Annotated in this window: 50 protein-coding genes, 1 pseudogene and 1 riboswitch (2 of these 52 running past the window's edge); of the genes and pseudogenes, 31 read left to right on the top strand and 20 right to left on the bottom strand. The window is 61.0% G+C overall.

The features are described from left to right. Positions 1-711, top strand: partial view of a 2,3-epoxybenzoyl-CoA dihydrolase gene (boxC, locus tag LPJ38_RS02115; protein WP_145642223.1) — the final stretch only. It extends 978 nt beyond the left edge of the window; 711 of the gene's 1,689 nt are visible here — the last part of the coding sequence; the start codon falls outside the window, past its left edge; the stop codon is at positions 709-711. Between the two features lie 147 nt (positions 712-858). Beyond that, positions 859-2,310 carry a benzoyl-CoA 2,3-epoxidase subunit BoxB gene (gene boxB, locus LPJ38_RS02110; RefSeq protein WP_145642220.1) on the top strand — a complete coding sequence of 484 codons (1,452 nt, stop codon included), beginning with the start codon at positions 859-861 and terminating at the stop codon, positions 2,308-2,310. Positions 2,311-2,575: 265 nt separating this feature from the next. Here the strand turns inward: boxB and LPJ38_RS02105 are convergent, their stop codons facing one another. Both LPJ38_RS02105 and LPJ38_RS02100 read right to left on the bottom strand, forming a co-directional pair. Then, positions 2,576-3,388 (bottom strand): SDR family oxidoreductase, encoded by an 813-nt coding sequence (locus LPJ38_RS02105; protein ID WP_145642217.1) that lies wholly within the window; start codon positions 3,386-3,388, stop codon positions 2,576-2,578. 87 nt (positions 3,389-3,475) lie between these two features. Then, complete coding sequence (locus LPJ38_RS02100) at positions 3,476-4,534, bottom strand: polysaccharide deacetylase family protein (RefSeq protein WP_145642214.1); 1,059 nt, start codon at positions 4,532-4,534, stop codon at positions 3,476-3,478. A gap of 166 nt (positions 4,535-4,700) precedes the next feature. Between LPJ38_RS02100 and LPJ38_RS02095 the strand changes: the two genes are divergently transcribed. The 10 genes from LPJ38_RS02095 (at position 4,701) to phoB (ending at position 14,640) form a co-directional block, all read left to right on the top strand. Continuing rightward, on the top strand, positions 4,701-6,095 hold the full coding sequence (locus LPJ38_RS02095) for an OmpA family protein (RefSeq protein ID WP_145642211.1): 1,395 nt from the start codon (positions 4,701-4,703) through the stop codon (positions 6,093-6,095). 2 nt (positions 6,096-6,097) lie between these two features. Continuing rightward, the gene (locus tag LPJ38_RS02090; RefSeq protein ID WP_167520778.1) at positions 6,098-6,400 is read left to right on the top strand and encodes a hypothetical protein; all 303 of its coding nucleotides are present in this window, start codon (positions 6,098-6,100) and stop codon (positions 6,398-6,400) included. 424 nt (positions 6,401-6,824) lie between these two features. Further along, on the top strand, positions 6,825-7,880 hold the full coding sequence (locus tag LPJ38_RS02085) for a putative bifunctional lysylphosphatidylglycerol flippase/synthetase (protein WP_145642205.1): 1,056 nt from the start codon (positions 6,825-6,827) through the stop codon (positions 7,878-7,880). Positions 7,881-7,913: 33 nt separating this feature from the next. Beyond that, positions 7,914-9,212: an ATP-binding protein gene (locus tag LPJ38_RS02080; RefSeq protein ID WP_145642203.1), complete on the top strand. Its 1,299-nt coding sequence runs from the start codon at positions 7,914-7,916 to the stop codon at positions 9,210-9,212. 144 nt (positions 9,213-9,356) lie between these two features. After that, the gene (gene pstS, locus LPJ38_RS02075; RefSeq protein WP_145642200.1) at positions 9,357-10,370 is read left to right on the top strand and encodes a phosphate ABC transporter substrate-binding protein PstS; all 1,014 of its coding nucleotides are present in this window, start codon (positions 9,357-9,359) and stop codon (positions 10,368-10,370) included. A gap of 154 nt (positions 10,371-10,524) precedes the next feature. Next, positions 10,525-11,514 (top strand): phosphate ABC transporter permease subunit PstC, encoded by a 990-nt coding sequence (gene pstC, locus LPJ38_RS02070; RefSeq protein ID WP_167520777.1) that lies wholly within the window; start codon positions 10,525-10,527, stop codon positions 11,512-11,514. A gap of 4 nt (positions 11,515-11,518) precedes the next feature. Further along, entirely contained in the window at positions 11,519-12,364 is an 846-nt protein-coding gene (gene pstA, locus LPJ38_RS02065; RefSeq protein ID WP_145642195.1) for a phosphate ABC transporter permease PstA, read from the top strand. Next, positions 12,361-13,182: a phosphate ABC transporter ATP-binding protein PstB gene (gene pstB, locus LPJ38_RS02060; protein ID WP_145642191.1), complete on the top strand. Its 822-nt coding sequence runs from the start codon at positions 12,361-12,363 to the stop codon at positions 13,180-13,182. The genes pstA and pstB overlap by 4 nt, the downstream gene beginning before the upstream one ends. Positions 13,183-13,193: 11 nt before the next feature. After that, positions 13,194-13,910: a phosphate signaling complex protein PhoU gene (gene phoU, locus LPJ38_RS02055; protein ID WP_145642189.1), complete on the top strand. Its 717-nt coding sequence runs from the start codon at positions 13,194-13,196 to the stop codon at positions 13,908-13,910. Positions 13,911-13,932: 22 nt separating this feature from the next. Beyond that, positions 13,933-14,640, top strand: a complete 708-nt coding sequence (gene phoB, locus LPJ38_RS02050; protein ID WP_008143479.1) for a phosphate regulon transcriptional regulator PhoB — start codon at positions 13,933-13,935, stop codon at positions 14,638-14,640. Between the two features lie 216 nt (positions 14,641-14,856). On the opposite strand, the gene LPJ38_RS02045 is transcribed toward phoB, so the two are convergent. Further along, on the bottom strand, positions 14,857-15,369 hold the full coding sequence (locus tag LPJ38_RS02045; protein WP_145642186.1) for a GcrA family cell cycle regulator: 513 nt from the start codon (positions 15,367-15,369) through the stop codon (positions 14,857-14,859). 469 nt (positions 15,370-15,838) lie between these two features. Between LPJ38_RS02045 and LPJ38_RS02040 the strand changes: the two genes are divergently transcribed. The 3 genes from LPJ38_RS02040 (at position 15,839) to LPJ38_RS02030 (ending at position 19,166) form a co-directional block, all read left to right on the top strand. Next, positions 15,839-17,047: an aspartate aminotransferase family protein gene (locus LPJ38_RS02040; RefSeq protein ID WP_167520776.1), complete on the top strand. Its 1,209-nt coding sequence runs from the start codon at positions 15,839-15,841 to the stop codon at positions 17,045-17,047. After that, positions 17,047-17,970, top strand: a complete 924-nt coding sequence (gene argF / locus LPJ38_RS02035; RefSeq protein ID WP_145642179.1) for an ornithine carbamoyltransferase — start codon at positions 17,047-17,049, stop codon at positions 17,968-17,970. The genes LPJ38_RS02040 and argF overlap by 1 nt, the downstream gene beginning before the upstream one ends. Positions 17,971-18,146: 176 nt before the next feature. After that, positions 18,147-19,166 (top strand): Hsp33 family molecular chaperone, encoded by a 1,020-nt coding sequence (locus tag LPJ38_RS02030; protein WP_145642176.1) that lies wholly within the window; start codon positions 18,147-18,149, stop codon positions 19,164-19,166. A gap of 14 nt (positions 19,167-19,180) precedes the next feature. On the opposite strand, the gene apaG is transcribed toward LPJ38_RS02030, so the two are convergent. After that, positions 19,181-19,573 (bottom strand): Co2+/Mg2+ efflux protein ApaG, encoded by a 393-nt coding sequence (gene apaG, locus LPJ38_RS02025; protein ID WP_008541024.1) that lies wholly within the window; start codon positions 19,571-19,573, stop codon positions 19,181-19,183. 181 nt (positions 19,574-19,754) lie between these two features. On the opposite strand from apaG, the gene LPJ38_RS02020 reads away from it, so the two are divergent. The 3 genes from LPJ38_RS02020 to LPJ38_RS02010 are packed head-to-tail and all read left to right on the top strand — an operon-like array spanning position 19,755 to position 22,789. After that, the gene (locus LPJ38_RS02020; protein ID WP_145642173.1) at positions 19,755-21,005 is read left to right on the top strand and encodes an OpgC domain-containing protein; all 1,251 of its coding nucleotides are present in this window, start codon (positions 19,755-19,757) and stop codon (positions 21,003-21,005) included. Then, positions 21,005-21,784 (top strand): SGNH/GDSL hydrolase family protein, encoded by a 780-nt coding sequence (locus LPJ38_RS02015; RefSeq protein WP_145642171.1) that lies wholly within the window; start codon positions 21,005-21,007, stop codon positions 21,782-21,784. Before LPJ38_RS02020 ends, LPJ38_RS02015 begins: the two co-directional genes overlap by 1 nt. Positions 21,785-21,796: 12 nt before the next feature. Continuing rightward, the gene (locus LPJ38_RS02010) at positions 21,797-22,789 is read left to right on the top strand and encodes an SGNH/GDSL hydrolase family protein (RefSeq protein ID WP_145642168.1); all 993 of its coding nucleotides are present in this window, start codon (positions 21,797-21,799) and stop codon (positions 22,787-22,789) included. Between the two features lie 108 nt (positions 22,790-22,897). Here the strand turns inward: LPJ38_RS02010 and LPJ38_RS02005 are convergent, their stop codons facing one another. Then, positions 22,898-24,085, bottom strand: a complete 1,188-nt coding sequence (locus LPJ38_RS02005; protein ID WP_145642165.1) for an O-succinylhomoserine sulfhydrylase — start codon at positions 24,083-24,085, stop codon at positions 22,898-22,900. 74 nt (positions 24,086-24,159) lie between these two features. Next, positions 24,160-24,239, bottom strand: a riboswitch (SAM riboswitch). Positions 24,240-24,319: 80 nt separating this feature from the next. Between LPJ38_RS02005 and LPJ38_RS02000 the strand changes: the two genes are divergently transcribed. From LPJ38_RS02000 to LPJ38_RS01985, 4 genes are all read left to right on the top strand, one after another. Continuing rightward, on the top strand, positions 24,320-25,456 hold the full coding sequence (locus LPJ38_RS02000; protein ID WP_145642162.1) for a 2'-deoxycytidine 5'-triphosphate deaminase: 1,137 nt from the start codon (positions 24,320-24,322) through the stop codon (positions 25,454-25,456). A 167-nt stretch (positions 25,457-25,623) separates the two neighbouring features. Further along, positions 25,624-26,037 carry a PAS domain S-box protein gene (locus LPJ38_RS01995; protein ID WP_145642159.1) on the top strand — a complete coding sequence of 138 codons (414 nt, stop codon included), beginning with the start codon at positions 25,624-25,626 and terminating at the stop codon, positions 26,035-26,037. A 104-nt stretch (positions 26,038-26,141) separates the two neighbouring features. After that, on the top strand, positions 26,142-27,194 hold the full coding sequence (locus LPJ38_RS01990) for a hypothetical protein (protein ID WP_145642156.1): 1,053 nt from the start codon (positions 26,142-26,144) through the stop codon (positions 27,192-27,194). A gap of 165 nt (positions 27,195-27,359) precedes the next feature. Further along, the gene (locus LPJ38_RS01985) at positions 27,360-28,802 is read left to right on the top strand and encodes an MATE family efflux transporter (RefSeq protein ID WP_145642154.1); all 1,443 of its coding nucleotides are present in this window, start codon (positions 27,360-27,362) and stop codon (positions 28,800-28,802) included. Here LPJ38_RS01985 and LPJ38_RS01980 read toward each other — a convergent pair. The 4 genes from LPJ38_RS01980 to LPJ38_RS01965 form a co-directional block, all read right to left on the bottom strand. After that, entirely contained in the window at positions 28,774-29,217 is a 444-nt protein-coding gene (locus LPJ38_RS01980) for an SRPBCC family protein (protein ID WP_145642151.1), read from the bottom strand. The two genes, LPJ38_RS01985 and LPJ38_RS01980, sit on opposite strands and share 29 nt — an antisense overlap. 138 nt (positions 29,218-29,355) lie before the next feature. Next, positions 29,356-29,715 carry a VOC family protein gene (locus LPJ38_RS01975; protein ID WP_167520774.1) on the bottom strand — a complete coding sequence of 120 codons (360 nt, stop codon included), beginning with the start codon at positions 29,713-29,715 and terminating at the stop codon, positions 29,356-29,358. 57 nt (positions 29,716-29,772) lie between these two features. Further along, the gene (locus tag LPJ38_RS01970) at positions 29,773-30,612 is read right to left on the bottom strand and encodes a helix-turn-helix transcriptional regulator (protein ID WP_145642145.1); all 840 of its coding nucleotides are present in this window, start codon (positions 30,610-30,612) and stop codon (positions 29,773-29,775) included. A gap of 95 nt (positions 30,613-30,707) precedes the next feature. Next, on the bottom strand, positions 30,708-31,286 hold the full coding sequence (locus tag LPJ38_RS01965) for a methylated-DNA--[protein]-cysteine S-methyltransferase (RefSeq protein ID WP_145642143.1): 579 nt from the start codon (positions 31,284-31,286) through the stop codon (positions 30,708-30,710). Between the two features lie 401 nt (positions 31,287-31,687). Between LPJ38_RS01965 and LPJ38_RS01960 the strand changes: the two genes are divergently transcribed. The 8 genes from LPJ38_RS01960 (at position 31,688) to LPJ38_RS01925 (ending at position 41,067) form a co-directional block, all read left to right on the top strand. Further along, positions 31,688-32,752 carry a tyrosine-type recombinase/integrase gene (locus LPJ38_RS01960; RefSeq protein ID WP_145642140.1) on the top strand — a complete coding sequence of 355 codons (1,065 nt, stop codon included), beginning with the start codon at positions 31,688-31,690 and terminating at the stop codon, positions 32,750-32,752. Between the two features lie 622 nt (positions 32,753-33,374). After that, a complete protein-coding gene (locus LPJ38_RS01955) occupies positions 33,375-35,177 on the top strand; it encodes a hypothetical protein (RefSeq protein ID WP_145642137.1) in 1,803 nt (600 codons plus the stop codon). Between the two features lie 4 nt (positions 35,178-35,181). Next, positions 35,182-36,735, top strand: coding sequence for a hypothetical protein (locus LPJ38_RS01950; protein ID WP_208750636.1), 1,554 nt, complete (start codon positions 35,182-35,184; stop codon positions 36,733-36,735). Positions 36,736-37,377: 642 nt separating this feature from the next. Then, positions 37,378-37,626, top strand: a complete 249-nt coding sequence (locus LPJ38_RS01945; protein WP_158644812.1) for a hypothetical protein — start codon at positions 37,378-37,380, stop codon at positions 37,624-37,626. Beyond that, positions 37,607-39,598 carry a type IV secretion system DNA-binding domain-containing protein gene (locus tag LPJ38_RS01940; RefSeq protein ID WP_158644811.1) on the top strand — a complete coding sequence of 664 codons (1,992 nt, stop codon included), beginning with the start codon at positions 37,607-37,609 and terminating at the stop codon, positions 39,596-39,598. The genes LPJ38_RS01945 and LPJ38_RS01940 overlap by 20 nt, the downstream gene beginning before the upstream one ends. A gap of 110 nt (positions 39,599-39,708) precedes the next feature. After that, the gene (locus LPJ38_RS01935) at positions 39,709-40,641 is read left to right on the top strand and encodes a replication-relaxation family protein (RefSeq protein WP_145642128.1); all 933 of its coding nucleotides are present in this window, start codon (positions 39,709-39,711) and stop codon (positions 40,639-40,641) included. Then, entirely contained in the window at positions 40,641-40,793 is a 153-nt protein-coding gene (locus tag LPJ38_RS01930) for a hypothetical protein (RefSeq protein WP_158644810.1), read from the top strand. Before LPJ38_RS01935 ends, LPJ38_RS01930 begins: the two co-directional genes overlap by 1 nt. Further along, positions 40,786-41,067, top strand: coding sequence for a hypothetical protein (locus tag LPJ38_RS01925; RefSeq protein WP_145642126.1), 282 nt, complete (start codon positions 40,786-40,788; stop codon positions 41,065-41,067). Before LPJ38_RS01930 ends, LPJ38_RS01925 begins: the two co-directional genes overlap by 8 nt. A 739-nt stretch (positions 41,068-41,806) precedes the next feature. Here LPJ38_RS01925 and LPJ38_RS01920 read toward each other — a convergent pair. The 11 genes and pseudogenes from LPJ38_RS01920 to LPJ38_RS01870 form a co-directional block, all read right to left on the bottom strand. Further along, a complete protein-coding gene (locus LPJ38_RS01920; RefSeq protein WP_145642121.1) occupies positions 41,807-42,025 on the bottom strand; it encodes a hypothetical protein in 219 nt (72 codons plus the stop codon). Between the two features lie 1,108 nt (positions 42,026-43,133). Continuing rightward, positions 43,134-43,499 (bottom strand): hypothetical protein, encoded by a 366-nt coding sequence (locus tag LPJ38_RS01915; protein WP_158644809.1) that lies wholly within the window; start codon positions 43,497-43,499, stop codon positions 43,134-43,136. Positions 43,500-44,390: 891 nt separating this feature from the next. After that, entirely contained in the window at positions 44,391-49,316 is a 4,926-nt protein-coding gene (locus LPJ38_RS01910; protein WP_145642119.1) for a beta strand repeat-containing protein, read from the bottom strand. A 140-nt stretch (positions 49,317-49,456) separates the two neighbouring features. After that, entirely contained in the window at positions 49,457-50,305 is an 849-nt protein-coding gene (locus tag LPJ38_RS01905) for a hypothetical protein (RefSeq protein ID WP_145642117.1), read from the bottom strand. 494 nt (positions 50,306-50,799) lie between these two features. Beyond that, positions 50,800-51,315, bottom strand: coding sequence for a hypothetical protein (locus LPJ38_RS01900; protein ID WP_145642115.1), 516 nt, complete (start codon positions 51,313-51,315; stop codon positions 50,800-50,802). Next, positions 51,312-51,593 carry a hypothetical protein gene (locus tag LPJ38_RS01895; protein WP_158644808.1) on the bottom strand — a complete coding sequence of 94 codons (282 nt, stop codon included), beginning with the start codon at positions 51,591-51,593 and terminating at the stop codon, positions 51,312-51,314. Before LPJ38_RS01895 ends, LPJ38_RS01900 begins: the two co-directional genes overlap by 4 nt. Before the next feature lie 337 nt (positions 51,594-51,930). After that, complete coding sequence (locus tag LPJ38_RS01890; protein ID WP_145642111.1) at positions 51,931-53,301, bottom strand: hypothetical protein; 1,371 nt, start codon at positions 53,299-53,301, stop codon at positions 51,931-51,933. Between the two features lie 668 nt (positions 53,302-53,969). Then, positions 53,970-54,722, bottom strand: a complete 753-nt coding sequence (locus LPJ38_RS01885; RefSeq protein ID WP_145642109.1) for a hypothetical protein — start codon at positions 54,720-54,722, stop codon at positions 53,970-53,972. 67 nt (positions 54,723-54,789) lie between these two features. Next, a complete protein-coding gene (locus tag LPJ38_RS01880) occupies positions 54,790-55,254 on the bottom strand; it encodes a hypothetical protein (protein WP_145642107.1) in 465 nt (154 codons plus the stop codon). A gap of 586 nt (positions 55,255-55,840) precedes the next feature. Further along, a complete protein-coding gene (locus LPJ38_RS01875) occupies positions 55,841-56,059 on the bottom strand; it encodes a hypothetical protein (protein WP_145642105.1) in 219 nt (72 codons plus the stop codon). A 489-nt stretch (positions 56,060-56,548) separates the two neighbouring features. Next, positions 56,549-56,653 (bottom strand): annotated as a pseudogene (locus LPJ38_RS01870) (hypothetical protein); the annotation flags it as partial. 96 nt (positions 56,654-56,749) lie between these two features. Here LPJ38_RS01870 and LPJ38_RS01865 point away from each other — a divergent pair. Beyond that, positions 56,750-57,671: the 5' portion of an IS256 family transposase gene (locus tag LPJ38_RS01865; RefSeq protein WP_231088709.1), read on the top strand. Its footprint extends 266 nt past the window's final position; the window shows 922 of its 1,188 coding nt (coding positions 1-922); the start codon lies at positions 56,750-56,752; its stop codon lies off the right edge, out of view.

Below are 57,671 nucleotides of genomic sequence, written 5' to 3'. Positions count from 1 at the left end.
AATGAGCTCGAGATCGCGATGCTGGTGTTCAAGAGCCACGGAGAGCGCGCCCATGTGCTCGCCTCCGACGCCTTCCTCGAAGCCAACAAGGCGCACTGGCTGGTCAACGAGATCAGGCATTATTGGAAGCGCGTGCTCAAGCGCATCGACGTCACCTCGCGCACGCTGGTGACGCTGGTCGAGCCCGGCTCCTGCTTTGCCGGCACGCTCGCCGAACTCGTCTTCGCTGCCGACCGCTCCTACATGCTGATCGGCACGCGCCAGGGCGACAACCGTCCGCCGCCGTCGATCGAACTGTCCGCGATGAATTTCGGCCCGTATCCGATGAGCCATGGGCTGACGCGGTTGGAGTCACGCTTCCAGGCTGATCCGTCCGATGTGGAGCGCGTCGAAGCAACGCTCGGCACCGCGCTTGACGCCGAGCAGGCGGAAGAGCTCGGCCTCGTCACCTTCGCGCTCGACGACATCGACTGGGACGACGAGGTCCGCGTATTCCTGGAGGAGCGCGCCAGCTTCTCGCCCGACAGCCTCACCGGCATGGAAGCGAGCCTGCGCTTCGTCGGTCCCGAGACGATGGAATCGAAGATCTTCGCGCGGCTGACTGCGTGGCAGAACTGGATCTTCCAGCGCCCGAACGCAGTCGGCGAGGAAGGCGCTCTGCGCCGCTACGGCAGCGGCCAGAAGCCGAAATTCGATATGACGCGGGTGTAGCTTTTCGTGTCCCGGGCGCGCTGCGGCACGAAGTGCCGCTGCGCAGAACCGGGACCCATACAGACCGAACAATAGGTCCCGGCTCTGCAGCGCACCGCTTCGCGTTGCGCAGCGTCCGGGACAAGCGACAGACCAAGGAGCACGGCCATGAACATGAACATCATGAACGTCGACTACTCGACCAAGATTCCCAACAACGTGAACCTCGCCGAGGACCGCCAGGTGCTGAAGGCGCTGGAGGGCTGGCATCCCGGCTACATGGATTGGTGGAGCGACATGGGACCGGAAGGCTTCCAGGAATCGCTGGTCTATTTGCGCACCGCATACTCGGTCGATCCGCGCGGCTGGGCCAAGTTCGATTACGTCCGCATGCCCGAATATCGCTGGGGTATTCTCCTTGCTCCCCAGGAAGAAAATCGCGTGGTGCCGTTCGGCGAGCATTATGGCGAGCCGGCGTGGCAGGAAGTCCCGGGCGAGCATCGCGCCATGCTGCGCCGCCTGATCGTGATCCAGGGCGACACCGAGCCGGCCTCGGTCGAGCAGCAGCGCCATCTCGGCAAGACCGCGCCTTCGCTCTACGACATGCGCAATTTGTTCCAGGTCAATGTCGAGGAAGGCCGCCATCTCTGGGCGATGGTCTATCTGCTGCAAAAATATTTCGGTCGCGACGGCCGCGAAGAGGCGGATGATCTGCTGCGTCGCCGCTCCGGCGATGCGGATGCGCCGCGCATGCTCGGCGCCTTCAACGAGGCGACGCCGGACTGGCTGTCCTTTTTCATGTTCACCTACTTCACCGACCGCGACGGCAAGATGCAGCTGCACTCGCTCGCGCAGTCGGGCTTCGATCCCTTGTCGCGGACCTGCCGCTTCATGCTGACCGAAGAAGCGCACCACATGTTCGTCGGCGAGACCGGCATCACCCGCGTCGTGCAGCGTACCTGCGATGCGATGCGCGAAGCCGGCATCACCGATCCCACCGACATCGCCAAGGTCCGTGCGCTCGGGGTGATCGACCTTCCGACCATCCAGAAGAAGCTGAACCTGCACTACACGCTGTCGCTCGACCTGTTCGGCTCGGAAGTCTCGACCAACGCCGCCAACGCCTTCAATGCCGGCATCAAGGGCCGCTATCACGAGACCCAGATCGAGGACGATCACCAGCTCAAGAACGCCACCTATCCCGTGCTCAAGTTCATCAACGGCGAGATCAAGCTGGTGGACGAGCCGGCACTCACCGCGCTCAACATGCGCCTGCGCGACGATTACAGCCAGGATTGCGTCAAGGGCATGCTGCGCTGGAACAAGGTGATCTCGACCGCGGGCTACGACTTCAAACTGACGCTGCCCAATGTCGCCTTCCATCGCCACATCGGCGAGTTCAAGGACATCCACGCCACGCCCGACGGCATCTTGATCGACGAGGCCACCTGGGCGAAACGCAAGGATGAATGGCTGCCGTCGACCAGCGACGGCGACTTCATCACTTCCTTGATGCAGCCGGTCACCGAGACCGGCAAGTTCGCTTCCTGGATCTCGCCGCCGAAGGTCGGCATCGACAACAAGCCCGGCGATTTCGAGTATGTGAAGATCGAGTCGTAAGCCGTCAGGCTCGACTCGCACGACGCAAATGGTGTGATCGCCCGGCCCGACCGGGCGATCAAGCCGGCGCCTGACAGCGCGTTTGAGGTGCGGGGAGAGGTCTCACGCCGCCAGTGTTTTGCCCAACAGGTCAAGCATCATCTCAGCCCCGATGATGTCGTCGCACGGCTTGAAAAATCCCTTATTGATCAAGGGCATTCTACTGTGCATGGGGTTGTTTTCGAGGTTTTGATGTCGAGCCTGGGCGGGGCGGAAATCGCCCCGATCAATCGCTGTCCCACCCGCTCCCCTTGATCCCCGGGTTCGCATAGACGATCCCGCCATCCACCGCGATGGTCGCGCCCACCACGTAATCGCCCGCACGTGACGCCAGATAGATCGCGGCGCCAGCCATGTCCTCGTCGGTGCCGATGCGGCCCACCGGCACGCGGGTCGCGACTTCGTCGGCATGATCGCGCGCGGCGCGGTTCATGTCTGACTTGAACGGACCGGGGGCGATCGCCGTGACCACGATGTGGTCGGGGGTGAGCTTGACCGCCATGCGCCGCGTCAGGTGAATCAGCCCGGCCTTGCTCGCCGCATAGGAATAGGTCTCGCCGGGATTGACGAAGATGCCGTCGATCGAGGCGATGTTGATCACCTTGGCCGGCCGCTCCGCGCTCGCGGATGCGCGCAGCGTCGGCGCCAGTGCCTTGGTCAGGAAGAACGGCGCCTTCACGTTCAGGTTCATCACCTTGTCCCAGCCGCTTTCCGGAAACTCGTCGAAATCCGCGCCCCAGGCCGCGCCCGCATTGTTGACGAGAATGTCGAGCTTGGACTCGCGCTTGTTGTATTCGCTCGCCAGCAGCTCGGCGCCGGCAACCGTCGAGATGTCGATCGGCAGCGCGATGCATTCGCCGTCATATTGCGCGGTGAGCGCCTTGGCGGTCTCCTCGCAGGGCCCCGCCTTGCGCGCGGTGATGTAGACCTTTGCCGCGCCGGCGCTGAGAAAGCCCGCCGCGATCATCTTGCCGATGCCGCGCGAGCCGCCCGTCACGAGCGCAACACGGCCTTTGAGCGAGAACAGGTCGTTGAACATGATGCCTCCCTTGGTTGGCGCCCGTTGTGTGCGGGGCGGGCAGGGGAGTCAATCTCGTCGTCATCCTGGCGAAAGCCAGGGCGACGGCTACGCCGCCGCAATCCGGCGAAAGCCATTCCACATCGCGGTCGCGGCGCCCGAGGTCAGCACCGGCAGGATCCGCGCGTCCTGGTAGTTGCCGTTGAGCGAGACGCGCGGCAGCGCGGTCATGTGGCCGGCGTTCTCGGCGAACAGCATGCCGGGGCGCGTGGTCACCGCGGTCTTGAAGCCCGCTGCCGCAGCGAGGGCGAATTCGCGCTCGCCCGCCGCGTCGCGGTCGCCATAGGGATAGGCGAAATGCAGCACGGGCCGCTCAAGTGCCTGCTCGATCCGGGCACGGCTCACCGCCATTTCCCGTGCGGCGATCTCTTCCGTCTGTTTGGCGAGATTGCTGTGGCTCACGGTATGCGCGCCGATCGTGACCAGGGGATCGGCGGCCAATGTCTTCACCTCGCCCCAAGACAGGCAAAGGCTGCGGCACAGCGCTTCCATGTCGACGCCGTAGTTCGTGCAGAGGGCTTCGATCTCGCGCTTGAGGTCGTGCTCGCCCGGCAACGCGCGCAGCCAGTCGTGCAGGCGGCCGAACGCCACGCGCTTGGCGGCAGGGGTCGTCGCATCGAGCCGCAGCGCGGACGAGCCGATTTTCACGTCGATCTGGTCGGTCTTGGCGATCACCGCTTCCAGCGCGATCCACCACAGGCGTCCGGTGCCCTCGGCGAAATCGCTCGCGACATAGACGGTCAAGGGCGCGTCAAATTCGCGCAGCACCGGCAGCGCATGCTCGAGATTGTCGCGATAGCCATCATCGAGGGTGAAGGCGGCGAAGCGGCGCGCGAACCGGCCCTGCACCAGCCGCTCATGCAGCTCGTCCATGCTGACGATGTCGATGTCGCGCGAGCGCAAGTGGCAGAGCGTCGCGCGCAGAAAATCGGGGGTGACTTCGAGATGCCGGTTCGGCTGGAACGCAGCCTCGCGGGCGGGCCGCACGTGATGCAGCATGAAAATGGCGCCGACGCCCGATAGCAACGGGCGCAACAAATGGTGCGCCCCGCTGAAATAGAGCGCTTCCAGCCCGGCGCGGATGACGTTGTTGCGGAGTTGTTTCATTGCAGGCTGGCGGACCCCCGGGCATTCCACCCACAACTTACGGAAGGACCCTTGAAGAAAAAGTTATTCCGGTTGTCCACGCAGGGCCTCCGGAAGGGGCTCATTTCCGGTTTGACAGCCTGCCAAGGGTTTGTTTTGTCTCCGGTTCCAGAGTTCGGGTCGTCGAATGCAGAAGCTTTTCAGGTGGGCCAGCAAATGGTGGCCGGGGCTGATTCCCCTAGCCGTCATGTGGGGATTTGCGGCCTGGAATAATACCTTGCCGGTCGAGGCGGACCTGTCGGCCCGCAGCGCGGCGGCGCTGAAGGATACCGTTCTGGACAAGACCCGGATCACGGTCGACGGCCGCGATGTCAGCCTGGCCGCGGAGGCCTTCTCCGAGGAGGGGCGCCGCGACGCCGTGATTGCGGTGGAGACCGTCCCCGGCGTGCGGCTGGTCGACGACCGGACCCGCCTTGTTCCCGAGGCCAAGCCCTTCGTCTGGAATGCCGAACGCGACGTGGTGCGGGTCACCCTCTCGGGTTCCGCGCCGCTGCCCTCGATGCGGGCGCGGCTGACCGAGGCGGCGCGCAAGGAGGTCGCCGGCGTCGAGGTGGCCGATCAGATGGGTCTGGCGCGGGGCGCGCCTCCGCGGTTCGAGGCCGCCGCGACGTTGCTGCTCGACCAGATCGGCAAGCTCAAGGACGGCAAGATCACAATCACGGACACCAAGGTCAATCTGTCGGGCATGGCGCGCGAGCTTGGCGGCCGTGAGGCGATCGCGGCCGCGCTGAAGAACCTGCCCGAGGGTTTCTCGATTGCCGCCAACGACGTCAAGGCGCCCCCCTACATCTTCCAGGCCTACAAGGATCCGGTGGCCGCGACGGTGACGATGACAGGCTATGTCCCGGACAACGCTGTTCACGCCGCGATCGCAACCAGCGCCTCGCGAAAGTTCTTCAACGAGAAAGTTGTCGACAACCTCAAGGCGAGTATCGGTGCGCCCGGCTCCTTCAACACCGCCGTGGTTGCAGCGCTCGGTGCGCTGTCGCGCCTGTCCACCGGCACGCTCGTGGTGTCGGACCGCGAGGTGAAGCTGTCGGGCGATGCGCTCTATGAAGGCGCCGCCAACGACATCCGCGCCGGGCTCGGCAAGGATTTCCCGAAGAATTGGCAATACAAGCCGGAAATCACGGTGAAGCCTGCGGCCGGCCCCGTCGACGGCACCGTGTGTCAGCAGCTGTTCTCGGACCTACTGAATAAGGGCAAGATCCGCTTTGCGGCGAAACGCGCCGACATTGATCCGGATTCCGCCGGTATTCTCGATCACCTGATCGAGACGGCGCTGCGCTGCCCCAATGTCAATATCGAGATCGCCGGGCACACCGATGCCGACGGCGAGGACGGCTTCAACAGGGCTCTCTCGGAGAAGCGCGCCCAAGCGGTGATCGATTACCTCATCAAGGCCGGCCTGCCCGCCAGCCGCTTCACGGCGGTTGGTCACGGCAGCACGCAGCCGCTCGCCGGCAACGACACCGACGAAGGCAAGGCGCAGAACCGCCGCATCGAATTCCTGGTGAGGTGATGATGCCCCATCTCGTCTCGTTCCACATGGGCTGGCTGATCGGCTCGCTGCTGCTGGGCTTTTGCATGGGCTGGATCTCGGTGGTTCAGCGCGGCAACGGCACCTCCAAGGTGACCGCACGCTGGCTCGCCGCGCTTGCCGCCGGTCTGGTCGCGGCCTCGCTAACGCATGTCGTCCCCGGCCGCTTCGGCTATTGGCTCGACCTCGGCCTGATCATGTTCGCCTGCTATCTCGTCGGCTGTACCATCGGCGCATGGCTGCGCGACCGCGTGGTGTCGCGAAGCACCCCGCCGACCGCCCTGTGAGCGGGGTGTGCGCCGGCCGCGGCCTTTCGGCGCATCGGAAACCCGTAGACGACCGGGCCATGCCCCTCTTTCAACAGGCAGGGGCGCCCCATAGATTGACGTCGACTTAAGCCGTGACGGAACATTGTCTGCGCGAAATCATCAAAACTTCATGGCGTCTGCGCAGGATTGCCAAGCAGATTCGCGTCACGCCTTGCCGCCGAAGGCGCCAAACCGTGCATCAGGAGCCAGAACCCTGCCTAAAATATTGAAGGCACGTGTTTTTGTTCGAATTGGCGAATTCCACTTCGCGCCGAAACGCGCTAGTGGAGGGGCGGGGGGCATGCGCGATACCGTAGCCGGCGGCGAGGGTTCGTTGAGTGCCTGTGCGTCGTCCGCCTGTCTGCCGGCCACCCTGGCCGCTGAAGCGTTATTCGAGGTCTAGATGCTGGAAGCCATACGCAGGGCGATGACGTTTCTGCGCGAGAAGCAAGTCCTGCATAAGCTTGGAGTTGTGATCAGCGTCGCGGTCATCGGCATCGCTTGCTATGTGCTCTACCACATGCTGCGAGGCATCGATCGCAACGAGGTCGTCGAGGCGATCAAGAGCACCGAGCCGAGCCAGATCGCGATGGCGGCTCTGTTCGTCGCCGCGGGCTATTTCACCCTGACCTTCTACGACCTGTTCGCCACGCGCGCGATCGGCCACCCCCACGTTCCCTATCGCATCAATGCGCTCGCCGCCTTCACCAGCTATTCGATCGGTCACAATGTCGGCGCCTCAGTCTTCACCGGCGGCGCGGTGCGCTACCGCATCTATTCGGCCTATGGGCTGAATGCGATCGACGTCGCCAAGATCTGTTTCCTCGCCGGCCTGACCTTCTGGCTCGGCAACGCCGCCGTGCTCGGCCTCGGCATCGCCTACCACCCGGAGGCAGCCGCCTCGATCGACCAGCTGCCGGCCTGGCTGAACCGGACGCTGGCGCTGGCGATCATCGTGGCGCTGATCGCCTATGTGGTCTGGGTCTGGACCCAGCCGCGGGTGGTCGGCCGCGGGCCCTGGACCGTGGTGCTGCCGGGTGGCCCGCTGACGCTGCTCCAGATCGCGATCGGTATCGTCGATCTCGGCTTCTGCGCGCTCGCCATGTACGTGCTGGTCCCGGACGAGCCCAATCTCGGCTTCATCGTGGTCGCGGTGATCTTCGTCTCGGCGACGCTGCTCGGCTTTGCCAGCCATTCGCCCGGAGGCCTTGGCGTGTTCGACGCCGCCATGCTGGTCGGCCTCTGGCAGATGGACCGGGAGGAGCTCTTGGGCGGGATGCTGCTGTTCCGCGTCCTCTATTATCTGGCCCCCTTCGTCATATCTGTAATCTTGCTGACGTTTCGCGAAGTTATGATCGGCGCACGTTCGAAGCGCTTGCAGCAGGCGGCGCTCAAGCTCGATCCCGGTCCGGCGCGTGAGGCCGCCTATGTGAGAGAGCGCAGCGACGGTGGCGCCTGACCGGCGCAAGCCCTGAAGGAGAAGCCCTCCCCGATGGCGATCGACGCCCCATCTTCTCCCAACGCCCAGCCCTGGTCCGATCGGCTGCGGCACTCCACCATCATCCTGATCGCCGCGGCGCTGGCGCTGTCGGTGGTGGTCTCGCTGGGCGAGTTGTCGGCGCTGCACGCCGCCCTCGTGTTCCTCTGCGTCGCCGCGGCGGCGCTGATCCCCTGGCGCCTGCACGATCCCGCCGCATCGCGCGACGACGTCAGGCGCATCAACCCGGTCGAGAGCGCGGCGGTGGCTGCTGTCGTCGCCGGCATGCCGGATCCCGCGGTGCTGCTCGACCGCGCCGGCCGCGTCATCCATCTCAATGCCGCCGCCGCCCAGCTCGCGCCGGCGCTGCGCAGGAACGAGCTCGCCCAATTTGCCCTGCGCTCGCCGGAGATCATCACGGCCTTGCGCGAGGCGATCGCGACCACCGAGCCGCGACGGGCGACCTATCTCGACCATGTCCCGGTCGATCGCTGGCTGGAGCTCATGATCACGCCGGTGCCGGTGCCGACCAGTTTCGGTGGCGCCGACAAGTGCATGCTGATGACCTTCCACGACCAGACGCCGCTGCGGCGGGTCGAAGAGATGCGGGCCGATTTCGTCGCCAATGCCAGCCACGAGCTGCGCACGCCGCTCGCTGCCTTGTCCGGTTTCATCGACACCCTCCAGGGCCAGGCCAAGGACGATCCGAAGGCGCGCGAGCGCTTCCTCGGCATCATGCACAACCAGGCCACCCGCATGGCCCGCCTGATCGACGACCTGCTCTCGCTGTCGCGCGTCGAGCTCTCGGCCCATGTCCGTCCCGACACCCTGGTCGACCTGCTGCCGATCATCCGCCAGGTCGCCGACGGGCTCGAGCCGCTGGCCCGGGAACGCCAGGTCGAGGTCGAGACCCATCTGCCGGACGCCCCGGTGATGATCGCAGGCGATCGTGAGGAGCTGCTCCGCCTGTTCGAGAACCTGATCGAGAACGCGCTCAAATATGGCGCTTCGGGCGGACGCGTCATCGTGTCGCTGACGCAGACGGCGGCCACTGATGGAACTCAGGAAATCCGGGTCATGGTCCGCGATTTCGGCCCCGGCATCGCGCCCGAGCATCTGCCGCGGCTGACCGAGCGCTTCTATCGGGTCGACGTCGGCGACAGCCGCTCGCAAGGCGGAACCGGCCTCGGATTATCGCTGGTGAAACATATTCTTAACCGTCATCGCGGGCGGCTCCTGATCGAAAGCGTACCGCGCCAGGGTGCCACTTTCACCGCCTGTTTTCCCCAGGCCAAGACGCAGGCCGTCCCCTAAAAATCAAGCGATTCCAGTTGCTTGAGGGTGTCATCCAGCTGTCATGAAACCTTCGTAAAAGCACAGCCGACCGCTCCTAAAGGGGGCGGCGCGGGAGCGCGATCGGGCGCGGATGGCGCTTCGCTCCCCTGTATGGAGACCAGCATGAATTTCCTCAAAACTATCGTCGCTGCTGGCTTGGTCGCCGCATCGACGACGGCAGCCTTTGCTGCCGACATCACGGGTGCCGGCGCGACGTTCCCGTTCCCGATCTATTCGAAGTGGGCTGACGCCTACAAGAAAGAGACCGGCAACGGTCTGAACTACCAGTCCATCGGCTCGGGCGGCGGCATCAAGCAGATCCAGGCCAAGACCGTGACCTTCGGTGCCAGCGACGCGCCGCTCAAGGCCGAGCAGCTCGAGAAGGACGGTCTCGTGCAGTGGCCGATGGTGATGGGCGCCATCGTTCCCGTCGTCAACCTCGAGGGCGTGAAGCCGGGCGAACTGGTGTTCGACGGCGAGACCCTGGCCAGCATCTATCTCGGCAAGATCACCAAGTGGGACGACGCCGCGATCAAGAAGCTCAATCCGAACGTGAAGCTGCCGTCGGACGCCATCACCGTGGTCCGCCGTTCGGACGGTTCGGGCACCACCTTCAACTTCACCAACTATCTCTCCAAGGCCAGCGCGGACTGGAAGAGCAAGGTCGGCGAGGGCACCGCGGTCGAGTGGCCGGTCGGCGTCGGCGCCAAGGGCAACGAAGGCGTGTCGGGCAACATCAGCCAGACCAAGAACTCGATCGGTTATGTCGAGTACGCCTATGCCAAGCAGAACAAGCTGACCTACGCTGGTCTCGTCAACAAGGCCGGCAAGCCGGTGCAGCCGACCGTCGAGGCCTTCCAGGCGGCCGCCGCCAACGCCGACTGGTCCAAGGCTCCCGGCTACTACGTCATCCTGACCGACCAGCCCGGCGACAAGTCCTGGCCGATCACGGCGGCGACGTTCATCCTCATGCACAAGTCCGCCACCGACAAGGCGGCCTCGCAGGAAGCCATCAAGTTCTTCCGCTGGGCCTTCAAGAACGGCGGCAAGATGGCCGAGGAACTCGACTACATCCCGATGCCGGACAGCGTCGTCCAGCAGGTGGAAAAGACCTGGGCTGCCGAGATCAAGAGCTGAGGCTCTCCTCTCGCGTCCCGGAGGCGGCCGAGCTGGAAGTGCTGGGCCGCTGATCCGCAAGAACCAAGCCCCGGATGGGCTAGCGCCGCATCCGGGGCCCCGCACCAAAAACAAGCGTATACATAAACGGGTACAGGGGATCGGCGTGGCAGAGATGGCCGTTCAGAGCGATGTAATCGACGACGCCGGACCGTATGATCGCGCCAAGGCCTTGAGCGCGTTCAAGCTCGGCGACGTCACCTTCTACTGGATCACGCGGCTTTCCGCGATCTCGGTGCTGCTGATCCTCGGCGGCATCATCATGTCCTTGGTCGTCGGTGCCTTCCCCGCGATCAAGGAATACGGCCTGCCGTTCCTGTGGACGCAGCGCTGGGCGCCGTCGGCCGATCCGCCCGTGCTCGGCGCGCTCGGGCCGATCTACGGCACGCTCGTCACCTCCTTCATCGCGATGCTGATCGCCATTCCGGTCGGTCTCGGCATTGCGATCTTCCTCACCGAGCTCTGCCCGCAATGGCTGCGCCGCCCGATCGGCATGGCGGTCGAGCTGCTCGCCGGCATTCCCTCGATCATCTACGGCATGTGGGGCTTCTTCGTGCTCGGCCCCTTCCTGGCCAACACGTTCCAACCCTTCATGATCAGGGTCTTCGACGGCGTCCCCGTGCTGGGCGCTATCTTCGCAGGCCCCCCGTCCTATCTCAGCCTGTTCAACGCCGCCCTGATCCTCGCCATCATGGTGCTGCCCTTCATCACTTCGATCTCGGTCGACGTGTTCAAGACTGTGCCGCCGGTGCTCAAGGAAGCCGCCTACGGCGTCGGCTGCACCACCTGGGAGGTCGTCCGCAGCGTGGTGATCCCCTACACCCGCGTCGGCATCATCGGCGGCGTCATGCTGGCGCTGGGGCGCGCCCTGGGCGAGACCATGGCCGTGACCTTCATCATCGGCAACTCGTTCCGCATCTCCTCCTCGATCTTCGCGCCGGGCACGACGATCTCGGCGGCGATTGCCTCCGAGTTCGCCGAAAGCGACGGCCTGCACCAGTCCGGCCTGATCCTGCTCGGCCTCTTGCTGTTCGTGCTGACGTTCTTCGTGCTCGCGGCCGCCCGGTTGATGCTGCTGCGCCTGGAAACCAAGGCGGGGAAGTGAAGCCATGAACCCGATCTATTCACGCCGCCGCCGCTGGGACATCGTCATTCGCGGCCTCTGCATCGCAGCCGCAGCGTTCGGCGTCACCTGGCTCGCGCTGATCCTGGCGACGCTGCTTTACAACGGCCTTGCCGGGCTCAACCTCCAGGTCTTCACCGAGAACACGCCGCCGCCCGGATCGAACGAGGGCGGTCTGCTCAACGCCATCGTCGGCTCGCTCATCATGACCGTGATCGGCGTCGGCATCGGCGCGCCGCTCGGCCTGTTCGCCGGCACCTATCTCGCCGAGTACGGCCGCAACGACAAGCTGACCTCGGTGATCCGCTTCATCAACGACATTCTCCTGTCGGCGCCCTCGATCATCATCGGCCTGTTCATCTACGGCGCGGTGGTGGTGCCGATGCGTGGCTTCTCGGCCATCGCCGGCGCGCTGGCGCTCGCCGTGATCGTAATCCCGGTCGTGGTGCGCACCACCGAAGACATGCTGCTGCTGGTGCCGAACCCGCTGCGCGAGGCGGCCTCCGCGCTCGGTCTGCCGCGGTCGCTGGTGATCAAGCGCATCGCCTATCGCGCCGCGCGCTCCGGCCTCATCACCGGCGTGCTGCTGGCGACTGCCCGCGTCGCGGGCGAGACCGCGCCGCTGCTGTTCACGGCGCTGTCGAACCAGTTCTTCAGCCTCGGCCTGAACAAGACGATGGCCAACCTGCCGGTGACCATCAACAACTTCGTGCAGAGCCCCTACGAATATTGGAAGCAACTCGCCTGGAGCGGCGCGTTGCTCATCACCCTGACTGTGCTTGCCCTGAACATTGGCGCGCGCATCCTTGGCGCCGAGAGGACTGCAAAATGAGTGAAATGTCTGTTTCCATGAGTGCGCCGACCGTTCACCCCGGCTCGCAGCCGCTGCCCGAGGCGCCCGCCAAGGTCACCGCGCGCAATCTGAACTTCTACTACGGTGAGCACCACGCGCTGAAGAACATCAATCTGGCGCTCGGCACCAACCGTGTCACGGCCTTCATCGGCCCGTCGGGCTGCGGCAAGTCGACCCTGCTGCGCATCTTCAATCGGATGTACGATCTTTATCCGGGCCAGCGCGCCACCGGCCAGCTGTTGCTGGATCAGACCAACATCCTCGATCCCAAGCTCGACCTCAATTTGCTGCGCGCTCGCGTCGGCATGGTGTTCCAGAAGCCGACGCCGTTCCCGATGACGATCTACGAGAACATCGCCTTCGGCATCCGCCTCTACGAGAAGATCTCGAAATCCGAGATGGACGGCCGCGTCGAGAAGGCGCTTCGCGGCGGCGCGTTGTGGAACGAGGTCAAGGACAAGCTCAACGCCTCCGGCCTGTCGCTCTCCGGCGGCCAGCAGCAGCGTCTCTGCATCGCGCGCACCGTCGCGGTGCGGCCCGAGGTGATCCTATTCGACGAGCCCTGCTCGGCGCTCGATCCGATCTCGACCGCCAAGGTCGAGGAGCTGATCCAGGAACTGTCCGAAAATTACACGATCGCGATCGTCACCCATAATATGCAGCAGGCGGCCCGCGTCTCCGACAAGACCGCCTTCATGTATCTCGGCGAGCTGATCGAGTTCGACGACACCAGCAAGATCTTCACGTCGCCGAGCGACCGGCGCACGCAGGATTACATCACCGGCCGGTTCGGCTGAGGAGACGGGACATGGGTTCTGAACATACCGCAAAGGCCTTCGACACCGACCTCCAGGAGCTCACGCGTCTGGTCGCCGAGATGGGGGGCATCGCCGAGCGCATGATCGTCGATTCCGTCGACGCGCTGATCCGCCGCGACGTCGCGCTCGGCCAGCGCGTCGTCACCATCGACGCCGAGCTCGACGCGCTGCAGAAGCGCATCGAGGAGCGCGCCGTGCTCACCATCGCCCGCCGCCAGCCGATGGCGGTCGACCTGCGCGAGATCGTCGGCGCCATGCGCGTCGCGACCGATCTCGAGCGCATCGGCGACCTCGCCAAGAACATGGGCAAGCGCGTCGCTGCGCTCGATGCGGACTTCCATCCGCTGAAGCTGTTCCGGGGCCTTGAGCACATGACCGACCTCGTGCAGCAGCAGGTCAAGTCGGTGCTGGACGCCTATGCCGCGCATGATCTGCCGGCGGCGATGGCGGTGTGGAAGGGCGACGAGGAGGTCGACGCCATCTGCACCTCGCTGTTCCGCGAGCTCCTCACCTACATGATGGAGGATCCGCGCAACATCTCGTTCTGCATCCACCTGATGTTCTGCGCCAAGAACATCGAGCGGATCGGCGACCACGCCACCAACATCGCCGAGACCGTGTTCTACATGATCGAGGGTCAGGCGATCACCGACAAGCGGCCGAAGGGCGACATGACGACCTTCGCCACGACGGTCCCGAATACCTGACGACTTAAGGAGCGACGACCACATGGGCGCACGCATTATGGTGGTTGAAGACGAAGAAGCTCTCACCGAGCTTCTGCGCTACAACCTCGAAGGCGACGGCTATGACGTGGAGACGGTGATGCGCGGCGACGACGCCGACACCCGCCTCAAGGAACACATCCCCGATCTGATCGTGCTCGACTGGATGCTGCCGGGGCTGTCAGGCATCGAGCTGTGCCGGCGTCTGCGCACCCGTCCCGAGACCAAGCAGCTGCCGATCATCATGCTCACCGCGAGGGGTGAGGAGAGCGAGCGGGTGCGGGGTCTTGCGACCGGCGCCGACGATTACATCGTCAAGCCGTTCTCGGTGCCGGAGCTGCTGGCGCGCGTGAAGGGCCTTCTGCGGCGGGCAAGCCCGGAGCGGCTCGCCACCGTGCTCGCCTATGGCGACATCGAGCTCGACCGCGACAAGCGCCGCGTGGCGCGCTCGGGCCGGCCGATCGATCTCGGCCCGACCGAATATCGCTTGCTGGAGTTCTTCCTGGAGCATCCCGGCCGCGTGTTCTCGCGCGAGCAACTGCTCGACAGCGTCTGGGGCCGCGACATCTACATCGACGAACGCACCGTCGACGTCCATATCGGCCGCCTGCGCAAGCTGCTCAATCTCGGCCGTGAGCAGGACCCCATCCGCACCGTCCGCGGCGCCGGCTATGCGCTCGACGATCGGTTTGCGAAGGCGGAGCAGACGTAAGTTGCAATTTGGCTGGCAGGCTGCCGCCACATTTTCCGACGTCGTCCCGGCGAAGGCCGGGACCCATAACCACAGGAAGTGGTTTGGCGAAGACTCGGAGTGACCTCTTCGCACAACAATTGAGTGCTGGGAGCATGGGTCCCGGCCTTCGCCGGGACGACGGCGGAGTTTGTAGAGCCGTCACGTGTGACGGCTCCGTTTGATCTCAGAAAAATCTTACCGCGTGCTCGGCTTGGCCGGTGCGCGTCGGCGATCCGCTGCGGGCTGATAGGCGACGCGCGAGTGCTGGGCGCAGTAGGGCAGGCCGGAGAGCGCCTTGCCGCCGCAGAAGAAGAAATCCGGGCTCGAGGGATCGCCGACCGGCCAGTGGCAGGTCGCCTCGTTCAATTCCAGCAGCGACAGCCGCTGGCTCATCGGCACCACGTTGTCGTAGGTGACGGGCTCTGCCTCGACCTCGACATCGAAGGCCTGCGCCAGCGCGGTGTTGCCACGCGAGATCGGGCGGGTCACCCGCATCATGTGCTGCGCCGGGCGCGCCTTGCGCGGCCGGGGCGCGGCCGAAGACGGACTCTTGGCGCGGCCGGACAGGCCGAGCCTGTGCACTTTGCCGATCACGGCATTGCGGGTCACATTGCCGAGTTCAGCCGCGATCTGGCTGGCCGAAAGTCCGGCCTCCCAGAGCTTTTTCAGCTGCTCGACGCGATCATCGGACCAGGTCAAAACCGTCATTGCACCCTTTCCCTCGCTGCCGGCCAACCATCCTGGAGCCTCACAGCGAATGCCTAAGCCTTGAAAACCCGTGCCGCCAGAATCCCTTAAGGCTCGCCGGGCGCGTGACGAGCGCCCGAACGTTTACGCCGGTACATGAGGACTCTTGGGATCAGAACCGCTGCACGAGATGTCGTATCTGACAGGCCAAACGCTACAATATGGCGTGACTCCCGCGCAAGAGTCCGCCGACTCGCTTCCACATGTTCCGTGGTGAAAACCCCGCAAAATCGGCACCGCAAGACTACGGAATCAGCGTTTCGCGGGGCTTTCCGGGCGGCATTGACACCCGTCTTGCCAGGCATAAGATAGTGGCGCGTGCCGCCCTTAAAAGGCGGCACGTTTCGTTTTTCCGGACCGGTCAATGGTGCGCTGCGCAAGGCATGCCAGGCAGGTCTCAACATTCAAATGCAACATCCAAGTGATGGTCATGACCAACAGCGCCGCGCCGCATCTGCTTCCCGTTTTCGCCAGGGCCGAGCTTGGTTTCGAGCGCGGCGAAGGCTGCTGGCTGATCGCGACCAATGGCGATCGCTATCTCGATTTCACCTCGGGCGTTGCGGTGAACGCGCTTGGCCATTGCCATCCGGCGCTGGTCAAGGCCTTGCAGGAGCAGTCGACGAAGCTCTGGCACATGTCGAACCTGTTCCAGAGCCCGGATGGCGAGAAGCTCGCCGCGCGACTGTGCAACGAGAGCTTCGCGGACTTCGTATTCTTCTGCAATTCCGGCGCCGAGGCGCTGGAGGGCGTGATCAAGCTGGTCCGCCATCATCACTTCTCCAAGGGCCATCCGGAACGCTATCGCATCATCACCTTCGAAGGTGCCTTCCACGGCCGCACGCTGGCGACGCTGGCCGCGACGGGATCTGCAAAATATCTCGAAGGTTTCGGTCCGCCGATGGACGGTTTCGACCAGGTCCCGCATGGCGACCTCGAGGCCGTGAAGAAGGCGATCGGCCCGCAGACCGCCGGCATCCTGATCGAGCCGATCCAGGGCGAGGGCGGCGTGCGCTCGTCGACGCCCGCCTTTCTCAAGGCGCTGCGCCAGCTCTGCGACGAGAAGGGCCTGCTGCTCGCCTTCGACGAGGTGCAGACCGGCATGGGCCGCACCGGCGATCTCTTCGCGCACCGGCGCACCGGCGTCACCCCCGACGTGATGTCGCTGGCCAAGGCGCTCGGCGGCGGCTTCCCGATCGGCGCGGTGCTGGCGACCGCGGAGGCGGCTGCCGGCATGGGGCCCGGCTCGCACGGTTCGACCTTCGGCGGCAATCCGCTCGCGATCTCCGCTGCGAATGCCGTGCTCGACGTCATGCTCAAGCCCGGCTTCTTCGATCACGTGCAGAAGATGTCGCTGCTGCTCAAGCAGAAGCTCGCCTCCGTGATCGACCGCCACCCTGACATCGTCAGTGAAGTCCGTGGCGAAGGTTTGCTGATCGGCATCAAGGCGGTGGCGCCTTCGGCTGATCTCGTGGCCGCCTTGCGCAACGAAAGGCTGCTTACGGTCGGTGCCGGCGACAATGTCGTGCGCTTCCTGCCGCCTCTGATCGTCACCGAAGCCGAGATCGAGGACAGCGTCGGGCGGCTGGAGCGTGCCTGCGCTGCGATCTCGTCCAGTCAGTCCAAGCGGGTGGCAAGCTGATGAGCAAGTCGCCGAAACACTTCCTCGACATCAATGAGCTCCCGTTGTCGGAGCTCAAGCGCATGCTCGCCGCATCCTCCGCCATGAAGGCGAAGCAGAAGGCGCATCAGCCGGTCAGGCCGCTCGAAGGCAAGACGCTGGCGATGATCTTCGAGCGTCCTTCGACGCGGACGCGGGTGTCGTTCGACGTGGCCATGCGCCAGCTCGGCGGTGAGCCCATCATGCTCACCGGCGCCGAGATGCAGCTCGGCCGCGGCGAGACCATCGCCGACACCGCGCGCGTGCTGTCGCGCTATGTCGACGCCATCATGATCCGCATCCTCAATCACGAGGCGCTGCTGGAGCTTGCCGCCTATGCGACCGTGCCCGTCATCAACGGCCTGACGCGGCGCTCGCATCCCTGCCAGGTGATGGCCGACCTCATGACTTACGAGGAGCATCGCGGTCCGATCGAGGGCAAGACGGTGGCCTGGACCGGCGACGACAACAACGTGCTCGCGTCCTGGGCGCATGCCGCCGAACGCTTCAAGTTCCAGCTCAATGTCGCGACGCCGCCGGAGCTCGCACCTAAGAAGGTGATGCGCGACTGGATCAAGGCGACCAACGCGCCGATCGTGCTCGGCACCGATCCCGAGGCCGCCGTGAAGGGCGCCGACTGCGTCGTCACCGACACCTGGGTGTCGATGGGCGACAAGGAAGGCGAGCATCGTCACAACGTGCTCAAGCCGTACCAGGTCAACGGCAAGCTGATGTCGCTGGCCAAGCCCGACGCGCTGTTCATGCACTGCCTACCTGCTCATCGCGGTGAGGAGGTCACCGACGAGGTAATCGACGGCCCGCAATCGGTCGTGTTCGACGAGGCCGAAAACCGCCTGCACGCACAGAAGGGCATTCTGGCCTGGTGCTTCGACGCGGTGAAGTAGGGCAGCCTGCAAGCCGGGCTGCCCCCTCACACACAATTGTCGTCCCGGGCTCGGGCTTTGCGCGCCCCGGGACGACATCGAATTTGCGTTATCGTGTGCGATCATCACTTGCATCCGGAACACACAGCGCCGCGCGGCCCCTTCCAATCCTCGACCTCCGACCCCAAATAACGCCCATGGTTTCCCATTCTCCTGACATGAAAACCGGGCCGGAAGGCCCGGTTCGCGCACCATCAGCGGTTCCGATCGATGACGCCGTGCTGCCCTACGAGGTCGATGCGCTCGACGTGCGCGGCCGCTTGGTGCGGCTTGGCCCGGCGCTCGACGAAATCCTGACCAAGCACGATTATCCCGCGCCGGTCGGCAAGCTGCTCGGCGAGGCCATCGTGCTGACGACGCTGCTCGGCTCGGCGCTGAAATTCGAGGGGCGCTTCATCCTCCAGGCCCAGACCGACGGTCCGGTGTCGTTCCTGGTCGTCGATTACATGGCCCCGGATCGCCTGCGCGCCTACGCGCGCTACGATGCCGCGCGTCTCGGCGAGGCCAAGGAATCTGGCATGAATTCCGGCGCGCTGCTCGGCCGCGGCCATCTCGCCATGACCATCGACCAGGGCCCCGACATGAGCCGCTATCAAGGCCTGGTCGCGCTCGACGGCGGCGGCCTGGAAGAGGCCGCCCACGAATATTTCCTGCGCTCCGAGCAGATCCCGACGCGCGTGCGCCTTGCGGTCGGCGAGGAATGGCGCTCGAGCGACGGCGGCAAGCACCGCTGGCGCGCCGGCGGCATGCTGATGCAGTTCCTGCCGAAGGCGCCGGAGCGCGCACGGCAGGCGGACCTGCATCCCGGCGATGCGCCCGAAGGCACCGAGGTGCATAGCGTCGCCGAAGACGACGCCTGGGTCGAGGCGCGTTCGCTGATCGAGACCGTCGAGGACGTCGAGCTGATCGATCCCGAGCTCTCCGGCGAGCGGCTGCTATTCCGCCTGTTTCACGAGCGCGGCGTGCGCGTGTTCAACCCGCTGTCGCTGAAGGCGCAGTGCTCCTGCTCGCGCGATGCGGTCGCCTCCATGCTGAAGAGTTTTTCGCCCGACGACCGCGCCGCGATGGTGAAGGACGACAAGGTCGTCGTGACCTGCGAGTTTTGCTCGTCGGTCTACCAGTTCACGCCGGATGAGGCGGGCGTGGAGGACGCGTAGCGTCGCTCTGCCCCCTAGTTCAGCACCCGCTTGTTGTCGGGGCTGTCGAGCGAAAACGTCGGCACGTCGATGTCGAAGCGCTCGCCGCTCTCGCTGACCATCTGGTAGCGGCCGGTCATGAAGCCGGAGGCGGTCGTGAGCGGCACGCCCGAGGTGTATTCGAAGCGCTCGCCGGGAGCCAGGATCGGCTGCTCGCCGACCACGCCCTCGCCCTTGACCTCCTGCTGCCGGCCGGACGCGTCGGTGATGATCCAGTGTCGCGTCTTGAGCTGCACGGTCTCCTCGCCGGAATTGGTGATGACGATGGTGTAGGACCAGAAATAGCGCGAGCGGTCAGGCGACGACTGCTCCGGAACAAAGTTCGGCTCGACGGTCACTTCGATCTGGCGGGTCACGGCGCGGTACATGTGGCCATCATACCGATTCCCCGGCCGGGAACCAAACGCCGCGAGACGGCCTTGGCGACATCGTCCCGCCAGAATTCGCGGGGAAGGACACCGCGATGTGATCCGGCCGCTTTGCGAGAGATCGGCCGGATCGGTACACTGCTTGACACGTCGCGATTTGCGGAAGGGTTTTTGGCCCCCGATGACCATTGCCGACCAAGTGACGGGATCGACGATCGCGGGAACCGCCCAGCCTGCGGCGGCGAAGCCCCGCGTCGCCGCGCCGGCCATCACGCTGCCGGCCATCGGCGAGCGCGAGCTGCGGCTCGATCTGTTTCGCGGGCTGGCGCTGTGGCTGATCTTCATCGATCACCTGCCGCCGAGCCTGCTCACCTGGTTCACTATCCGCAATTACGGCCTCAGCGACGCCACCGAGATCTTCATTTTCATCTCCGGCTACACCGCCGCCTTCGTCTACGGTCGGGCGATGCTGGAGAGCGGCGTTCTCATCGCCACCGCGCGCATCCTGCGCCGGGTCTGGCAGATCTACGTCGCCCACGTCTTCCTGTTCACGATCTTCCTCGCCGAAATCTCCTATGTGGCGACCAGGTTCGAGAACCCGCTCTACACCGAAGAGATGGGGATCATGGACTTCCTCAAGCAGCCCGACGTCACCATCGTGCAGGCGCTGCTGCTGCGTTTCCGTCCCGTCAACATGGACGTGCTGCCGCTGTATATCGTCTTGATGCTGGCGCTGCCTTTGATCCTGTGGTCGATGAAATGGCGGCCCGACGTCACGCTCGGGCTTTCGGTGCTGCTCTACGCCGTCACCTGGGAGTACGATCTCTATTTGTCGGCCTACCCGAACGGCTTCTGGGCCTTCAATCCCTTCGCCTGGCAATTGCTGTTCGTGTTCGGTGCATGGTGCGCGCTGGGAGGTGCGCGGCGCATGTCGCGTATCCTGGCCTCGCCGGTGACGATGTGGATTTCGATCGCCTATCTCGTTGCGGCGTTCTACGTGACGTTGACCTGGTACGTGCCGCAGCTCTCCCAATTCATGCCGAAGCGGATCGAGCAATGGATGTATCCGATCGACAAGACCGATCTCGATGTGCTGCGCTTCGCGCATTTCCTGGCGCTGGCCGCGCTCACGGTGCGTTTCCTGCCGCGGACCTGGCCCGGCCTGAAATCGCCCTGGCTGCGGCCGCTGATCCTGTGCGGCCAGCATTCCCTCGAGATCTTCTGCCTCGGCGTCTTCCTGGCTTTCGCCGGCCATTTCATCCTGGCCGAGGTCTCCGGCGGCGCAGCCATGCATGCGTTGATTAGTCTCTCTGGAATCCTGATCATGTGGGGGGTGGCCTGGATCATTTCGTGGTACAAGCGCGTGGCTGACAAGAGCGGTGCGAAAACCAAGAACGCCGTCGGCAACGCCGATCTGGCGGGAGGGGGCTGATGAAGGCGAAGGTTCTCCTGAGCCTGGTCCTGCTGTGCGGTTGCCTCGCCGCGCCCCTGGCGCGCGCGGGCGATGCTGCGCCTGCTGCTCCGGCCGTGCCCCCGGCGTGCGAACTGCCGTCCTATCTGCTTACCAGCGAAAGCCAGCTTCCCAAGGTCGCCGACGCCGTCAAGGCCGGCAAGCCACTGGAAATTTTGGTCATCGGCAGCCGCTCGACCACGATTCCATCCTCGGAGAGCAGCTCCTATCCGGCGCGCATGGAGGCGATGCTGAAGGACAAGCTTCCGCCCTCGGAGGTGGTGCATGTCTCCGTAGAAATACAGAGCAAGAAGACGGCAGAGGAAACAGCCGGCACCTTCGTTAAGCTGATGGAAGCAAAAACGCCTACTTTGGTCATCTGGCAGACCGGGACCGTGGATGCTATCCGAGCCATCGATCCCGATGATTTTCGCGGCGCGGTGACCGAAGGGGTTACTGCGTTGCAAAAGGCAGGGGCGGACGTCGTCTTGATGAACTTGCAGTACAGCCCGCGTACCGAAACCATGATCTCGACGCAGCCTTTTCTCGATAATATGCGCGTGGTGGCGCAGGAGCACGACATCCCGCTGTTCGATCGCTTCGCGATCATGCGGCAGTGGAATGATCAGGGCCAGTTCGACCTGTTCAACCCAACCCGCGGCCCTGAGCTCGCGAAACAGGTCCATGACTGCCTTGGCCGGGCGTTGGCACAGTTCGTGATCGACGCAGCCCGTTTGGAGCCGGCCCAGCAGCAAAATTGAGGTCTAGCGTTAATGAGTTCTCTCCGCCCTTTTTGCCTGACGCCAGCGCTGGCTGCGACCGCAGCGACGCTGCTGCTGTTGCTGACGCCCGCTTCGCAGTCTCGCGCGCAGACGCACGCCGCACCGGCGACGCCCGCACCGGTGCAGCCGGCTGACCCCGCTTCCGCCCCGCACGCCCAAACCACCGTCGCCGCGACGTCGCCCGAGCAGCGTGGCATCACGGCCCGCGCCATCGACAAGGTGAAGGAGGTCGCAAGATCCGCCGGCGACATCTTCAGCCGCGTGCCCTGCCTGCCGCCGAAGGGCGGCTCGAAGGCGATGGGCTCGCTGCCGCATGTCGCAAGCAAGCTCGTCGCCGGCCAGCCGGTCGTCATCGTTGCGTTCGGCTCGTCGTCGACCGCTGGATTCGGCGCGAGCTCGCCGGAGTTCAACTATCCGAACCGTCTCGCCGCGCAGCTGCGCCGGCATTATCCGACCGCCGACATCACCGTCGTCAATGCCGGCGTCGGCGGCGAGGATGCACCCGAGATGATGAAGCGCCTTCAGACGCAGGTGATCGACGTGCACCCGGACATGGTGATCTGGCAGGTCGGCACCAACGCCGTGCTGCGCAACCTCGATCCCGGCGAGACCGCCAAGCTGGTCGAGGACGGCATCAGCCGGATCCAGGCCGCGGGCGGCACCGACATCGTGCTGGTCGATCCGCAATATTCGCCGGCCGTCAACCAGCGCGCCGAGAGCGCCGGCAAGATGATCAAGCTGCTCGGCAACGTCGCGGAGCTCCGCAAGGTCGGCATCTTCCCGCGCTTCGAGGTGATGCGCGACTGGCACGAGAACCAGTCGATCCCGGTCGAGGGTTTCGTCATCGCTGACGGCCTGCATATGAACGATTGGGGCTACGCCTGCTTCGCCCAGCTGCTCGCCGACGACATCATCCGCTCCGTCGGCCAGATCAAACTCGGCGTGAACGTGCCCGCGGATGTGAAGACGTACCGGCCGATGTAGACCGGCTGCGTAGGGTGGGTTAGGCGAAGCCGTAACCCACCATGCTTCAGCGAACGCCGAACGGAGTTGGTGGATTACGCCTTCGGCTAATGCACCCTACGGAGCAAATCACGCCTTCTCCAGCGCCGCGGTCAGATCCTCGATCAGGTCGTCCGCATGCTCCAGCCCCGTCGAGAAGCGGATAAAGCCTTCGCTGATGCCGAGCGCGGCGCGGTCGTCCGGCTTCAGGCGCTGATGCGTCGTCGTGGCCGGATGCGTGACGAGGCTCTTGGCGTCGCCGAGATTGTTCGAGATCTTAGCCAGCTTCAATTCGTTGAGCACGCGGAACGCGGCCTGCTTGCCGCCCTTGACCTCGAAGCCGACCAGCGTCGAGCCGCCGCGCATCTGCTTCTTCACTAGGGCTGCCTGTGGATGATCGGCCCGGCCGGGATAGACCAGCCGCGAGACCTTCGGATGGCTCGCCAGTACCTCGGCGATGCGCGCTGCGGTATCGGTCTGCGCACGCACGCGCACGCCCAACGTCTCCAGGCCCTTGAGCAGGACCCAGGCGTTGAACGGCGAGATCGACGGGCCGGTCTGCCGCATGAAATTATGGATGTGCTCCGCGATGAACGCTTCAGACGACAATATGATGCCGCCGAGGCACCGGCCCTGGCCGTCGATGTGCTTGGTCGCGGAATAGACGACGACGTCGGCCCCTAACGCCAGCGGGCTCTGCCAGATCGGCGTTGCGAACACGTTGTCGACGACGAGCCGTGCACCGCCCTTGTGCGCGATCTCGGCGATGCCGGGAATGTCGAGCACGTCCAGCGTCGGGTTGGTCGGGCTCTCCAGGAAGAACGTCTTGGTGTTCGGCCGCAAGGCCCGCTGCCACTGATCGAGATCGAGCCCGTCGACCAGCGTGGTCTCGATGCCGTAGCGCGGCAACAGGTCCTGGATGACGTAGAGGCACGAGCCGAACAGCGCGCGCGAGGCCACCACGTGGTCACCGGCCCTCAGCGGCGCCAGGATCGCGGTCGTCACCGCCGCCATGCCGGTTGCCGCCGAGCGCGCGGCTTCCGCGCCTTCGAGCTCGATCATGCGGCGCTCGAACATCGAGATGGTCGGATTTGAATAACGCGAATAGATGAAGCCGGGATCCTCGCCCTTGAACCGCGCCTCGCACTCCTCGGCACTGTTGTAGACATAGCCTTGCGTCAGGAACAGCGCCTCCGACGTCTCGCCATATTGCGAGCGCAGGGTGCCGGAATGCACCAGGCGGGTTTCGGGGCGGTAGGTGGCAGGCGACTTCGACATAGGACCCTCCGACATGACCGTCGAGGCGAAACGGTCACAAAAAAAACCGGCCTGGATATCTCCACGGGCCGGGATCACAGAGGTCCCCGGCCTGTTTAGCGACTTATTTAACGTGGCTGCAAGCCGGCCGGCTCAAATCACCACGGGATAAGTGATGCTCATATTCCGCAATGCCCTTTCCGTCAAGGCGTCCATCGGATAGCCGTAAAAGGCTAGTATTTCCGGCATGTCCGGATGCATGAGGCCCCTGATGAGGACCCCGGGTTGACGTTCACGGTCGCTGCCGACGCCGATGGTATCCTGCCCGACCGCATGATCGCGGCGATGGCGGAGGCGGGGCTGATCCTGCCCGCATACGATTTCGTCGAAAGCCAGATTCAGCCGGCAAGCCTCGATCTGCGCCTCGGCGACATCGCCTATCGCGTCCGCGCCAGCTTCCTGCCGGGTCCCGGCGCCACCGTCGCCGAGCGCATCGACGAGTTGAAGCTGCACGAGTTCAGTCTCGCGGATGGGGCGGTGCTGGAGACCAACTGCGTCTACATCGTGCCGCTGCTGGAGAGCCTCGCGCTACCGCCGGAGATCGTCGCGGCTGCGAACCCCAAGAGCTCGACCGGCCGGCTCGACGTCTTCACCCGCGTGATCGCTGACGGCACCCGCCGCTTCGACATGATCGGCGCCGGCTATCACGGTCCGCTCTATGCCGAGATCAGCCCGAAGACGTTCCCGGTGCTGGTGCGCGAGGGCTCGCGCCTGTCGCAGGTGCGGTTTCGCACTGGTGACGCCATCCTCAACGCCGATGAGCTCGATGGCTTGCATGCCGCTGAGCGCCTCGTCGATATCGACGATGCCGATCTCTCGGGCGGCGTCGCTGTGTCGGTCGATCTGTCGGGCGAGAAGGCGAACGGCTTCGTCGGCTATCGCGCCAAGCGCCATACCGGCGTCGTCGACGTCGATCGCCGCGCCGGCTATGCGGTGGAGGATTTCTGGGAGCCGATATCGGCGCGGCCCGACGGCAGCCTGATCCTCGATCCCGGCGAGTTCTACATCCTCGCCTCCAAGGAAGCCGTGCAGGTTCCGCCCGATTATGCCGCGGAGATGGTGCCGTTCGATCCGCTGGTCGGCGAGTTCCGCGTGCACTATGCCGGCTTCTTCGATCCCGGCTTCGGCTATGCCGGCGCGGGCGGACAGGGCGCGCGCGCGGTGCTCGAAGTGCGCTCGCGCGAGGTGCCGTTCATCCTCGAGCACGGCCAGATCGTCGGCCGTCTCGTCTACGAGAAGATGCTGGCTCGCCCCGATGCGATGTATGGCCAGCGTATCGGCTCGAACTACCAGGCGCAGGGCCTGAAGCTGAGCAAGCACTTTCGGGTATAGCCCCACACCTTACTGTCATGCCCCGGCTTGACCGGGGCATCCAGTGCGCCGCAGCCTCTCGATTCAGTCACTGCTGCCTCGGAATACTGGATCGCCCGCCTTCGCGGGCGATGACAATGAATGTGTGGCAGGATGCGTAGCCACCCAGCATCATGCGAGGTCTCAACATGACCGACCGATCCCAACTCGACGCCCACATCATCGAAGGCGTTGCGGACGCGCTGATCTATTCGGATCGCTCCGGCACGATTATGCGCTGGAATCGTGCGTCGACCGCGCTGTTCGGTTTCACGGCGGACGAAGCGCTCGGCCAGAATCTCGACCTGATCATTCCCGAGCATCTGCGCGCGGCGCACTGGAAAGGTTTCGAGGCCGCGCTCGCCAGCGGCGCGATGAAGCTTGCAGGGCGGCCGACGCTGACCCGCGCGCTGCACAAGAGCGGACGCAAGCTGTACATCGAGATGACGTTCGCGCTGGTGCGCGATCCGGGCGGCTCCGTGCAGGGATCTGTCGCGATGGCGCGCGACGTCACCGAACGCGTCGAGCGCGAGCGAACGGCCAAGGCGGCACAAAATTCGTGATGCGGAATTGAGGGGCCGCCGTGCAGGGCGACCTGCACGCGCGTCATGTTGCCTGTGACCTGACGCAGTGTCACACTCGATCAAAATAACGATCGGGAGCGAACATGACCGCTGCATCGGACACAGCGCAGGAAGCGCAATGGAAGCGCTGGCGCGCGGTCGCGGATCTCTATCACGCCTACTTCACCGGCCTGATCCTCACCGTGGTCACGCGCCGCGGGACCGCGGATGCCGCCGAGTTCGTCTTCCGCGTGTTCCGCCGCCAGCAGCAGGAGCGCTTCCTGCCCGGGCTCGAAAAGCTCGGACTCAGCCATCTGCCGCCGGCGGTCGCGGCTGCGCAATATCACTATTTCTCCAACTGGATCGGCGGCGTGCACGTCGAATACATGTATGAGAGCGACACCAAGGCCTGGATCCGCTATCCGCCGCCACGCTGGATCTGGAAGGGCACCGCGATCTGCGGCGTGCCCGGCGAGGTCTCGCGGGCGATGCTGCGCGGCTGGCACGCCAACAACGGCGTCGCGCTCGGCGATATCAGGCTGGGCTTCGTCTGCACCAAGCAGAGCGTCGACGGTCAGGACGGGCTCGAAGGCTACTATCATCAATACGACCATCCGCTCGAGCTCGACCAGCGTCTGGTGTTTGCGCGTCATCTCGAGGCGCCGCCGTTCGACGCGAAGACCGCGCCGGAGCTGCCGGTGGCGAGCTGGCCGAAGCCGCGACTTGAAAAAGCCTACCGCAACTATGCGATGGAATATGTCCGCACCGCCGCGCCGGTCATGGTGCAGCTGTTCGGGCCCGAGGATGCCGGCTATCTCCTGCGCCTCACTGGCAAGCTGATCGGGATGCAGTACTTCGAGGAGGTCGCAGCCGCGCTGTCGATGAGCCGCGGTGGTGCGCGTGAATTCGCGTCGTTTCTCGGCGCGCTGTTCGCAGCGCAGGACGATGCAGCCCAGATGACGCAATCGGAAGGCACGTTCGAAATCAATCAGCAGAGCTGGAAGCTGATGGACGACGTCGCCGACCATCACCCCGCTTGCGCCAAGGTGCTGGAGGGATTGTTCGAAGGGCTGGCTGCGGGGTGCGGGCGGCACATCGGCGTGCACATGCGTCCGGCCAAGGGCGGCCGCTCGCCATTGGCCTGGACGATCCAATAGTTTCACCCGTCGAAATGCGCTGCCGCAGGGCACGCCTGCACCCTGCGCAGGAGGAATCGGCGCGCGCCGTGCTAACAAGCCCTGCCGCGCCCTGCGCGCGAAGAATTTGATTAGCACACCTGTTCATTGCCGCGCCGCAAATGGCGCTCGTGCCCGGGAGAGGACATGTCCGACATCGCCGAAATCCCGGTCGATGAACAAGAGCGTCCGTTGCCGCCGCCTCCGCCGCCGATCAAGAGCGCGCTGACGGATGGACCGATCCTGCGCACGCTGCTCTCCCTCGCCTGGCCCAACGTGATCGGGCTCTCGGCGGGCATCTGTGTGGTGATCGCGGAGACCTCCTATGTCGGTCGGCTCGGCGTCGAGGCGCTGGCCGCGATGGCGCTGGTGTTTCCGACCGTGATCCTGACCATGACGATGTCGGGCGGCGCCATGGGCGGCGCGGTGGCATCCGCCATCGCCCGCGCGCTCGGCGCCGGCAACCGCGACCGCGCCGGCACGCTCGCGATGCATGCGCTGATGATCGGCATCAGCTTCGGTCTCGTCTTCATGCTGGGCATGCTGATCTTCGGGCCGCGCCTTCTCGAATTGCTCGGCGGCCGCGGCAATGTGCTGAGCCACGCCATCGCCTACACCCAGGTGTTTTTCGGCGGTGCGGTGCTGCCCTGGCTGCTGAATACCATGGCGGGCGTCCTGCGCGGCACCGGCAACATGAAGCTGCCGTCGTTCCTCATTCTCAACTCCGCGGCCTGGCAGATCGTGCTCGGCGGCACGCTCGGCCTCGGGCTTGGCCCGGTGCCGCAGTTCGGCATGCGCGGCGTCGCCGCCGGTGCGTTGATCGCCTATTGCATGAACATCGGCATCATGGGCTGGTACCTGTTCTCCGGCCGCGCCGGAATCGTGCTGAGGCTGCGCGGCTTGCGCATCCAATGGGCGATGTTCTTCGACATCCTCAAGGTCGGCGCCATCGCCTGCTTCTCGCCGCTGCAATCGGTGCTGACGATCTCGATCTTCACCCACATGCTGGCGCAGTTCGGCACCGCGATCCTCGCCGGCTACGGCATCGGCGCGCGGCTGGAATTCCTGCTGACCTCGATCGCGTTCTCGTTCGGGATCGCCTGTGTGCCGATGGTCGGGATGGCGATCGGCGCAGGCCGCATCGCGCGGGCTCGGCGCATCGCCTGGATCGCGAGCGCCGCCGCCTTCGTGGCGGTCGGCGCGCCAGCATGCCTCGTTGCGATCTTCCCCGATCTCTGGGTCAACATCTTCACCGACAGCGAGGCCGTGCGCGCGGCGAGCCATCAATATCTCTCGACGGTCGGGCCGTTCTACGCCTTCTTCGGCCTCGCCACGACGATGTACTTCTCCTCGCAGGGCGCTGCCAAGGTGATCGGGCCGGTGCTGGCGCAGACCGCGCGGCTGATCTACATCGCCGCGATCGGCTGGTGGCTGTCGACCCACGACGCCAGCGCGCAGAGCTTCTTCTGGCTCGCCGCAAGCTCGATGGTCGTGCTCGGCCTCTTGTCGTGCTCGAGCGTGGTGCTGACCCGCTGGGGACCGCGCCAGACAAAACCTGCGATCAGGCCTGCTCTTTCGACGGTGGACTAGCGATGCTTGTGGCGAGGACGGCCGTCACCGGAAACGCCCGGTGCATCGCGGCCACGGCCTCCTTCGTCTGTCCCTGAACATAGGGTGCAAGCTCGTTCGGCAGCATGTCGATGGTCCAGAGCAGGCGGCACCGCGTCTCAGCGTCGGCAATCACCTGCACCGAGGCGCTGTAGTGCTCCAGCCGCTCATTGTTGATGGCGTAGACGAGGCGCTGCCGCGCATCGTCGCAATCGACCAGCACCTCGCGCGCCACCGAACCGTTGGCGAAGGTGACGATGCGCGCTTCGCCGTCGCGCGTGCAGGCGGTGACGAAGCCCGGCACCAGCCGCTGATGCAACGCGCCGAAATCGCGCACCGCGTCCCAGACGTCGTGTGCGGAGGCGGGGAGGGGGATGTCGTTGTGGATGGAGGCCATGAAGGTGTCCTTGATGATGTTCGGTGGTTGCCACACACGCCGTCATTGCGAGCGGAGCGAAGCAATCCAGAAATATCTCTGCGAAGGCAGCCTGGATTGCTTCGTCGCAAGAGCTCCTCGCAATGACGAGGAGAGCGATCAGCTACAAACCGCCTCGACATTGTTGCCGTCGGGATCGATCAGGAACGCCGCATAATAGGTTGGGCTGTAATCCTTGCGCGGGCCGGCGCCGCCATTGTCGCGGCCGCCGCTCTTCAGGCCTTCGCTGTGAAACGCCTTCACCGCATCATGGTCCTTGGCGCGGAACGCGATGTGGGCGCCGTCGGCTTTGCGACCCTTGTTCAGGTGCAGCCACAGCGCCGGCTCGCCCTTCGGCCCGAAGCCGGCATAGCCGTCGCCGCTGGAGCAAAGGACGTAACCGAGCGGCGCCAGCACGGCGCCGTAGAAGCGCGTCGCGGCGTCGAGATCGGCAACGCGAAGTCCGATGTGGTCGTACATGTTCGTCTCCATTGCGAAAAGCGCGCCGCAACTGGCGCGCGCCGGAGACGACCCTAGTCAGTTGAGGGCAAGCTGCTCTTGGAGAATCTTGCGCTCGCCCTTCGAGGCCTGGCGAAACTTGCTGGGCGACACGCCCGCGGCGCGATGGAAGGTGCGGACGAAATTGGAGAGGTCGCCAAAGCCGACGTCGTAGGCGACGTCGGTGACTGCGATGTCCTCGTCTGTGAGCAATCGCGCGGCGTGCCGTAACCGCGAGCGTACCAGATATTGATGCGGGGTGACGCCGAGCACGCTCGAGAACAGTCGCAGGAAATGGAACGGGCTGAGGCCGACCTGCCGCGCAGCCTGCTCCAGATCTACGTCTCCTTGCGAATTGTCGTCGATCCACAGCGCAGCTTCCACCGCGCGCCGGCGGTCGCGCGCAGTCGGCAGGGTCTGCTTGCGCGTTTTGCCAGAGGCAACGTCGACAAAACGAGCGGCCAGGATGTGACCGATTTCGTCGAGGCCGAGATCGCTGTTGCCATCTGCTGCCGTCTGGGCGAGCTCGCCAAGCACCATCAGCTCGGGCAGCGGCGGCGTCGCGCCGAGTTGCCACACCTCGCGGCGCCCTCCGATGCCGTCGACCAGGTCCTCACTTAGGAAGAAGGACAGGCAGACGTCGCCGGAGACGTGCTCATGCGTGCAGGTGTATTCCTCGCCGGGAGCGCCGACCAGCATCGAGCCCGCCACCAACTCGAAGAAGCCGGCGCGGCAATGGCACCCAAAACTGCCGGAGCGGACATAGGCAATGGAGTGCCCGGTGCGGCACTCCGCAAACGGCGTATCGTCCGGTCCCGCATCGCAGCGAAACTCGGAGACCGTCATCGAGCCTGTCGTCAGCAGCGTGTTCGCGTCCATCCCGCCTATCTAGGCATGATCCGGACAAGTGTGTAGCGGCGGTCCGATAAGATCATGCCCAAAAAATCAAGCTGAGGTGCGGTCAAGACCGCGCCTTAGGTGGGAGGACGCGGCGGAGCAACCGGCAGCAGCACCTCGAATAGCGTCTTGCTCGCGATCGGATGGGCGCCTTCGAGCGCCAGCAGCCGCCGTTTGGAGATGACGCCGCCATAGGGCGACAGCCTGTCTGTGTAATTGCCGGCCTCAAGCACCCGGTGACAGGGCACGATCAGCATGTAGGGATTTTTGGCGATCGCCTGTGCGACCGAATGCGCGGCACCGGAGGCGCCGAGCGCCTTGGCGATCTCGTGATAGGTTCGCGTCTCCCCGCGCGGGATCGTGCAGGTGTATTCATAGACGCGCCGGTTGAAGCCGGGCACGCCGCCGGCATCCAGGCTGACCTCGGAGAAGTCAGGGTCGCTGCCTTGCAGCAGCACCGTGATGCCCTCGATCGCAAGCTCGGCGTTCTCGGACGGCCGCTGCTCGCGTGCCTCGGGATGCACCGCAAAAATCCGGCGGCGGGTGTCGATCTCCCGCGCCTCCGGCAATTGCACGGCCACGACGCCGGTGCTGCTCCAGACGATGCCGCAGCGGCCGATCGCCGTATCGAATATCGCGTAAGCACGCCCCACCATGCACACGCCCCACTCAGTGCACGTTCTTCCCCAGACCCGCAATCATACCACCGCCACAATCCGGCGCACGTGGAATCTTACCAGAAAGTTAAGCAGCGTCGGGTGCGCCACGCCAAAGCGCTTGGCGGAATGCGCCGTCTCGGCTAATCAGGATGGGCGCGAAGCAGCGCATCCGCGGGCGTAGTTCAATGGTAGAACGGCAGCTTCCCAATCTTTTGTGAAGCCTCTCCACCATTCCACATAGTGTCCGGAAACGCCTTGTTTTGCAGTGGTTTCTGCAACTCGACCATCATATACTTCGGCATGGATATCCGCCTCAATCCACGTGAAAGGCGTGCCAAATCGTGCCAATTCTTGGACTCACAGATCTCACCGTTCAGTCACTGAAGCCCGGTCTGTACATGGACCGAAAGACGCCAGCGTTTGGCTTGCGCGTCGGCAAGCGCCGAAAGACGTGGATCGTCCTCAAAGAGCCCAACCGCACCAAAATTCGGCTGGGTTACTATCCTGATCTGAAGCTCGCAGAGGCGCGCCGCCGTGCTTTTGTGGCTCTCGGCACCCCCGTCGGGGAGAAGGAAATCAGCATTGAGTTCGAACAAGCGAAGCTTGTGTTCATCAAGGAAAACTACAGGGGCAAAGCCGAGCGCACCAAATCTGAGACCCTTCGTCTCCTCAACCGGCTGAACTTCAGATGTACGCTCGCTGACCTCAACGATGCGGCGATTGAGCGAGAATTCGGCAAGCTCGCGGATGTACCCAGTGAGCAGCTTCACGCATTCCGCGCACTCCGCACGATGCTTCGATGGTGCACGAAACCTCCCCACCGCTACATCAAGCGCAGTCCGCTTGAAGGCTATCCGGCTCCGGGGAAAGACAAGAAACGCAGCCGCATTCTGAGCGACGACGAGCTGAGGAAAATCTGGCAGGCATGTGAGGGTTTCTTCGGCGACATGATCCGCCTCGTCATGTTGTGGGGGTGCCGGAACGGCGAAATCGGGCGGCTGCAACGGGCATGGCGCGAAGGACGTGTGATCACGATCCCTGGTGACTTCACAAAGAACGGACGCGCCCACGCAATTCCGATCCTTCCAATGGCGCGTGCGATCGTCGATCGGCAACAAAAGATGGGCGACAATTGGCGAGACAAGAATACCGACTACTACTTCCCTGGTCACATCAAGGGTACACACTTCAACGATGGCTCGTGGGGCAAGCTGAAGAAAGAACTCGATAAGCAATCCGGCGTAACTGGATGGCAAGTGCGAGATCTTCGCCGTACCTTCCGCTCGACCCTTGCCCGCCTAGGGATTTCGCGTGAAATCGCCGAGATCATGCTCAACCACGTAACCGGCGGAGGCAAAACTGATCTCGACGAAATTTACGACAGGTATGACTATCTACCCGAGAAGAGAGCGGCACTGCAGAAACTCGAGGCTCACCTGAAGCGGTTAGTTAGCGAGACCTAGGAGATCCGGGCGGACAGGCCTCGTTTCAAAGTTTGGGAGAACCTTCTGTGTCCATCATTAGGTCGACGAACACATTGACGGCGTACCGATCTCACAGAAGCTTGTTCAACGGGACGAACGTGCAATCGGTACGCTCTCGCCACTAAATCTCGACGAACAGGTACGCTGGCTTTCGATAACAGCAATCGCTTCCTCCGGCCAATGCGCCGAGCCGCACCAAGTTGCTGATCCTTGTGAAGCCCCTGGCATTCGGAGGTAGAGGCGGACCAGTGCCTCCCGGTATTGGTAGTAGCCAAATGTGCGTCAGCAATCAACGTCTCAACGTCCCGTAGGAAACTACGGATCCTCGAGTTGCCGCGATACGCAAAACGTATTTTCGAATCGGAGAACCTTAGAGGCCATCATAATGGCGGGCCCAATCTGGTCAGGGCCAGCGAAGCAGCTTAGAAGATAAAGAGGTTTGTCGTCGGCACTCGCTTCAGAGAGAACTGAGGAATATTCACTGCCTGGAGCTACGTTATAAAACACGGGCGGACGAGGCGACGCAAAACGCGACACGCACACACTATTACCTGCGAATGCGATACAAACCGTCGCGGCGGACCGCGGAGGAGATCAGGTTATGGAGATCACCACGTTCGGACTTCCAGCCTTCATCGAGGACTTTCCACCGAATAGTCCCGAATATGCCGACCTCAGCCATCGTTGGACCATCAACGTCAACGGCTGGATTCAGCAGGCGACTCCTGACCCGGCCTACTACTTCTACAATCCACTCTACACTGATGTCCCTTTGGGCACGCAGGCAGTGTTAGTCGAATGGGTGGCGTTTCCGGGCCGACTTGACCAGTACTATTCCGCGACGCCGCCGGTCAGTCCACCGAACCCATACAATCTCCTCCAGACCCAGGTTTATGAACTGGCCGACACCGGCTATTACGATACCGGTCGGAAAACTTTCGAGAACATTCCGGCGATGCTCTGTCCGCAGGCCGATTGGAGCGGAACGCTAAAGACGTTCGGGCCCTACGGCCCGCGCGGCTGGCTCGACGAGTATTGCGAATGGTCGACGGTGCGCGACAGCGACGGCAATCTCATCCGCGTCGATTTTGCCTGCGAGAACCCTGAATACTGGAATACGATGTGGAAGGTGTCGCAAGAACGGGTCCGCGAGCTCTACGAACAGACGCTCAACCACGGGGCGCCATTCGTAAACCAGATCAAGGTCGCCCTCGACGACCTTACCCTGATGGATTCGAGTGGCAATCCCGTGATTGATCCCGACACTGGCAAGCGCGCTTACAATCCGCTCAACAAGTGGAATTCGGGGCCGATTGCAACGCGCGGCGGCGCCGATCCGTATGGCGGGGTTATGCATCTCACCAGCACGCCGAATACCTTGCAGACCGAACTCGGCCTCGCCGGCGCCGCCACGGTGCAATACGTGCCGCCCCAGTTTCAGGACGATCCGGCCAGCCGCAACAGCGATTCCCAAGCGCTGATCTGCTGCGGCAACTACGGCCAAGCATATCGCCACAGCGATCCAACCATCGGCCAGACGGTCAATCAGGTGGTGGGCGGGCAATATGCTGGCATTCCACTGCGCGCCTGCCTCGCCAATCCGGTCGGGCTCTATATCCAGGTACCGGATTCGTCGAGATTCGCCTTCGGGCCCAACATCAAGGTCGGCGTCGACGTGCCCGGCGACGCCAAACCGATCGACGTCTACCAGATTCTGCGCGGTTCTGCCGAGGTCAACGATCCGATCAGTGGGGCACCGTTCCGCGGCAACATGGTCCTGCATGCGGCCGTGCAGATTCCAGGGAGCTGGCTCGCCATGAATCCGAATCTAACGCTGGCCGACATGCTGATTAACGGTCAGCCGATCCAATGGGCCGGTCAAATTGCGAACCAGTTTAAGGTCGGCTTGTTCGCGCGGCCGCTGTCGGCGGACCGGGCTGCGCCACTCGCCGATTGCTCCAGCACGACACCGACGCCCGGCGCGCCACTGCAATGCGTGTGGGCGGTCTTATGGGACGCCATGAGCGAGGTCAATGAACCATGTCCGACCGGCGCCAAGATGCCGCTCGCAAGCAATAGCACCTTCATCGCGCCCTGGCTGCCGGCCGACGGTTCGGCACAGAACCTCGTGCTGACCTGCAATCCAACCAGCGAGCCGGTCTCGGTACAGGTCCAGCTTGCCGACGGCTCGGGGCCGGATCCAAGCATTGCGGTTACCCTTCAAAGCGCGACGCCAACCTTCTACGCGGTGCCGGGCAATTCCTATCCAGGCAATTACACGGCACTTGCTGTCGCCGTAAGGGTCCCGAGCGGCGCCACCATTGGGCTGCGCGGCATCCAGATCACCCAGACCACCAGCAATACCGTACTGGCTCTTCCGGCCGCGGTCTACATCACGGACTAGGGCCATGGCTTACTGCTCGCCGACACTCGTCCTCGCCGCCGCTCTGTTCGCATTCGCGCGCGGCGGCCCCGCGCTGGCGCAGCCGACCGACACCAATCCGTGCGGTGCCATCGGCGTGACCCAGGTGCAGCCGAAGGCGATATTGCCAACTTATTTCAGCGCCGCCTCGAAGAACCAGATCGCAGCAGACTGCTTCGCCTGGCAGGAGTTCATTTACCTCAACTGGAAGGCCGACCGGAACGATCCGGGAACGCCGGATTCGAATACCCAGTGGTCGAGCTTCGGCATGCCGGGCGACACCTCGGCGACGGTTTGGGAGAGCTTCCTCTCGGCGACCCAGGCGTTCACGCAATCGGCCGCGCGCGCCAAATCGGCTTGGCAGGACAGGCGTCCATCAACGAAAACGCTGTTCAATGTGTCGAAGCTCGGAGACGCTGTGCTCGATAACATCGGCCAGGCTGGCAATGGCAAATGGATCTCTGACCAGCGCGGCGTTCCGGCATTCTATGAGATCCTGTTGAATGAGGACGAATACGCCTACATCACCACCAATGTGTTTGACGATTCGGATCTTACCACATTCGCCGGCCAGCGCGCCTGCGCCTCGCAGCAGGGCCAGAACGGACGCGGCGGCTTCAATCTGCCAGCCGGCAATGCCCAAGGCAACACAGACGTCGACTGCAAGGGCAATGTCACCACCTATGGCCAAGGCGTCGGCGCCATCGAGATCAAGGCCGCCTGGGTGGCGCTGCCGTCGGACGGTTCGCTCAACTACCGTTACAAGACCGCGCTCGCCGAATACACCCTGCCTGGCGGCAAGCCTGTTCAGGCGACCATGGGCCTTGTTGGCCTGCACATCATCCACAAGGTACCGGGCGCCAACCAGTTCGTCTGGGCGACCTTCGAGCAGATTGACAATGATCCCGATGACAACAACGGCAATCCGGTCGCGCCAACCTTGCCGCGCAATCCCAACCAGAAGCCATCTCCGGGCTATACGTTCTTCAATCCGAACTGCAATCCGCAGACCGACATCTATTATCGCTGCAGGCCCAACACCCCGCCGGGCGATGCGTGTCCCATTGGCAAGCCGCCGACGCCAGACTGCATTCCTTATTCGGCGCCGATGCAGATCACTCGCATCACGCCTGTGGACTCGCAGGCGAATTCCGTCACTGATTATGCTTGGAGCATCCTGCCGGCGGATTCGGTGTTCAACTATTACCGCCTGATCGACGTGCAATGGCCGAACAGCCCGCAGCCGGTACCGCCGCAGAGCACTGTACCGCTCTCGACCGGCGACATCACGCCATCGAGCGCCAGTCACATCGTCGCCAACACCACACTTGAGACCTACTTGCAGACCCAGAAGTCATGCATGGATTGCCATCAATCCGCCAGGATAGGCAATCCATCGCAGCAAATAACCGCTCAACTTGCCGGCCGCCGGGTGCGCCGCGTGCTGGTCGCGCCGCCAAAAGGGTGGACAGGGGCAACTGATAATCCGGACTACGCGTCCGATTATTCCTTCGTATTTACTGTGGAAACGAACCGATGAGCTGAAAAGGAGCAGTTCAATCCTGCTCAGAACGGACTGTCCGTCGTCAGACGATGTGAGACTGATCAGGCTTTTCGAGAAGGGAGGCGGAGGCTTCGCCTGGAAATCTCGTTCGAAACGCGTTTCGGCGCGTGCGCGCTGAAGCGCTGTCCGCACAGTCCGGGCCGGCCTGATTTCATCGCGTACTTGCGAGTGTAACGACACATCCTGGGTTCATGCCCGCGCCATGCTCGACCATTTGGTCAGCCTTAATTACCTAATAATAGAATCCCCAAGATCTCAACCTGTGGTATACGTCACCCGTCGGCTGACTAACAGCCGTCGCGACGGCTCCAACACGGAGTCTAAGCGATGTCTGAGAAATCAGTGGTCACATTCAAACGTCTGCGTTCAGATTTTGGAATTCCTTATAGTCGTACTCACCTTGACCGCCTGGAGAAGGCGAAGAGATTTCCGAAGAGTTTCAAGCTCTCGATCTATCGCGGTTCCCCACGCGTCTGGTGGTCGCATGAGGTTTTTGAATATTTGGAGAGATGCGCGAAGGCCAGATCCGACGCTCCGAAGTAAGAGGAGCGGGCGATCAGAGGCGGTCAGCGTCCAACACTGGCCTAACACTGGTCGCCTCCTCTCGGGAGGATCACCATGGACCTACTCCGTCTGCTTATCGCGTTTGTCGGCTTCTTTGTCACTCTTTTCGGCTTCATACTCACAACTGGCGAATGGATGCATGGCAGACCTCAGTATCCGACTCATTGGGTCGTGCTCATCGTCGGCGCATTGATGTGGTTGCAGTCCATTCCCCTTATTCGGGCCCATGCAGAAGCGAAGAGGAGAGAGTTCTTCCGTACTCTCATCAAGGGGAAGAGGGTCGATGGCGGCAAGTCGAGATAAGTGCATTCAGTGCGGCAACCGCCATCGTTCGTACGATCTTGAGCCGCCTCCCGAGTCCTTAGCGAGTGGATCACTAGACCCCGACGGCAAATTCATGGGAATGCCTTACTGGTTCTGCTCTGTTGAGTGCTATAAAAAAGCGGTCCGCAAATTTCTCGAGCCTCGCTACGATTTCGATAGACAGGCCGAAGACGATGATGATTACAAAGAGCACGTCGAGAACGCGACCGTCGAATATTACGTGAAGGCTCGTCCTGGTTTCGGACTCTTGGGCTCACTCTTCAGCAAAACGGCCTGGATGAGCGAGCGTGATTTTGTCCAACCGGAGCGCGAAAAGGCGCTCGATGCGTTCCTCACCAGAAAACAATCGGAAATAACAGGTGCGGAACTTGAACTTCATAACCGGCTGTACGCCGAGTGGATGCACCAGATCGATGAGGAAAACAAGAAAAATGAGGCGGAGGCCGCCAAGCGCCAAGATCAGATCATCAAACTTGCCAAGGAGGAGAAAGAAAGAGAAGAAAAACGGCAGCGAGAACTGGAAATAGAAATGGCGCAACAGCAAGCTGTGAAGGAGATGCTAAGTCCTAAAGAGATACCTCAGCACATCCGCTACGAGCATACCCACGTTCTCGGCCCAAGTGGAAGCGGCAAGACCACTCTCCTTCAAAATAATCTTCTCAAAGACTTCGTCGAAAACTCGAACCCTCCGGCTTACATCGTCGTTGACCCCAAGGGCTTGATGGTCGAGCGCCTGGCGCGATTAAAAACGTTCAGTGACAGGGTTGTCATCGTAGACCCTGCTGATGCACCTGCTCTCAATCTGTTTGCAACAGACGGACGAGACCCGGCCCAGCTCGTGTCAGATTTCAGCTACATATTCTCGACCACGAAGCAAAAGCTGACTGGAAAACAGGCCGCCTGTTTTCAGTTCTGTGCCCGAATGCTCTTTTCGCTTCCCGGCGCAAACCTCGAAACCTTGCTCGATTTGCTCGATGACCGGATAAACAGGAAGCCGCCCAATCCGCTATTTGAAACCGTGATCAAAAAGCTCCCATCGATACCTAGACGATTTTTCGAGAGTGATTTCTATTCCGCCAACTACGCCTCCACGCGCGAGGAGATCAAGTCTCGCATTTACGGTATTGCCGGAAACGAGACCCTGGCTGTGATGTTTAATGCCGCTACGCGGAAACTTGACTTGGGCAAATGTATTCGAGATCGAAAAATTGTGCTCGTAAATACCCGCCTGTCTCAGCTCAAAGAGGCCCATCAGACTCTGGGTCGCTACATCCTTTCTCTGGCACAAGACGCCATCCAGTCTCGCAACGATAAGCATCCGGTCTACGTCATGATCGACGAATTTCAAGAGTTCGCTGATTCGGAAAAGACACCTCAGTTGTTCCGCCTGCTCCGCGAGTACAACGGTGGAGCGATTGTTGCTCATCAGAATATGTATTGTGATGAGCTTGACGAGGCGACCCGCAACGCGATCTCAACGAACACCAGCATAAAATACGCCTCGAGTCCTGAGGCGCAAGATTTGAACTATATGGCGCGCGATCTCCGTTGCAGTCCTGACTTCTTGAAGCACGTGCACAAGAGTGAAAGTGACGCGTACTTCGCCTGCTTCGTAAGAGGTATGCATCCTCCTCTCGAGCACCCCTTCATCCACGACACGCAACTCGGATGGATCGACGAGTGGCCAAAGATAAGCGATGCCGAGTATCATGCGCTGCGTGAGCGCAACAAGCGGATGTTGCAGGATAGTCCCCTTGCCTTCGACGGGGCTGCTGCGTTCGCTGCGCCGAAGCACGATTGGCGCGCGACGCTTGGCGGCGCCGATGTAAATGAGCCCATTGTACAAAAGCAAGGGCCGCCGAGCGCAGTGATTTCACAAGGTTCCGGACAGCACATTGCATCCGCTGAGGTTCTTGATCCAAGCAAACCGGCACCGTGGAAGCGCAAATAATTTTGCGCGCAGCGGTTGGTACATGATCTTCCACTGCGTGCTACGATACCTCAACGACCCACATAGCTGCCGACTTATCAGCCGCTCCGCGCGGATTTATCTTCCGCGCTATGAATTCACGCTGGACAACGAAACCTGTGACGCGCGGCGGCGAGCTTGTCTCGATACGCCCGAACGTTCCTGGCGATATTGAGATCTTAAAGTGCCTTGGCCGCTACACGGTCCTCACGGCGCAGGATATTGCAGCGCTTACGAGGCGATCCTATGGCGCGGTTATCGCGCGGCTCAGTCTGCTGAAGCGCGTTCCGCACAAGATGATTGCCGTTCATAGGACGCAACTCGATAGTCCGCGCCTCTACCAATCCTGCGCCCAAGCTTTCCATCTCACCCCAAGGGGCGTCTCAAAGCTCAACGAGATCGGTTTCGAACCGCTTCTCCGCGACTCTTCGAGCCACTTCCTGCATACTCTGACAGAGAGCCAGGTGATGGCGTCTTTCGAGATCGGCGCGAGAGAGCGCCTTGTGCCCTTCTCAGAAATTCTCCAGAGCCCGTGCACGCCGAATGGAGTCAAAGAGAGCGGAGATCATAGTCTTCCAGTCGCCTTCGCTCATCGGGGAAAGCAGTGCGACTACCGGCTGACACCCGATGGTCGCCCCTTCGCCATCGAATACCTGAACGGCCATTATCGTTTCTTTGTGCTCGAAGTCGATCTCAGAACCGAGCAGCTCAAGTGGAGCGACAAGGACCGGCAGACCATTGAGCGGAAGTTGATCGCGTACCGCAATGTGCTGGAGAGCGGCGTCTATCGAACGCATCTCGGGTTTCCCAATCTGACCGTCTTGTTCACGACGACCACGATGGCACGTCTTGAAAGCATGAGGGAACTCTTGGCTTCCACTGGGGGGCCTCATCTCGATCGCTTCGCTTTCAGTGTCTTTCCCACAATCACAGGCGACACGCCGCAGCCTGATGATCGCGGTTGGGCGTTCAACCGGCAATGGCTGCAATGCGGTGGCAAAACTCTCGACATAGGAGCAGAGTAATGGACAGACTACAGCGTATAACTGAATTGCTTGCACACAAGACAGCTATCGACAGCGAGCTGAAGGCGCTCAAGGAGCAAATTGCGCAGGAAAGCGCGGCTCTCCAGAAAGCGAGGAGGCCGCGTCAGAAGAAGGAGCCGCAGAATGTCTGACTTTCTCTGGTGTCCAGAGTGCCGACAATCGTTCGTCGATGAGGAGCGCGTGTTCTTCGCGCAACGGTGCACGGATTGCGGCGGTCTCTTAGAAGCAGAAGAAACAGGCCGATGCGAGATCGACTACAAAGAGCTCGATTTTGACTATCGGGAGGAAGAAGCTGACGAAGATGAGCGGGACAAAGACGAAGAGCGTGAAGGAGAGCAAGAACAAGAGCAAGGGGCTGAAGATATCGATGAAACGGAAGCAGACGCCGACGCCGAAGGTGAATAAAGAAGATGAGCCGCGCGAATGCGGCTCTGTTCGCATCTCCGAAGCTCTCATCCCCTATTTACAGCCCAGTGAACCTTTAAATGAGTATCCGCGTTAGTTCGGCGGCGAGGCTGGCCCTCTAATCAGGATAAGCGGTCGCTTTGATTTTCATTCGACGTTGCGCTTCGAAAGACAGCGACAAGCCGATCCCCTTCCCAAAGCTCAACGTCGTGCTCCCCACACATTTGCTCGGCTCGACATCTCGCAGCCTGCTCGTCGATGCAGTCGAGCTTCGCGGCGCAGATCACTCGCCGGCTGCTGTCCACCACGAACACTCTGTACCGCATTATGACCGTCCCATTCCAAGGGAAGCCGTCATCGTAGTCCAATGTTCGTCTAAGGCAGCGCCAAAGTAAGTGCAGGCGCGCGGAACGTTTGTACGTGTGGCAATTCGGCTATAACAGCGCCTGGAACTCTTCCATCGTAACGTCGTAAGGTATCCCTGCACAGTGCGCCTCATTAGCGTAATCTGACCGCGTGCCGAAGCGAGCGGCTCGTGCTTGAGAAGAGAAGCATTCCGGATATCATCCGCAGTACGCCGAGCCAAGTTGTCCTCCGGCTCGTGGCTTCGTTACCAGCCTCCGCGAGACGTACGCCGATACCACTTCAATCGGTATAAGCGCGCGGTCGTTCGGTTTCGGCAGTCTCGTTTGAGACCAAGCAACGTCGCGCACGTTCGATCTGTGCGTCGGTTACGAAGTCATCCTTCAAGCTCGTCAAGCAGAGCCGTGCGCTTGTCGTGGAGCTCCCTGAGGTGCTCGGCTATCGAACGCTGCGTCTCCTGCCATTCGATGCGTTCTTCCGCTGTCCAAAGGAAACACTCAAGTTTGAAGCGAGCTTTCTCAGCCTCGGCGAATTCATTGTAAAGTGTGATATCTCGCTCCACTTCGTCGAGCTGTTCACGAACAGTCTTTGGCATAGCCGGCCTCTGGGGCTTTGCCTCCAGCCAGGGGCCGTCTTCATCTCAATTTACGCGATTTAGCAACTACTCATTTTCTCGGTGCGGGGAGCTGACGCAAGGTGCTAGTGCGCGAGGTTGTCCGTGTGAGTTTCAACTCCTTGTGCAATTGTGCGGCAAAACAGGCCTCGTATTTGGCTCAACGACGGCTGAGTAACGGCCCGTGTCGTGGAAAGCCACCCCGATGAAGTCTCCTTGTCGCCAGATGAGGCGACAAGGAGAGGTGGTGCGAAACCCATCGAAAGAAAGCGAAAACTCGGTCGGCAGAAGCGTGAGTCCATTAAGCTGAATGCCAGCACCTCTATTGGAGAGATCACGCACCAGGCATGGCTCGGAGGTGATGTGTCCCGGAATTGAGAGAAGAACCTCTTGACACACCGACTGCCTTTCGAGCGACCGCCGGCACGAGTTCTTCCGTTCCCATTGACGGACCCTTTCTCGCAAATCCTCTAACTCTCGGTACTGGCGCTCCAGGCTCATCTGTCATTCTCCTTTTTTCTTGTTTGCGCTTCCCAAATGGTTCCGAAATTCAACACGATAGCTATGTTAGAGCTGTCCTCAGGTTGAGGGAATCCCGGACAACTACCGTTGTGGCCGATCGCAGTTTGGCGGTTGAACGCGTAACTTGCCGGGCCTTGAACGGCACCGTTGGCTCAACTATGGAGATGGCGGCAGTAGTGCAACGACCATGGCGGGCCTGTGACCGCGCCGCAGAAAGCGCTGTAAGTGGCCGAGGTGGAGACGTGTGTAAAGAGGATCGTGTAAAGGCAAATTGCTCTGCCAGTGTGTTCCTTCAGTTTGTCAAAAGGCAGGACTGCGCCGGAGCGTCACAGCAAGGCCGGTAAACTTCATAGGACCCCCACTATCCTGGTAGGTGTGTCGCAGCTCGCCTTCGGCAATAATGCTCTCGCGACCGTCACTCGTAAGGGAACTGAATCACGTCAAGACTTCAGGGGACGTATGTGGATGACAACATCGGAACGAAGCTTGTATTTCATAGGCTAACGATTCGAATGCTCTTTGCGACAGCGCTGAGTGTGTCACAGGGTGACGCCAGAAGACTGTCGCTCTAATCAGGGCGGCGCTGCAGCAACATGACGCCAATCTGCCTACCAAGATTGCCGACGACGAGATCAACGCCAAGGGGGCCGCCATCCAAGCCGCTAGAATTGCTTTCGCGATAGCCATGACGGCAGCGGTAGCCGCGGGGGCGTTCTTTGCTATCCGTCTTTTGATTGGATTTTACGGATAGGGTCTCGCCGCTCCACCCCCAGCCGAACCAATCACAGATGGAGGCCGTGTCGTGATGGCGAATGAACAGGATGTTACAATTCGACCTATTGCCGAGATCGAAATCGACAAGTCGGTCGCCATCATAGTTGAGCAGATGGATGAGGAAATCTCCATTGCCATTGCGAGCGTCGTCGGCGTTCACCTCCAAGTGACGGCCGGGGAGGCGCACGTGAGTTATCTCGATCTTTAGCTGTGGCCGCGGAGAATGCGGAAAATTCCGCACGTCAGCCAAGACGTAGTGGGGCGCTCCCCACTATCACTGCGGGATCTCGGTCAGATTGCGCCATATCGGCCGGCCTGTTGCCCGAGTGAACCGCGCACCATCTCCTCCAAATTTGTCGTCGCCATCGGTCAAGATGAGAGTAATTTCGTCCTCAATCATGCTGCTTACGGCCGTGGGCACGTGGCCAAAGGGGCCGATGGTGATTTCATGGCGATCTGCAGTCCTGCACGTTTGGGTAAGGTGATTCGTTACGGTCGCCCCCTATAACTAACTAGGTGCGCGACCTGGACCAGGAGGTGGTCGACCATCAGACAGGCGCTTTCGGCTTTATAGACGTCGGCAGTAGCGGCGCGTTCGGGGTATCTGAACCAATGCTCTTTGTGATAACGGCTGAGGTGTTCCACGTCCCTTGCAGGGCCAGGCAAAAGGCGCTCTCGAAGTCCATCAGTCTTTGCTAACAAATCCTCAAGGTCATGGGACCGCTGCAGTTCACGTTGATGTTGCCCCTGAAATTGCAGCAAAGCTTTCAAACGGTTCTATAAGGGCGAAAGTGCCTGTAGCGCCATAGCAACCGACAGGACAGCGGCGGCGAAAACCAGCAAAGCGCACATCATTCTGTTCCCTCCAGTATTACATCCAATCCAATAACTATCGAAAGTGATCGGAAGACCAACCTGTGGTTGAGCTGCTGCACTAGGACCATGATCAGCTACACAAGGTCACGGAACGCAACCGAGTGCGACTGAACATTCTCCATGAAGTGCTTCCCCCGCACGGATTGATCATCCTGGCAGAGGCTGAATTTGCGTCTCATACAAAGAAGAAATCGTTGATTGTGATGGTGGCGGCATTGCTAGTTCCGACGAGTCGCATGGTGTCGACGCCATCCACTGTGACTAATGTGTCGGCACCGACGTCGGCGATCGCGACCCGCATCGCGAAATCGGTAGCGCTGATGCCGAACGCCGTGACGTCAAGAAAGTCCTGGCCGCCCGCGGGGTTGGCGTCGAAGCCCTGGATCCTATCGTTGCCGAAGCCGGGCGCGAACACGAAGGTGTCGCTGCCGGCTCCGCCGTTCATGGTGTCGTTGCCGATGCCGCCGATTAGGATGTCGGCACCGTCGCCACCATTGATCGTGTCGTTGCCGACCCGACCGTCGAGGACATTGGCAGCCCTGTTTCCGGTGATCTGATCGTTGCCACTGCCGCCAATCGCGTTTTCAATCGAAAGCAGAATATCAGTACCGATCTGTGTGCCTCTCGCGCTGCCAATGCCATTGACCGTGAATTCGAAGATCGTCGTGCCAAGATTGACAGTCACCGGAGTACCGATCTGGGAGAAGTCCAAGGTGTCCAAGCCAGCATCGCCAACATAGATGTCGTTTCCGTCGTTGATCGAGGCCATCATAGTATCGTTGCCGCCGCCGGCGTAGACTTGGTCGTTTCCGGTACCGGCGGTAATCAGATCATCACCACCTTGGGCGTCGATCCCATCATTGCCGGCCAAGCCACTGATTTGATCGGCCGCCGCGGTCCCGTTCAGGCTGCGATCGTTGCCCGGCGTACCGCTGATCACGTTGTAGACCGGTCCTTCGGCCGTGCCGTTGATGGTGAGAGTCAGCGCCGAAGCCGAGGTGAGACCGGCTGCATCGCGCATCGTATAATTGACAATCACAGTCGCAGCGTCTCCGGTATTGAGCGGATCGAACAGAGTGCCCGGACTGAACTGGATCTGTCCCCCGATTATCGACAATGCGTCCGCTGCATTGGTGCCTGCAACCGAAGCGTTGGAACTCGACACGGACACCGCGCCGATCGACACAAGCGTCTTGCTGTCGCCCACATCCGGATCGGTATCATTGGCGAGCACGTTGAAGCTCTTTGTCTCGTTCTCTGTGGCCGAACCGGTGTCCAGATTCGCCGTCGGCGCGTCGTCGGTGTTGGCCACCGAAAGCGTGAAGTCGTCATTGACCGAGGCCAATGAACCGTCCGTCGCGGTCACCCACACCGTGATCGCGCCAACATCGCCGTTGAGCGGCGTGCCCGAGAATGCGCCCGTCGCCGGGTTGAATGTCAGCCAGCTCGGCAGCGCCGCTCCGTCTCCCAGCGTCGCTGTCAGTGCAAGGCTGTCGCCTAAATCCACGTCTGAAAAGGTGTCGGCGGGAAGTATGAACGAGAACGGTGCATCCTCAATCGCAGTCTGATCGGGAACAGCGTTGGCCACCACCGGCACTTCGTTCATGTTGGTGACACTGATAGAGAAGGTCTTGTCGAAGGTCTTTCCCGCCGAATCGCTGACCCGTAGTGTGACTTCATGTGAAGTCGCGGTCTCGTAATCGAGTAAACCCGTCATCACTAGGTCGGCCCCGTTGATCGAAAACAGGCCATCTGCGTTGCCGAGTAACGAATAGCTGAACGTTTCGCTGGCGTCCTGATCGTGTGCCGACAAGCGCCCAACGACCGTACCGATGGCCAAGTTTTCCGCGATCGAAACGTTCGACAACACAACGTCTGTTGGTGGTTCGTTTACATTAGCCACGCTAATTGCAAACGTCTTGTCAAAGACATTGAATGCGGAGTCCGTCACTCGCACGATCACATCGTACGATGTTGCTGTCTCATAATCGAGCGGTCCCGCCACGACCAGGTTTGCACCGCTGAGGGAGAATTGCCCGCCAGGGCTGTCGAGTAGTGAAAAACTGAACGTGTCTCCAAGATCCGGATCAGCTGTGGAAAAGCGGCCGACCACAGTGCCACTATCACTGCTCTCTGCAACCAGAGCATTCGACAGCGTGATATCGGTCGGCGTTTGGTTGAAGATGAAATCGCTGTCGGTAAGTTGATCTGGAGTGACATTTTCTAGCACGAAGCCGCTACCCAGTACGATCAGCGTGCTAGTGCCAGCTTGAGAGACATTGAGGTTGGCAATGCTGGTGACGCCTACGACTCCCGATATCAATAATTTATCGACCCCCACTTGGAAGTCCGTGATGGTGTCGGTGCCTCCGCCTTGGGCGTACATGAAGATGTCAGCGCCGAGACCGCCAGTCAGCCGATCATTTTCTCCTCCGCCAAATAGTATGTTCGTGCCGTTGTTTCCAACGAGCACGTCCGCAAAGTTCGATCCGACAACTCCTTCTATCGAAGCGTAGGTGTCTCCGGCGGCACCGCCAGCGTTTTGCGCCGGATTGCTAAGGTTTGCAGTAACACCGGAGGCCGCGTTTGCATATGAAACCAGATCGCTTCCAGTCCCTCCATCAAGAAGATCGGCCCCGGCACCACCGAGCACAATGTCGTCACCACCCTGACCAAATAACAGGTTATTGCCGTTGTCACCCATCAGCGTGTCGCCAAAATTCGATCCGCTTATTCCCTCGATGGAGATGTAGGTGTCTCCAGCAGCCTCGCCAGTGTTCATGCTCGGATTGCTCAGGCTGACAACTAAACCGCTTGAGGCTTCAAAATATTCGGCGACGTCAGTCCCACCACTTCCGATCAACCTGTCAGCGCCCGACTCGCCTCGGAGGTTGTTGTTATTATTGTCACCGATCAGCGTATCGTCGAAGAACGATCCGACCAGCGCTTCAATCGAGACATAACTATCTCCAACGGCATCGCCTGTATTAGCAGCCGGATTGCCGAGGCTAACAGTCAGGCCAGTCGATGATGTCCAATATGCCGCGTAATCAAATCCGGCCTGTCCGTCGAGAAGGTCTGCACCTCCTCCTCCCACTAGCCAATTGGATGTGCCGTCGCCGATCAGCGTGTCTGCAAAGCGGGTTCCGATTAGCCCCTCAATAGATAGGTACGTATCCCCTGCTGCTTCGCCTGTATTCATAAACGGATTGATCAGGCTAGCCGTTATCGGGCTCGGGGCTAAGTCATACCCATAGCTCGCGTAATCGAAGCCGCCTTGCCCATTTAAGAGGTCGGCACCCGCTCGTCCCTGAAGAATGTTCAGGTTGTTGTCACCGATCAAGGTGTCCGCGGAGTCACTCCCAATCAATCCCTCAATTGAGATGTAAGTATCTCCAATCGCGTCCCCCGCGTTTACGGAAGGGTTGATGAGGCTGGCGGTTACTCCGATCGGAGATGACTGATACCGTGCGTAATCGAAGCCTGCCCCTCCATTGAGAACATCCGCGCCCGCGGCACCGTCCAAATTGTTGCTGTGACTATCGCCAGTCAAGATATCGCCGAACCTACTTCCCCACAGGCCTTCGATCGACACATACGTGTCGCCCGCTGCGTCGCCAATATTCTGCGAGGGATTGGCTAAGCTTGCGGTTACGCCTGCTGATGCGGAACTATATCGGGCATAGTCGAACCCTCCGCGCCCATCCAAGTGATCGGCGCCAGGGCCACCATCGAGGGTGTTGTTGTTGCCGTCGCCATATAGTGCATCGTTAAACGAGCTCCCGCGCAGAAGCTCGATCGAAAAATAGCGGTCACCAGCTGCTTCTCCTGTATTGCTGGTCGGGTAGGCAAGGTCGATGGTCAGCGGAATGAGCGAGTTGCGGTAGTCTGCAGTGTCGAATCCTGCACCACCGTCGAGCACATCTGCGCCACCTTCACCGATCAGGATGTCATTGCCGCCGAGCCCATTGACCTGATCAATACCCGGGGTGCCTACAAGGGTATCGGGACCATTGGTTCCAGTGACGATGTTAACACTAGGCGACGAATTCAGCACCGCCGCGGCAGATTGCGTGACGCCGTTCGAGAATTGGAAATTGTCGACGCCCAGGAACGTATCGTCGCCTGCTGGACCAGATAGGATCAAATTGCCAGCCGTTCCGGAAACCGCGTATCCCTGGCCGAAAACATAGGGAACGATTACAGTGTCAGTTCCGGCACCGCCATCAACCACATTGTTTATTTTTCCGGATGGCAACGTAATAGTATCGGCACCGGATCCTAGGGTTACATTTTCAATGCTAATCAGTGTGTCACTCCCGCCGGTCGAAGCGGTCGCGAACCCATTGTTCTGATCAAGATTTACTATCCAGCCTATTGAGAGACGATCTCGAAAATCGGCCGTGTCCTGACCGCCCATGCCGTTGATGGTGTCTTGACCCAGCCCGCCTTGGAACCAATCGTCCCCGTCGTCGCCAATGAGCTGATTGTCACCAGCATAGGGATCGCCAACGTAGTAATTCCCGAATTTTCCGTAATTGGAATTTGGTGATGAGCTACCCGTAACCGACTGCCCAGTAACCGGTGTGATACCGTCGAACGTGATTAGACTGTCGAAGCTGTCCGTTGCGTTCGCAAATATTGCACCGGATGGATGACGGAAAATTTCCGTACTAAATTGAAGGTGCAGATGACGACCATGGATTCCGGCGGTGGTCCCTGTATTGCCGGACGTCCCAATGATCGTTCCTAAAGCAACCTCGTCGCCAATTGCAGGGACGACGCCGTTGGTCCGCAAGTGGGCGTATGTGGCATAAAACTGATTTGCTGTGCCAGGATTATGAAGGATGGTTATGTAGTTTCCCAATCCGCCATTGGCCGCACTGGCGGAAGGGCCATCGATCGGACCGTCCGGGACCGACTCGTTTACTGCGATCACGACTCCCGGCGCGATGGATAGAACATCCTCGTATACAAGGTCAAAATCAAATGCGGCGGTCCACCAGTCGGTTTTGTTCGGATCTGTATGACTGCCGGCTCCAGAAGCGTCCTGGGTCACCTGATGCGTTCCGGAAAATGGATAGGACACATTGATCGGCATTAGCGCACCTCCGAGTTCTATGGACTACACGCGCCGACGTCAGGGATCGACATACTGAATACATTACGAGAAATCGCATAGCGACGCTGATCGGCGTTGAAATAGAAAGTAGCAGAGAGGATTCTCAGCCATGCTTTTCGTTATTGAAAGAACTGAAAGCTACCGATTATATCCCTTGCCGCTTCAACCTGATCAGAAGCAGTTACCGCGATGATCACATTACCTTCTCGCATAGGCGTCTCCCCCCTACGCCACGGAAGCGGCGGGTCAACGAAATTGATGACCAGTTCAACATAAGACTGTCCGCAGCGTATCTCCGTCCATTGCACGGCCTTGCCGGCCAGAATCGTCTGTTCCTTTTCTCTGGAACAGCCCATTCCCCCGTAGCCCATGACAAACGTCGGCAATACAAATATTGTCCCGTATGTGCCTTTGAATACGAACTCCGACGGCTCCGACCGAACCTCAATTTCTGAACCGGGCGGGTATTCAATACTGAATCCGTAATGTGTGTTGATGTAGGTCTTGGTACTGGTCGTTCCATTTGACTGCAATCGCACCGGAGCAGACTGCGGGGGCTTCCTTTCAGCAATTGGATTTGCCGAGTCCTTAGCAAGGGAGCTTAGGTCGATGCTGGCCGACGCACCGGTCGAGCTCGAGTAATAGTTGTTCGCAAGTTTCTGCGGAGAAGCTCCTCGCTGCGCTGAACTCGTTGGCGCAGAAACGGCGTATTCGGATGCTGATGGGGAGCTGCTGCCTCTGCTGAGCGTTCCAAGAACCGCAACGATTAATACGATCGATAAGACAAATAGCGCTGAGATCGCGCGGAGCATCATATAACTAGAATTGTAGCACGAGCTTTCGTCTCTGGTGACGGAACGCCTGTAAAGCCATACGTGCCAGCCGTCGCGCCCGGTAAGACTCAACGCGACAGCTGTGCAACAATCTTCGCTGCGCGCTCCTAGCATCGCACGAGCGCCTTTTGCCATGTCAGAACGCGATCTGATCGGCTGGATCCGAGGCGCCCGCCGCCCGCGCGGTGAGATGCACAAATCTTGCCCACAAATCCTGGCTACAAAACCAACGTAGTCATGGCGCTCCCTCAAAACGCGGTGGATGCTGCCCGGACTTCCGTCCAGGTTCACACGTTGAGGTGCTCGCTTTTTCGGCCTGACCGTTCTCAATTGCTACGCGCAATGAAATCATCGAGACGCAGACGGTCCTTGCCGCTCTGAGAAAAAAGCCGCCCCCAGCGAATGCGCAATATTGATTTCAGCCGCAGAAAGGCAAATCGACGCCGCCTCTGCGGTGCCTGCCGATGGCATCGACGCTGCCTGTTCAACTAACGGCGAACTCGGTACACCGCCGTTTTGTGGGCAGTTGTCAGGCGCTCAATTGCGCCTGTTTCAAGTTGATGCTCTTTTAGTCGAAATGCAAGGAGAAAATGCGCGTATTGCGCGAGCTCTTCACTTTCCACACTCCATTACCGGGCGGAGGTGTCGGCCGACTGAAAGAATAGGAGCGCCAGCGCTGCTGCATCGAACAGACCCATTCGACGATCTTCGCTCATCCACGGTTTGCGGGGCGGCGGGACGTATTGCTCGAAAGCCGGAATGTGCTTCGCGATTACCTCGGCGAGGCCCTGCTTGTTCGGGCACCCGTAGCACTCTAATGCGCGTCGCACCTGATCGCGTGAGTATGCACAAACGGGAATGGCGCGATCTTTCGCAAGTCCAGCGATCGAGCCGTTGAGCTTGCTGATCCATCCTGCCCGTCGCGTACCTTGCTCGGAGGTATCTTGGATGACGAGCACATCGGGAGCGTATCGATCGATGACTTGGGAGATACGCGGCAGGCATCTCTTCCCCTTCCGAGGTCCGCGCGTCTCGCGTATTCCCCAGTCGTACGGTGATAATTGACCTTCGAACACGACGAACGCAAAGCCGCGCGTGTTTAGATAGATAGAGAGGACGAGTAAGGAGCGGTGGTCATTCGTCATATGGTTGCATCGATGCGCTGCCCTTCTACTCGCTCCAGCAGCCGTTCGAGGAAATCAAGCTTCAGGCGCGTTGCCTTGGATGGGTCGCCCTGAAGCGCTTCATAGAGTTCGCTGGCACGCCGAAGTATGGCCTGCTGTAGCTCTGACATGAGCCCAGGAAACAGCTCCAATGGGGACGTACTGAAGATCATCTCGCATATGAACACGGCATCGAGGCTGGGCCTGCGCTTTGAGCCTTCAATTCGAGAGACTGCGGTCCTGCTCTTTACGCCGATCAAGAATGCGAGCTCCTGCTGGGTAAGCCCCCAGCGTCGGCGATGCGGACGGAGGTATGATTGATGACGATGACGCATAAGTCGTGCAGCCGGCCAATAGGATCACCGGCACGCACGCTATGGTCCCCTGGAGTGCAGTTTCGTTCGAGACGTCAAAAAGTGCCCACGTGGCACTCAAATGAAATAATCTGCGGCCTTCCATTGTATCTATCGTGCCGTCAGATGTTGCCTGGTCCCAGATGAAAATCTTGTGGAGATGGGGACTTGGGGACGTGGAAGAACGCCCCGGCACACCGAATATTGGCGTTCGCTTCCCTATACGTTCAGCTTGGGGGTGCCTCTAGAACTTCTTCGAAGTCCCCACGTCCCCTGTGGGCTCTGTCGGCGGCGCATCGGTGACAACATTCACTCCATATCTCCGGCACAACATCTCCACTTTCCCCCTCTCAGTCATAGGAATGACGTACACTCCGTGGGATTTGTAGGTCCGGAGGTTCAGCTTCGTGCGCAGGACGCTTCCGATCCACCGGTTGCTGATCGGTCGGTCATACTCGGGCCCGTAGCGATCGATGATACCCATTGTGATGTCAGCGACGGGAACGACCTGCCTACTGGTAGACAACATCAGGTCAACAAGGATTTCCAAGACCTGGGCCTCCATCAGAAGGCCGCGCTCGGCGATGATCGAGTTCTGGGCATGCTCCGCGGCATTCCGGAGTTCGCTCCGCAGTCGTGGATCACTGACCACGCTCAGCAGCGGCAGCATGATTTGATTGAGACGCGGCTCCAATTTGGGATCGGCGAGGGCCGGGTTGAGCTCAATCTCGTGCCGTCTTCGAAACCGATACAGTAACAACTTGTTGCGCAACTCACGCGCCTCGTCTTTGAAGGTCGGCGGGAGGTTGATGGGAATGTCGTTGCGTAACGGCCGCGCACCGGTTTCCTCCGTGATGAAGCGGCTCTCCAGTGCTCTGTCCTCGTAGCGTCCCCTCGTTGCAACGATTTTCGGTCCAAAGACGTGGAAAGCTTGCGGGTTGAACTCACGCTGGCGGTTCATGACCGTGCGCAGGACCGGCATGCCGCGCATATTGCCGTTGTTGAGGATTTTGACGATCTCCGAACGCTCGTCGCTGAAGCGAAAGTCGGCCTCATCGAAGATGAGTGTTCCCCGAAAGGCATTGAGCGTGTGGAAAATCGGCGAGACCGTCGAGGCGCCGCTTGCGAAGAAAGGTTTGTAGCAGAGCGAACCGATCGTGAGAAGCGAGCGCGTCTTTCCCGTGCCGAAATCGCCGCGAAGACGAAGGTACGGCAAGTCATTGAATGCGTCATAGAGCCAGCTCAGTAGGACGTAATGACTGGCGACCTGCTCAAAGGTCGGGCTAAGGTCGGCGTAGCGGTGGATGAAAGCCACAATTTCAGAGACGAGTTCTTGCTCGGTCCCGTAGATGCGCGGTTCGGACGGCAGCAGTACAACGTCATTCTTGATTAGATTGTTGTTGGGCGAAAACGGGACCAGCTGGTCCCCACCGGGCACGTCCACGTGCGTGGCCAAGGTCCAGCGTCCTGCAACTGACGTCGCGAGCAGCGTGGCGCGATGCTCTGGCCTATAGACCAATTCAACGATGGTGCCATCTTCAAGCACGTCGGACACCGTCGGACTGACGTGTCTATGCTCAGATATGCCTTTGGGGTTGGCGCCGGGATCGTTCATGGCACAACGATCGCCGACCATGCCCAGCTCGGCGAGGCCGGGAGCTGTGCCTCGTCCGCACATTCACCAGCCTTGGTCGGAACGGTTTTTGGACCTACCTTATCGGCGTATATGGATGCAATAACATGTCATATTGGGTGGGAGTACGTCCTTGGGATCGTTAGCGCGCTGATAGCGGCGGCGTGGTCCGCGCACAGCAGATTTATTGCGCTCGAAAGGTCCATAGACTGCATTAAAAATATGCTGCTCGAGCTGAAGAAGGCGATCGTTGACACAAACGCCAAAGCGAGTGGCGAGGGGGCACGAGATGAGGCCGAAGCGTGCAAGCCGCTCAAGCAACAAACACTGTGGTAAGGGCGAACCAACCGACCCAAGCCCAATGGCCGACCATGGATCGGGAAGACCGTTCGCCCCGCCTTCAGTGGGAGGACCTCGACTATGACCACAAGAAGCGGTGAGATAGCTTCGCGTCGAGGCTTGCTATTCCGTGTGTCTCTCGGTCGAAGAGAGTATCAAGGCAGAAACGCAACCGAACAAGGCAACGAGAGTCTGCTGCAGCACAAAAGCCTAAAGGTCAAGCGTGACGTTTGGTTGCGCTGGCCTCGTGTTCTTCAGCGGTTTGTTTTCCGTTCCAACAGGACGCAGACCTGCATGCGACCAGTGGCGGGTTATAGCGGCTCTTGCCCAAGTGAGCGGCGGCGGAGCGTAGTTGCGGGCTTGATCACGCGCTTCTGCTTCATGGGAGGAGATTGCCGCGCCTGACCTCCAAGGGGAAGCACATCGCGTATAGCGAACAGCGGAGCCACCGGCGTCGCGGTGCACGAGGTTAGTGTTGTGCGGATGCTGACGCTGAGACCCTCAATTGCCTTTGCAATCTCGGTCGCCTGCACGCGCAGACGACCGAGTTCATGCGCTGCAAGCACAAATCGGTTTATATCCTCCCTGGCCTTGATCGAGCTAGGTCTCTCGGCTTGAACTATCTGTCGCGTCGCGGCCAACGCCTTTGTGAGTTCGCCATCGACTCGAGCAAGAGTGGCTGAGAAGGCACGAGCCTTGAGCGCGATAACTTCAGTTTTCGGAAAATCTGAGTCGTCACACGATTTCAGGATGCTGTCGTGCAAACGCGCAACGTCGGCGGCAACAGACTGTGCGTTGTTGACCTGTGCTTTGACGTGCTCGTTTACTGCTTCCACGTCTCTGATGTTGCGTACCGATTGATAAAGTTCGATCACGAGGCTGCCGTCAGGTGTCTGATCAATTAATTCATCCGGCGGGACGATTGGACGAGTGATCACGGTTTCGGTCTGGACCTTCTGCTCGCCCGCACCTGGTGATATCTGTTCGTCGGCCAGCCTTGGAGCCGCGCCGACTGTGGCAACACACACGATCATCGCTATCAGACTTATGAGTCCTACGCGCACAGTAACCTCCCTACCAGTGGTGATCTCCGTCCGCTCGGCAAGCGGCGGAGAAAAGTCTCGCCATCACTTACGCGCCGGCATTGCCGAGCTTTCGCAGATTGCTGCGAATGTCCTCGATTGTCTGGCCGACGCTGTCCAACACTCCGAGAAGCTCTTTGACCGCCGCAGCGACGTCTTCGGCCAGCAACATTTCCGCTGCGCGCAGCTCTGCTGTTGTAAGTTCCTTCAGAGCGTGATCAATCGCATTCGAGTGGTTGCTTACCGACTCGCGCGCACGCGTTACTTCCTGTTGATATTGCTGGTACCGGCGCATAAGCTCTTGGACGAATTCGGGCCCAAGCGCGGAACGCTGATTATTGACACGTCCCATCTGGGCCGAAATCCAGCTCTGATATTGGTCGATGCTTTGGGATAGCGGCGCGTCTGGCTGTAATTGGACGCCCAATTGAACCAGGGCATCCCTCAAACTGCGGACCTCAGAAATTCGGCTTTCTACAGTCGCGCCGGACGCTGCTTTAAGACGATCAACCAACCCGGATATCGTTGCCCCATATGATTCGAGCGTCTTTTGCTGATCCTGGAGGCGTGAACGGAAACTCTCAACTTTCGCTTCATTAGGGGCGGTCGGACTAGAGGCGATGGGAGCACCACGTGGCGATGTTTGACCAGATGCAGCAAACGGCAACGATCCTACGAGGACTGCTGCTAGAGCGACGACTATGTTGAATGATCTAAGCATATCTACCACTCCCGCGTTAGGCGCTATTGGAGATAGTAGTGGCGAGCAGCGCCGAATTCCTTCGCGCACTACCCCTATCCGCACCGGCGTGATGCCAGCAAGCAATGCGTATATGGATGGCGCATTGAATCACGGCCAATGCGCGCTGAGAATCGCACGAGACCGCGGCATTCTGACTCAGGTAAGCAGAGCTTCCCCTGATTTAGGAGAGCTGCCGTCGGGGAAAAGGCCGCATCGATGCCAATATGCAAGAGCGAGTTTCGAGCCTTCTTGTTTCCATGGCCTGTGCTTGCCAAGCATATGATGCGCGAGAACGCTCGCGCGCGGCGCCCACAAGGCAACACTTGCCGGCTTCGAGTAACTCCTTGGACCAGCCATATTATATTGAGGAAACAATGCCCTTGCGCCGGCAGTGCTCGGAGATATTCTCTTCGCCCGTGTTCATTCCAGCACGATACGGATCTTCTCTTCCGCCGAGTACTGCCGGCGCGTCTGCGCCGAATGTCCTTATTGGTTCTGCGGGCGCTTTCCAGGGCCGGATTTCTGTTTCGTCTTCGCTCGTGATGGCTGCGATGAACCAAAACTCTTCCTTCTTCAAAATTGCTCACACGCGGTGACGGCCTTTCCCAAGTTCAACCGGTTGTTCGTGAGTTATTCAACGCGTCGAGCAACTGTGATGTGCACAGATGCGGCTCGGGCAAAGCCTACGAGTGATCAAGTTCTACCCGAGAATGTCTAGTGCGATTTGATTGAAAGCCTTGTCAAAGGATAATTCATCTTCATCGTCTATACGATTCAGCAGGAAGCCCAGTTGGTCGGTCAAATTTTTATGTAGTGCCGCGGGATACTTTGTTGCTTAGAGCTCATATTCAAATCCCAGCTATTTGCAAAGGCTTCTCATCGGATTGCACGCGTTCAAAAGGCTCTGAGCGCCGCCGGCTCAGCCGAGCTAGTTGTCATCCACTGGATCACCGCTCGCTCGTGAAAATCTACAGGCGTTGCCTCGATCCGCGACCTAAAATTAGAACATGCAAAGTCCAGTCAGATTTGCGGAGAAGAGTCGTGCGTGGACATGGGAAGGGCTTAGGGCGGTCATCGCTCGATACTCCAACCCGCCGCTGCGGGTGGCCGCATTGCGCAGCAGTTCTCGCGAGATTATCGAGGCGGATCGACCGAGACGGCGCCCAATTTCTCGGATGGAATGGGATAACGTACAGAGTCTTTCGCACTTTCAGGATTGACGGCTTCTTCTAGAATGAAGGAGCTTTGAATGAACGATGGGAATGCCATGGGTCAGGTGATCCAAATTGATGAGGCCCGGATTCGAGATCACCTGGGCGAGATGGTCCGCGGGACAGTGGAAGAGACACTGAACGCGATGCTGGAGGCCGAAGCGGACCAGCTGTGCGGTGCTGGGCGGTATGAGCGCAGCCCGGCGCGGCAGGACACGCGGGCAGGCAGCTACGAGCGAACGCTGCAGACCAAGGCGGGCGACGTCAATCTGAAGGTTCCGAAGCTACGGCGGCAAACCTTCGAGACGGCGATTATCGAGCGCTACCGGAGGCGGGAGAGCTCGGTTGAGGAGGCGCTGATCGAGATGTATCTGGCCGGGATTTCGGTTCGGCGGGTCGAAGACATCACGGAGGCGCTGTGGGGCACCCGGGTCAGCCCGAGCACAGTGTCGAACCTGAACAAGAAGATCTATACCAAGATCGAGGCGTGGCGGAATCGCAGGATCGAAGGCGAGCATCCGTATCTCTACCTCGACGGCATCGTGATGAAGCGCAGCTGGGCTGGTGAGGTTCGCAACGTGTCGCTACTGGTGGCCTCGGCGGTCAATGCTGAGGGGTTCCGGGAGATCCTCGGCATCTGTGAAGGCGCCAAGGTGGACAAATCCGGCTGGTCCTCGTTTCTGCGGCATCTCGTCGATCGCGGTCTCAAGGGCGTGCAGCTGGTGGTTTCCGACGCGTGCCGAGGTCTTGTCGAAAGCGTTGCGGATTATCTGCCGGAGGCACGCTATCAACGCTGCATGGTGCATTTTTATCGTAATGTCTTCAGCCACGTGCCGTCGACCCGGGTCCGCGAGGTGAGCCACATGCTCAAGGCCCTTCATGCCCAGGAGAGCCGCGCCGCGGCCGACGAGAAAGCCAGGACCGTCATCGCGGATCTGCGGGCCAGCCGTATGGCCAAAGCTGCTGATCTCGTCGAGC

This window comes from Bradyrhizobium daqingense (assembly GCF_021044685.1).
Classification (GTDB): Bacteria; Pseudomonadota; Alphaproteobacteria; order Rhizobiales; family Xanthobacteraceae; genus Bradyrhizobium; species Bradyrhizobium daqingense.
Note: the sequence above shows the minus strand (reverse complement) of the source record. Positions and strands in the feature narration are given on the sequence as shown.

Coding starts and splice junctions, on each gene's coding strand:
- boxB (WP_145642220.1), top strand. CDS start 859: ATGAACATGAACATCATGAACGTCGACTACTCGACCAAGATTCCCAAC.
- LPJ38_RS02105 (WP_145642217.1), bottom strand. CDS start 3,388: ATGTTCAACGACCTGTTCTCGCTCAAAGGCCGTGTTGCGCTCGTGACG.
- LPJ38_RS02100 (WP_145642214.1), bottom strand. CDS start 4,534: ATGAAACAACTCCGCAACAACGTCATCCGCGCCGGGCTGGAAGCGCTC.
- LPJ38_RS02095 (WP_145642211.1), top strand. CDS start 4,701: ATGCAGAAGCTTTTCAGGTGGGCCAGCAAATGGTGGCCGGGGCTGATT.
- LPJ38_RS02090 (WP_167520778.1), top strand. CDS start 6,098: ATGCCCCATCTCGTCTCGTTCCACATGGGCTGGCTGATCGGCTCGCTG.
- LPJ38_RS02085 (WP_145642205.1), top strand. CDS start 6,825: ATGCTGGAAGCCATACGCAGGGCGATGACGTTTCTGCGCGAGAAGCAA.
- LPJ38_RS02080 (WP_145642203.1), top strand. CDS start 7,914: ATGGCGATCGACGCCCCATCTTCTCCCAACGCCCAGCCCTGGTCCGAT.
- pstS (WP_145642200.1), top strand. CDS start 9,357: ATGAATTTCCTCAAAACTATCGTCGCTGCTGGCTTGGTCGCCGCATCG.
- pstC (WP_167520777.1), top strand. CDS start 10,525: ATGGCCGTTCAGAGCGATGTAATCGACGACGCCGGACCGTATGATCGC.
- pstA (WP_145642195.1), top strand. CDS start 11,519: ATGAACCCGATCTATTCACGCCGCCGCCGCTGGGACATCGTCATTCGC.
- pstB (WP_145642191.1), top strand. CDS start 12,361: ATGAGTGAAATGTCTGTTTCCATGAGTGCGCCGACCGTTCACCCCGGC.
- phoU (WP_145642189.1), top strand. CDS start 13,194: ATGGGTTCTGAACATACCGCAAAGGCCTTCGACACCGACCTCCAGGAG.
- phoB (WP_008143479.1), top strand. CDS start 13,933: ATGGGCGCACGCATTATGGTGGTTGAAGACGAAGAAGCTCTCACCGAG.
- LPJ38_RS02045 (WP_145642186.1), bottom strand. CDS start 15,369: ATGACGGTTTTGACCTGGTCCGATGATCGCGTCGAGCAGCTGAAAAAG.
- LPJ38_RS02040 (WP_167520776.1), top strand. CDS start 15,839: ATGACCAACAGCGCCGCGCCGCATCTGCTTCCCGTTTTCGCCAGGGCC.
- argF (WP_145642179.1), top strand. CDS start 17,047: ATGAGCAAGTCGCCGAAACACTTCCTCGACATCAATGAGCTCCCGTTG.
- LPJ38_RS02030 (WP_145642176.1), top strand. CDS start 18,147: ATGGTTTCCCATTCTCCTGACATGAAAACCGGGCCGGAAGGCCCGGTT.
- apaG (WP_008541024.1), bottom strand. CDS start 19,573: ATGTACCGCGCCGTGACCCGCCAGATCGAAGTGACCGTCGAGCCGAAC.
- LPJ38_RS02020 (WP_145642173.1), top strand. CDS start 19,755: ATGACCATTGCCGACCAAGTGACGGGATCGACGATCGCGGGAACCGCC.
- LPJ38_RS02015 (WP_145642171.1), top strand. CDS start 21,005: ATGAAGGCGAAGGTTCTCCTGAGCCTGGTCCTGCTGTGCGGTTGCCTC.
- LPJ38_RS02010 (WP_145642168.1), top strand. CDS start 21,797: ATGAGTTCTCTCCGCCCTTTTTGCCTGACGCCAGCGCTGGCTGCGACC.
- LPJ38_RS02005 (WP_145642165.1), bottom strand. CDS start 24,085: ATGTCGAAGTCGCCTGCCACCTACCGCCCCGAAACCCGCCTGGTGCAT.
- LPJ38_RS02000 (WP_145642162.1), top strand. CDS start 24,320: ATGCATGAGGCCCCTGATGAGGACCCCGGGTTGACGTTCACGGTCGCT.
- LPJ38_RS01995 (WP_145642159.1), top strand. CDS start 25,624: ATGACCGACCGATCCCAACTCGACGCCCACATCATCGAAGGCGTTGCG.
- LPJ38_RS01990 (WP_145642156.1), top strand. CDS start 26,142: ATGACCGCTGCATCGGACACAGCGCAGGAAGCGCAATGGAAGCGCTGG.
- LPJ38_RS01985 (WP_145642154.1), top strand. CDS start 27,360: ATGTCCGACATCGCCGAAATCCCGGTCGATGAACAAGAGCGTCCGTTG.
- LPJ38_RS01980 (WP_145642151.1), bottom strand. CDS start 29,217: ATGGCCTCCATCCACAACGACATCCCCCTCCCCGCCTCCGCACACGAC.
- LPJ38_RS01975 (WP_167520774.1), bottom strand. CDS start 29,715: ATGTACGACCACATCGGACTTCGCGTTGCCGATCTCGACGCCGCGACG.
- LPJ38_RS01970 (WP_145642145.1), bottom strand. CDS start 30,612: ATGGACGCGAACACGCTGCTGACGACAGGCTCGATGACGGTCTCCGAG.
- LPJ38_RS01965 (WP_145642143.1), bottom strand. CDS start 31,286: ATGGTGGGGCGTGCTTACGCGATATTCGATACGGCGATCGGCCGCTGC.
- LPJ38_RS01960 (WP_145642140.1), top strand. CDS start 31,688: ATGGACCGAAAGACGCCAGCGTTTGGCTTGCGCGTCGGCAAGCGCCGA.
- LPJ38_RS01955 (WP_145642137.1), top strand. CDS start 33,375: ATGGAGATCACCACGTTCGGACTTCCAGCCTTCATCGAGGACTTTCCA.
- LPJ38_RS01950 (WP_208750636.1), top strand. CDS start 35,182: ATGGCTTACTGCTCGCCGACACTCGTCCTCGCCGCCGCTCTGTTCGCA.
- LPJ38_RS01945 (WP_158644812.1), top strand. CDS start 37,378: ATGGACCTACTCCGTCTGCTTATCGCGTTTGTCGGCTTCTTTGTCACT.
- LPJ38_RS01940 (WP_158644811.1), top strand. CDS start 37,607: ATGGCGGCAAGTCGAGATAAGTGCATTCAGTGCGGCAACCGCCATCGT.
- LPJ38_RS01935 (WP_145642128.1), top strand. CDS start 39,709: ATGAATTCACGCTGGACAACGAAACCTGTGACGCGCGGCGGCGAGCTT.
- LPJ38_RS01930 (WP_158644810.1), top strand. CDS start 40,641: ATGGACAGACTACAGCGTATAACTGAATTGCTTGCACACAAGACAGCT.
- LPJ38_RS01925 (WP_145642126.1), top strand. CDS start 40,786: ATGTCTGACTTTCTCTGGTGTCCAGAGTGCCGACAATCGTTCGTCGAT.
- LPJ38_RS01920 (WP_145642121.1), bottom strand. CDS start 42,025: ATGCCAAAGACTGTTCGTGAACAGCTCGACGAAGTGGAGCGAGATATC.
- LPJ38_RS01910 (WP_145642119.1), bottom strand. CDS start 49,316: ATGCCGATCAATGTGTCCTATCCATTTTCCGGAACGCATCAGGTGACC.
- LPJ38_RS01905 (WP_145642117.1), bottom strand. CDS start 50,305: ATGGCAAAAGGCGCTCGTGCGATGCTAGGAGCGCGCAGCGAAGATTGT.
- LPJ38_RS01900 (WP_145642115.1), bottom strand. CDS start 51,315: ATGACGAATGACCACCGCTCCTTACTCGTCCTCTCTATCTATCTAAAC.
- LPJ38_RS01890 (WP_145642111.1), bottom strand. CDS start 53,301: ATGAACGATCCCGGCGCCAACCCCAAAGGCATATCTGAGCATAGACAC.